Genomic DNA, 43,117 nt, shown 5'->3' with positions numbered 1-43,117 from the left:
CAGCTCGATCGCCTGCTTGTCAGCTCGATCGCCTGCTTGTCGGCTCGATCGCCTGATTGTTCGTATGATTGAATCAATGACGTGGCGATCGACTGACTCACTCTTTTAAGATACAAGGGGCGGGTTCGCCAACAATAACTGCCTACAACTAACAATCTCATAAACCCGCCCCCACCCAACGACAAATCCCAATTAATTGAATGAACATGATGTTAATTAAAGATTGCCCATAAATCAAAGAAACCGGGTTTTTCATACAATCTGCGAACTACAGCGAAGTATTTTCGCAAAAAACCCGGTTTCTGGCCACCCGCACGCCAGCCTTATTAACAAACAATACGGGAGTGTAACTCAACTGGATAGAGTGTCGAGCTTCTACCTCGAATGTTGTAGGTTCGAGTCCTACCGCTCCTGTTAAATGGGTTCGTAGCTTAACTGGAAAAGCATCTAGCTGGCCGCTAGAAAGATATCGGTTCAAATCCGATCGCAATCCACCAACTTTGGGTCTGTAGCTTAATCGGAAAAGCGCTTAGTTCGCAACTAGGAAAATGTCGGTTCGAGTCCGACCAGTATCCACCAAAAAGGGGTCATAGCTCAATTGGTAGAGCGCTTGCCTTGCACGCAAGAGGTTAGGAGTACCCTTCGGGAAGGCTTCGCCTACGATTCTCCTTGATTCCATGCGGTATCTGAAGTCGAAGCGGTCGAGACGCTAGCCTGTGAAGCTAGTTATTAGCGGGTTCAAGTCCCGTCGGATACCCCTTGGAAGATGCCGCTAAACAGTTGGCAACTGGTCTCGAAAACCAGGGTACAGGCAACTGTAAAGGTTCGATTCCTTCATCTTCCTTTTAATATCAAATCTAGTTAATTATACCGATGTATTGTAGGGGCAAAGCACTGCTGTGTTCTTACCGATGCGGTGCGATTTGGCAAGGATTTGATGTCACCACCAGAAGTCGAAAAGCGAGACTCCGTGCTGATAACGCGGCGATAGGAGGGGCAGTACCTCCCTGGTGGATTTCCTATGTTTGAGCCATAGGAATCATGGATATTTTGCATCATGGAAGATGCCGCTAAATGGTCAGCAACTTGTCTTGAAAACAAGGGTACAGGTAACACCTGTAAGGGTTCGATTCCTTCATCTTCCTTATTGAAATATTCTGGGAATTGGCAAATAGATTTGCTATCCTGTAGCCATAGAAATTGTGGGGAGGTCGCCTAATTTGGAATGGCACCGCAAAAACTAGGCAAAGCGGCTCTCAAAAGGACGATCGCGTTTGTTGAGTAGGGTAAAAAGTTGCTTCGCGACGTTCCCTGAAAACACAAACTAGCAGCGGGTTGCAGATGCACTGAAAGGAATTAACAGTCCGAGATGGGGGCAGTTCCCGTCTGCTTGCGGGCAGTAAGGAAGCGCGTTTCCTGAAAGTTGCCGTCGATCGATGCGGGTTCGAGTCCCGTCCTCTCCATTCTTGGTTCAAAACCGAGGAATTTCAACCCGTGCCCTGACTCTCAAAGCATACATACTCGGCTGTTAACCTAAAGATTACCCACATCCTGTAATAAATTTGATCCCCCATATTACAGCTCCAGAAATTACCGTTAAAACCCCTAATATCGTCACATTTGTGAGAATTAGTGGAATTTGCCCAATCAAACCAAGACTAACAGCAAGACTAGCAATTATTTTGAACAAGAAAAATCCTCCGACCACTGGAACACTTGTGGCTCCGATCGTTGCGATAATTAAACCGCTCATCGTAAAAAGGATAAAACCTAAAAATAATAGCAAACAAATCGATGCAATAATTCGTATCAAATTGGGATGAGGGCAAAACGAAGTTTGGGCAAGTAGCGTTTGACCAAAGTCTATTTTTAATGAGAACATGGCTTCTTAGTAATTTACATTAGTCAACTAAAATACACATTCAAAATTTTAGCACTTGAGTGTAAATCAGGACTTGTCCGAAAGCTTACAGGATATGAAGTTTTTAATAAAAAAGAATCCCCGCAGTTATGGGGCGGGGAGTGTCAAGCACTTGCACTGGTTGAACCTCAGTTACCGTGCGGGTCTAGATCCGGGTCATAGCTGCACGTTGGCCGCAGTCGGGTCATCAACTGCTTCAACAAAAAGCCATTGCTGTTCCAAGCGGTATAAGGACTGGCCCCTTGTCCTTTGAGGGACAAGGTTTGTCGGGCTTTGTTGTGGCAGATTGTTGCCAGCAGGCTAACGACAGCCACTAAGCCGAGTTCATCGACAAGGGCTTCGAGTTCATGTTGAGTCACAAGTACGCCTCCAGAGTTGACTATTTCCCTGAAGTATACCATATAGTACCTTTAAAGGGTACTACAAGTACATTTATAGTTACTTAGACTCTTGTTCGTCCACGAGGTTGTATTCCTTGACGGCCGCCATGACTAGCAGAGTGGACATAGGAACTCCAGTCTGCTGGGAGATTTTTCTCAGTTTTTCGTGCAAACTCTTGGGAACTGTGACTTTAATCACAGCCGTCTCTTCTTTGTCAGCCATTGCAAGCAGTCATATTTAGTTGACATCAGCTTATCTTCTTTCGGAGTATCGATCGCCATTTCCTCCAATTGCCTCTAGCCATACGGGCGATCGCACAGTTGAAAAGCACTACTGCTACCATGGTTTCAGCCTTGGTGATTCCCAAAACTTCTTAACAAACAATTTTAAACATGAGAAAACTCATATATTACGTCGCTTCCACCGTTGACGGGTTTATTGCTCGCGAAGATGGCTCCTTTGATTGTTTTCCGATGGCAGGAGAGCATTTCGCCGATTTGTTCGATCGCTTTCCCGAAACCATTCCGGCGCACCTTCACGAAGCGGTGGGAATTAATTTTTCAGGAAACAAGCAATTTGATGCTGTTTTGATGGGGCGCAAAACCTATGAAGTCGGGCTAAATGTCGGTTTGACTAATCCTTATCCCAGCTTGAAACAGTATGTCTTTTCGCGCAGTATGCCAGCCAGCCCAGATGGGAATGTTGCACTGGTGTCGGACAATGCTGTTGAATTGGTTCAGGAATTGAAGCAGGAAACAGGTAAAGATATCTGGCTGTGCGGTGGCGGTAAGTTAGCAGCAACGGTGGTTTCAGAGATTGACGAGATGATTCTCAAGTTGAATCCGGTAGTCATTGGGGCGGGCATTCCTGTGTTTGCAAGGGCGATCGCACCTACTAATCTGGAATTGGTCGATCGCAAAATCTACAGTAACGGTTTCATGCTGCTGCACTATCGATTGCAGAAATGAGGTGTTTGGGCGATCGGAACGAATAGAATCAGGTCGTACATCCAGGAATAAATTGGTTTATAATAAGTCTAGATTTGCTAATCATTAAACATAGAAGCCATGAGCATTCAAGTTCTCAAGTTAGAATTGATTCAATGGATTTTGCTATTAAAGGATCTTCAACTTTTAAACGAAATCCAAAAACTAAAAGAAAAGTCACCCGAAAAGAGTGCTGTCCTAAAACCTCGTCAATTTGGCTGCGGCAAAGGAATTTTTACTCACGTTGCGGATGATTTTGATGAAACACCTGCTGGTTTTCAAGAATAACAGTACCATGTAAAATTGTTATAATCTCAAATTGTGGTAATCTCAATCTACAGCAACAGCTTCATGTTGCTGTATTATCGAGTGAAGCACGACGAAGGCAAAATTTTAGGTTCAAGTTATGATCGATTTAAAACAGTTTAACTATTACTTAGTCATCGATCTGGCAGCAACCTGCTGCGATCGAGGAACTATCCCACGAAATCAGATGGAAATCATCGAGATAGGAGCAGTGATGGTAGATTCCAAAAAGCTAAAAATCGTTGATGAATTTCAAACCTTTGTCAAACCCATTCGCAATCCGATCTTAACTGAATTCTGCACGTCCTTAACATCGATCGCCCAAACCGAAATCGATGGCGCCCCAACATACCCCGAAGCTAGTGCCCTGCTGGAAAACTGGCTTTCTGGCTACTCAAATGGCGTATTTGGTTCCTGGGGCGAGTTCGATCGCAAACAATTTAAAAAGGATAGCAATTTGCATCAAGTCCCGTTTCCCATTGCTTATCCTCACGTCAATCTCAAAAAAATATTTACAAAAACGCAAGGTTTGCCAAAACGATACGGTATGGCACAAGCTTTAAAACTTGCGAGATTCCGGCTGAAAGGAACTCCTTACCGAGGAATTGATGATGCCAAAAATATCGCTAGATTGTTGCCTTATATTTTAGGCAAAAAAAGCTTAGTTAAGAAGTAACATTTTTTAATTTCACAATCTGGCGATTGATAATTCAATCGGAGATACAAAGCAGATAAACACAAATTAACGCAGATATAGCCTTTCTCAAACAAGTCAGGTACGTTGTTGGGCTTAAGCCCTCTTAATTCAGTGGTCATATAAGCTATCAGTCATACCTCATCTTTTTGATAAAGGCTATAATTGCAAAAAACCAAAGTTAATCAAAGCAAAAATATTTGTATTTATTTGCTTTTATATGCCGTTAAAAATAAAAAATATTTAGGTAAAACTTATGAAGAATCTAAAACAATTCGACTATTATCTAGTGCTAGATTTGGAAGCAACCTGCTGTGACAAAGGATCGATCGCCCGAAATCAGATGGAAATTATCGAGATCGGCGCCGTGATGGTAGAGCCCACAACCCTAACCATCGTCGATGAATTTCAAACATTCGTCAAACCCGTGCGTTATCCCATTCTCACCGAATTCTGCACGTCGCTAACGTCCATCGCCCAAACGGAAGTCGATCGGGCTCCAACCTACCCCGAAGCAAGCGCTATGCTAAAAAACTGGCTGTCTGGCTACCCAAACGGTGTATTTGGTTCCTGGGGAGAGTACGATCGCCAACAATTCAACAAGGATAGCAACTTTCATCAAATTCCTTCTCCCATTGCTTATCCTCACATCAACCTCAAAAAAATGTTTTCAGAAACCCAAGGCTTGCCAAAACGATACGGCATGGAAACAGCCTTAGAACTTGCGGCTTTACCCCTAGAAGGAACCCATCACCGAGGCATTGACGATGCTAGAAACATCGCTAAATTGTTAGCCTATATTCTAGGACAAAAAAAGCTGAAGTAAATTTTCATACTTCTCAAAAATTACATATTCTATAGCGGTTATTAGAAAGATTCGCGGACGTTGTTGGGATGCGAGCCCTCTTAGTTTAATGGTTATGTAAGCTGTCAGTTATACCTCATCTTTTTGAGAAAGGCTATCTCTGCGTTCCGAAGCGTTAATCCGCCCTAATCTGCGGTTGCAAAAACGTAGAAAGTCCTGCTGGCGAATTCTATCTGCGTTCCGAAGCGTTAATCCGCCCTAATCTGCGGTTGCCAAAACCCTGGAAAGTGCTGCTGTGCGGACGGCAACTGGTTTGGAAAACCAGAGTGCAGCAATAAGCTGTAGAGGTTCGACTCCTCCATTTTCCGTTTGATTTAAATTAAGTTTTTGGGATTTTTATTCAATAGACTTCTTGCAAAAATAGTTAGGACGATACTCAAAGCCTATCCCGCAAAAATCTTTTTTCTTTCTTGTGGGACGTTGCTCTGAGCATCGTCCCAAAATTTGATTAAAAGGACTTTTGCAAGAGGTCTAATCTCAATACTCAAATTTAAGTCATTGCTTGTTCACCCTAAAAGGAAAATAAAATGTAATGTCACGCACCAAATTTGAACGGACTAAACCCCACGTCAATGTCGGTACAATCGGTCACGTTGACCATGGCAAAACAACCCTAACAGCTGCGATTACGATGACGCTAGCTGCACTAGGACGAGCCAAGGCTAAAAAGTACGACGAAATCGATGCTGCACCTGAAGAAAAGCAGCGGGGAATCACAATTAATACGGCTCACGTTGAGTATGAAACGGGCGATCGCCATTACGCACACGTTGATTGTCCGGGTCACGCTGATTACGTGAAAAACATGATTGTGGGTGCCGCTCAAATGGATGGTGCGATTCTAGTTGTGGCTGCAACAGATGGTTCGATGCCTCAAACTCGCGAACATATCTTGTTAGCGCGGCAAGTTGGAGTGCCCAAGCTGGTTGTCTTTTTGAATAAGAAAGACATGGTGGACGATGCAGAAATTGTGGAGTTAGTAGAATTAGAAATTCGCGAACTTCTGAGTTCTTACGGTTTCCCGGGCGATGATATTCCAATAATTGCTGGTTCGGCACTCAAAGCGCTAGAAAAGATGACTGCTAATCCCAAGATTCAGCGCGGCGACGACGATTGGGTTGACGGTATTTACGATTTGATGGATGCGATCGACTCCTACATTTCGACACCCGATCGCGATATTGACAAGCCTTTCCTGATGGCTGTGGAAGATGTTTTTTCCATCAAAGGCCAGGGAACAGTCGCGACAGGAAAAATCGAACGCGGTCAAATCAAGGCCGGCGATATTGTGGAATTGGTGGGAATCCAAAACACTCGCACCGCCAAAGTTGTCAGCATCGAAATGTTCCAGCAAATTCTTGATTCTGCCATTGCTGGCGATAATGCCGGCTTGTTGCTGCGCGGCATCCAAAAGCACGAAATTGAGCGGGGAATGGTGATTGTCAAACCCGGTTCAATTAAGCCTCATACTTTGTTTGAATCAGAGGTTTACGTGCTGTCAGAAAAAGAAGGCGGCCGCCGAACTCCTTTCTTTGCTGGATATCGCCCTCAGTTTTACGTGCGGACAACAGATGTTACCGGTGCGATCGCCTCTTTTGCGGCCGATGATGGAAGTACCATGGAAATGGTAATGCCGGGGGATCGGGTGAGGATGACAGTGCAGTTGTTGCAGCCAATTGCGATCGAACAAAATATGCGTTTTGCCATTCGCGAGGGCGATCGCACTGTCGGTGCCGGTGTCGTCTCCCGAATTCTGAAGTAGGCACAAGGGCGATCGGCTAAAATCGGTAGGCGGGCTTTTGCTCGCCCTACTGATTGATTTAATTCTCAAAATACTGGCAGAGTTGTCACAAATACTTCTTACTCAGCAAAAAACAATTGAATAATGCTATACTCTAGAGCGTAGGTACAAGGAAAATCGTACACCTATTATCATGAGTCAACCTAGTAAAAAGTTTAACTTCGCTCTGTGGGGCTATATTGTTACTGTTGTTGCTCTTATCGCTGCTGTTCTAGTTATTCCAGAATCGAGACACATAGATTTCTCTAAAGTAAATTTGCCACCTAGCCTATCGCCATCTGCACAATCAGAAATTTCCAAGATTTTTGAAAGCCTTCCCAAAGGATTATTTGTATATTCGTGTTCCAAAGAAATGACTGTAGGTATACCTGAAACTTGTACTGCCCGTATTGCCAATTATAAATATTTATCAAAGTTTAGAAAGGCTATAAATAAGGGACTAAATTTCCAAAATATTGAAGAGATTAAACTTCAATATGTCAGTTCTATAATGAGTGTTATGTTAACAGGTGAAAATTTTGCTATAAAACTCAAAGGAAATGGAGAAGAGCAAGTAATAGAAGATAAATCTTTCAGTAGCTGGCAATGGGATGTAACCCCAAGAGAAGCAGGAATGCAAAAACTGGATTTTGTTGTCTCTTGTATACTTCATGTTCCTGACTACGAAAAATTGCCACCAAAGCGTTTTGAAGCAAACACAATTCAAGTTAGTGTTAAAGTAAATCCATATTTTTCTATAATAATTTTTATCAAAAAAGAATGGAAGTATTTCACAGCAATAGTTTTTGTGCTAATATGTTTTACAGTCGTATCTAAAATAATAGAAGCAATTATGGTTAACCAAGGGGATATATACAACATTGGTCAGGCTGGAGCTGCTGGTAAATACGCTAGCTCTCATAACAATACTTTTGTACAATCTGAGCAAAAGGTGACTCTTGCTGAAGCTGCTGCCGAAATCCAAAAACTCCTCAAGCAGTTGGATATAGACAATCCCACTGCTACCAAAGATGAAAAAATTGCTTATGTCAACGATGCAACAAATCCAGATATTAAAAAACGGGCAATCGCAGCCTTAAAAGCAGGTGGCGAAACCGCGATCGAAGAGTTTTTAGCCAACCCCTATGTCAACGTTGGTAAAGCTATCATTAAAGGCTGGATTCAAGGGAAATAGGTCAGTTTTTGATGCTATATAACAATTTAAAAGCTCGAATCCGGAATCATTATACCACTGGCATTTTCCGATATTCTGGTGCCAGTTGAGAAACTTTTGGGTCGATTAAGGTGGATCGCTCACGATCGCGAAATCGCCGCCGATCGATCTTTTTGCAATTCCGGCAATTTGAAAGCCAAAACAATATCTGCTTCGGGAATTCCCGCCACCATCAACTCGTAAGCAACGCCATCTTCTGTGCCGTCATGCTCTATCCAAAGCTTGTTATCGATAATTTCAATGTGGATCAAATTCCCGTAGATGCGATAACCGTTTTGCCAGCCTGTTTCGACTAACAAGTAGCGATCGCGCTTTTCATCTAATACTAATTTGACCTCCGTTAAGTCGTCATTACCAAGAAAATCGATATATTCTTGGAGAAGTTTTTCCACGATATCGCGATATTGAAGCTTTAGCGAATCCATTGCTCTATCGCCTCCTCTACTGGATCGAAAGTAACTAAACGAATTATACCATCTTCAATTAAACTTTGACCTGCTTCTTCCTCAAAAACCCTGTGTTTGATGTTTGCGGTAACTGCAAGAAATAGCAAGTGTTCGGGATAGTAGCGTTTCAGCAAGCCTTCGTAAAGCACAAACTGACCCGCCGCTTGTTCGAGATCCTTCATGTCTGAAGCACCGATAAAACTTTTAATCTCAACTGCTATTTTTTCAGTCCCGCGCTCGGCTGCAAGCATTCTCTCTGCTCCTAAATCGACGAACAAATTTCTGCCGCGAGCTAGACGAATTCGCAGCGGGTCATGGGTTATTGTCCAGCCATCTTTGATGAGGGCATTTTTAACAGTTTGGTGATAAGTGTCTCTAGCAGGCATAGTATTTCTATTGTAGCTTACGGGTTCTTGGCTCTTGTCGATCGCCCTTACAGAAAACTCGCGATCGCGCGATCGCCACAAATATTTACAAAAATAGTTGATATTTCAGATTAGTTGTGTTATAGTCTAGATTCGGGAGTATAGCTCAGTTGGTTAGAGCAGGTGACTCTTAATCTCAAGGTCGAAGGTTCAAGTCCTTCTACTCCCATCCCCTTTAATGTTTATCAATCAAGAGTTTCAGCTTTGTTAGACCACTAAAAGTTCTAGTTTCCGCTCACTCCTCGCTCAATCCTGCTCTTCCAAGTAGCTGAGTATTTCCAAAACTGCTTCCATGTCTGCCAAGCTTGCCCCTGATTTTTTGCGCCGCGCTTTCAACTGATTGAGCAAGTCGGCCGGCTCTGGAAATTCTGCGACGGTCGGAACAGATTTTTTACTTTCAGGGCGATCGCTCGTCACGGTCGCAAGTTCTTCCTTTAAATTCTGAACCTCTAAACCCAAGTCACCATTGCGCTCGTGTAACTGATTGAGTTCTTTGTCCCATTCCGCAAGCTGCTTGTTAGCCACTTTCAATTCCTGCCTGAGCGATTCATCGTTGCCGTCGCTCAGGCACTCAATTTTCCCAGCCGTTCCTCAACAGCCGTCATCCGCTCAATCACGGTGTCAAGACTTGAACTTACAGTTTTGTCTACAATGTCTACAGTATTTGTAGACGCGACGCTATCATTGTTTCGCGTAGACGGCGGTGTAGACACTGTAGACGTGCCCGAGATTTCCTTGAGAATGCGTTGCGCGGCTTGGCTAACCGACTCACCATCTAGTCTTTGAGCTTCTATCCAGTTCAGGAAGTGACCGGAGGCTCTGAAGGATACGACTTGACTTTGACTCATTGTAGACACCTGTATACGTTATTCGTCTACAATAACAGACTGCTGTCTACGTTGTCAACATAGTGTAGACAAAAATTGTAGACACAAAAATCCCCCAGTTAAGGGGGATGGGGTTGGGTCGCTAGTTATCGGCTAACTGGGTTTGAGAATTAATTTGTCGGGAGTCTCAGCGTAAGCAATTAACGCTCTTTTGTCACTCCAGAAAAATAAAAATTGCAGCCAACTGATGAAACTTATACTCAATGGGCAATCTGGCGATCGCAAACTGATAGGAACCCATACCTCAAGCTCAAAAGGGGAAAGTCTCTCGGTGTAAAAGTTCCAGGTTTTTATATGACGAGAGTGACGAAAGAGCGTTAAAACCATCCTCCAGACCTGTCTAACACAAGCTGATGTTGCGTACTTGTAAACAAATTTACCTGGTCGTACCTCCTCAGCGTATGTACTCAGCCATTCTGCTATCCGCCTCTGTTCTACAAATATGTTTTGCCACTCGTGATAAGTCCCGGTGAATCGATAAAGCTTTTTACCAACAGCGATGTATGTCTTGTCGTCATATAGTGCTTCCATCGCTTTTTCGACGTAACCCCTCTCGGGATTTTCTTTACTACCCACGGGATATTCTTTGCTGCTCACCATCGTTTTGACTCCTTTTTGCCTTTCCAAGTACCCGCCAATTTTCAAAATTCTAGTCATTTACAGCTATGGGGTTACAGCTTCATCAAGTCGGAAGGTTCAAACTCGACCTGCTGAATACCCCTGACAGGTTTATCAAACCTGACCAGGTAGGTGTCACCAGCAGCAAGACAGTAAATATTGTCCGCAACCTCACCTCGTACACCTTGATAGGCGCCGCCAACATCCTTAACCACAACTCGCTCGCCTACCTTAAAAGTTCTGGGCTTCCTGGGGGCGGTCGCCGACTCAGCGATTTCTGTAGTACAGCTCATCATTGAGGGTTGAGAAGTTTCAGGGGAATGTGTAAAAGTGTCCACACCGTCCACACTATGAATAGAAACTATACCTACACTAGACTTAAGGGTGTGGACGTTAGTGTCCACGCCACGTACACAGTTGTCCACACTTATCTCTGAAATTGGGGTTTTTTGTTTGCTAGGTGTGGACGTTGTGGACGTGGTGTGAACGTTGGAGTCCACGGCTAGAACATCGACTACGTAAGGAGTTTGGGCTACTGTGGACACTGTGGACGTTTTAGAAAGAGAAAACAGAAAACTACTTCCTTTTTGTGTAGCTTGTCCATACTTCATGACTGTCAATTCCCCAAACCACTCTCGGATTTGTTGCGAGGTGGGGCGGTATTTTGGGTTAAAACTGAGTAAGACATCTCGTGTTGAAACAGTCCCTCCCTTGCGTTCTGCCAGCGAAAGAATCTTTACCAGGTTTGGAGCGAGGGCATCGGTGCTGCAAACCTCGGTGTTTAGGCTAAGTGCTTGCTGTGTCGTGTACTCAACCCATTTGATAGCCGCTGAGACGTGCTCGGCGGGAATCTTGTGTGAAACTTCAAGCCCCAAGTGAGAGGCGTGGATGCAGTGCAAGATGGTCGCGACGCGTCCAACCTTCTCGGCCGCTTTACCAATCATTGCCCGCATCCCCTGACTTGGATGGTTGAACCTTAGCCGATGACAGTGGTTGTAATAATCCACAAATAGCTTTCTAGCTCCCTCATCTAGCTCAAACTCCATTAATGGAAGAGCGTCCACTTTTTCGTAGAGTGCTTGCATCATTGGGTTGATGTCAATCTTGGGGAGCCCTAAGGTTATTTGAGTTAATGCCAGGGGCTGCTGTACAAAATCAAATCGCGCAAACGTTCCATTGTCATCGCTGCCATCTCCTAAAAAAGGTGCTAAGACTTTGGGCTGGATGTTGCCGTAAATAGACAGAGATACCGCCCCAACATCAACCGGAATCCCACCCGCGCGAGCTACTGCGGCACCGTTGCCACTCCAAGATTCCAGCAAGTCCTCGTTGTCGCTTCCTCTGCCACCACGGTATTGGTTTGCTGATTTAAAAAATCCTGCGAGTTCGTCAGAGAGCCAAAGTATTCCTTGACTGGGATTGCGTCCTACCATGCCTGCTATCCCTTCCCATGTGGCTTTTGTGATGTAGGGGATTATTTTTACAGGCTTGTCAGGTGCGGGGCCCTTGTTCTCGTCTTTACTGTTCTTCCATTGCTCAAATTCCTGTTCGTAGACTTTTTCCTGAGCCTCGAACTTTTGCTGATTTCTTTCCCGCATCGCTGCCAGCGGGTCTGTAATCATGGCGTTCATTACTGGGGTTTTCATCTGGGAAGATTCGGCGATGAGCGCTCCAAAATAGCCGAAAGTCCGACAGCGATACCTGTTCCACTCATCCACGAGCATTGTGCTGCTGCCGTTTTTTAGGAATCGTGAGATACCAGAAATCAGCGCTAGTGCGTAGCATTCGGGCTTCAGGTTCATGCGTCGCGCTACTTCTTCGATCGGGCTTGCCAGAGACTCGGGGAAAATTTCGGATAGTTTGACGCTGGCAGACTTGGAGGCAAGCAGTTGCTCAACCCCAATTCTTGTGTCTTCCTGGTTGGCTTCTTGCTCTAACTCTTGCTCGCGGTCACGGTAGATTTTCCAGGCATCAGCAGAGTTGATTCGGTACTTTTGAGCTAGCTCGAAGATTTTTAGTTGTAGCTGTGATTTCTTTAAATCGGACTCTAGCAGTCGCTCAATTTCTGTCCCTAGCTCTGAAATGTCAGGGAGTTGGAACTGTTGGGGGTGGGTAACTTTTGCTGCTGCCTGCGGGGAAACTTCAAAAACTTTCTTTTCGCCGATCGCTGCTCTGATGTCCTCTGCTGTTATCTTGTGCTGCTGAATCCAGTCGGCTACGTCCAGCCCTTTGCTTTTGGGTAGGTTTTCCCAAGCTTTAGAGTTTGGGTAGGGATAAAGCCAGAGGGCATCGGGGAATTCCTGATGCAGCAGTTGGGCGTGCTTGATACCCGGTTCGTCGCGATCGGGAACAATCACAACCTTCGCAGCTTGTAAATCACTTGTGTCAGAGCTTCGCCATTTACCAGAGCCACCGATGTTGCAGGTAGCGGCCAAGCCTAAATCCCACAGGATATCGGCGCAAGATTCGCCCTCGACGATGAAAATGAGCTCGTTATTGGCGATCGCCTTTTGGACTTCGGCGTAGCGGTAAATCGGGATGTTTTCACGCTCTACTCCCTCAGTGCCTCCTACCCAGCCAATTTGTCGGGAACTCTTGCACTTGCCCCAACTTTGCTGAGTCCAGTCAGCATCACCGTTACCCTTCTTGCCGCCTTTCCCGTCATCAAACCGCACAACGCGTACTAGCGGGGAGCCATTGCGATCGGGATACTCCCAGTGGCGGGTCTGACGGGGACGGATTGCTTTTTTCTCTTGGATTGGAGCGTAGTAGAGTTTGCCCTCCTTATCCGCCTTTGACGTAGCTTCCCAACCGGTAGCGGGCGGTTGGTCGCGGTTGCAGACTGAAAGTTCGCCTATGGAGTAGCACCAGTCAGGCTTACTACAGTGGGGGCAGGGGCTGGCTTTGGAGGCGCGAATTAAGCCAGAATTTTGGGATGCAGAATTTGACCCTGTGGGGTTCGTACTCAGCCTCAGCATCCTTGTATTTTTGAGAGCCACCCTTATTGACTCCCCAAATCTCAAGAATGATTTTTGCCTTGCCGTAGCCGCGCGCCGGCAGTTGCATGATGCGTTCTGCGAGTTCCACATCGCCGTTCTGGGAACGTTCTACACCAGGTTCAGCTAGTTGGTTTGAACGTTCCAGTTCTGAACCGTCACTATCACCAGAAGTCAGTGCTAAAGCGCGTTCTAGATGTTCCACGGGGTTCAGGATTGCTTCTGCTTCCTGCTGTCGCTGCTGCTGGCTGACGTAAACCTCGGTTGAGATTTCGTCCTCAACATCAGCCTTGATAGCTCGCACTTTCATAGCTTCGATTTCAGCTTCATCGGCAAGCTTTTTGGCTAAGTTGCCCGCTCCTACAGCGCAAGCAATTGCCGTACCCAAACTCAAGCCCTGGACTGCCTTGTGCCAGCTTACTTTATCGTTCAGAACTACCAGCGGTGCCAGCCACAGCGCAACGGCGCTACCGCACAAAGCGTACATTTTTAGCTGCATAGAAATACACCCATTCCTATCAGCAACATTGCCAAGCCGCTAACTAAAAGTGCTTGCAGTTGGGGAACTGAAATTCTGAGCCACTGACTGACAGAGAAGTCCAGCAGCCAGCACATTGCCCACACCAGCGCTACCCCTGCTAACAAGCACAACACAATTTTTCTCGCCATTGGATGCAAGCTCGCTATCCACCCCAGAAGGGAGAAAGCGATGCACCCGGCGACGAAGTAGTTTGCCAGATACATCGCTCTCATTAGTTTGTACCTGCCGTGAGTTTGGCTCTGATGGCATCAATCCGAGTGCGGGCGTCGCTGTCGGCTTTGTCTATACCCAGTCCGAGGCGGGCGTAGCCTGGTCGGAGTGCGTGCAGCTTTTTGGCTAAGCCGGCGTTAGATCGCACTTTTTTGAGTTCGTTCTCGGCTACCGCACCCTCGTACTTGCGGTGCGCTTTGTGAACTGTGGCATCGGCTTCTTCAATCTGACTCAGAGCCTTGTAGGCACGCTTGGTGTGACGCGCGTCCTCGGTTTTCTCTTTGGCTAATTCCTTCAGTTTGTCAGCCGTATCGCGATCGCAGTAAGCAGGGTTAGGGACGATGGGAGCAGTGCGGATGGAATTGAAATTACCAGGATTGTTAGGAGTGATGACGCCCGAGGCGGTAGCGGCCAAAACTTTTGATTTGTCTATGGCGTGACCGTCAGCTTGGGCTAAATCAGTTGATGCAGCGGACTTACCGCCACCGAACAGTCGCAGTTGCAAGCTCATAATTTCGTCCCTATTTGAATGTTGATGCGGACTGGGGAGGGAAATAAATTCAACGGGTTGATTTGCCGCCACATGGACATGGCCATTACAAACACCCCCGCCGATGCGAGTAGAAGTGCGATGAGTTGCCCGAAGTCAACCCAGTCTAGAAAGCTGGTGGAATTTTGGCGGGTAAAGTTGCAGACAGGGAAAGAACCGTCGTTAGTCCAGTCAATGCTGTCTACACTGTCTACATACGCTGTGTCAAGCAATTCAGGTGTTTTGTCTACAACATCTAGCACTGTGTCTACAGTGTCTACATTCACTGTTTCAAGCGATTCACCGTCAATGAAGTACAGTTCTAGCAGCGCTTCCCAGGTGGCAGTTTTGGAAAGTTTTCCGAACTGCTTGGCATCTTCGTTGGTAAAACCGTTCTCAAAAGCGATCGCCTTTAATTTGTCAATGCGGCGGTAGTGATTGGGGGATTTAGTCATGGCTGGCAAGCCTCAAATCACCGCCGACAACTAAATTCCCGTCAAAACAGGGGTAACAAGGGTGCGATTCAGGTTCAAACTCCATCGCTCCACCCGTCCACTCAATCAAATAAGCCCAAGTTTTTTGGCGGGGGTACCAGCAAATACCAAGCACCTCACCGAACTCAGTGCGGTTCTCGCCGAACTCGTCAACCCAGTTGTCAGATACTTTGTCGCCGAAAACAAACTCGGGTTTCGGCAAGTTGTCAGGAATTATCGGTGTCTGAACGTAGCTAGCTAAACCCAAGCACCCTAAAGCAAGCTTACGGGTGTCAGGTTGTATTAAGAGATGCGGCTGCTTTTCACGGCAACCGGCTGAAAGTGTCATAATTTTTAAGCTCCAAACGTTGTTGTATAACGGTTTGGGGAAGTCGTGACTTGGTTAGCGGTGGTACGCTAGTCAGTCGCGCGTCAATCTTCCTTAGTTACATACGATCGCAGTTTCACAGCCATCTGTCAACGCAGGGACTGTAAAGTTTTGTGAATAATTATTCGGCGAGCAGTTCCATCACTTCGTCAGGCGTAATCCCATAAATAGCTGCTAGCAACTTGATATTTTTCGCATCACATCCTAGCTGTTTGAGTACCCCAATAGCGCTACCCAACGGAATAGCTTCTGCCGTGGACTGAGTTAACAAATCAATCGTTGTTTGAGTATTGGCTCGTTTCTTATAAGTGCCTTCATTCATCTGCATTGAATGCCCCAAACTCTTAGCCCTTGTCTCTTGAGACATCCCTGCCATTTGACCGTTGAGGTTCGCCAAATGACGCAAAGCATGGGTTTGACTCAAGCTCTTACTCCATCTCACTAAAATGTCGTGTCCTCTCTTGCAGTAAACCCCAGCGATTGTCTTTGGATTGCTGGATATCAACCGAATCTTAGGTAATTCTCCTGACTTGATTTCTAACCGTTCAATCAAATCAAAATGAGTAGGGGGAAGCATTGGCACGCACAATCGGTAGCCTGTTTTAGTGGTGGTATTTAGATTCGTCCGCTCTCCTACGACAGCAATCATTTTTGTGTTATTCGCCTCAGTCAGAGGTGGAATAATGATACCATCTTTTGTTTTAAACGGTTTATCAATATTCTGAACTGCAAAAACTTCATGCACTCGGAATCCATACACTAGCTGCATCGAAAACACCCACAACCAGCAGCGTCGCTGTTCTGGGCGGTATCGCTTGTCATTGGAAGGGATGTTTAAAACTTCGTCCCGAAGATTCAAAAAGTCATCAACAGACAAAGTTTGAAGGTCTTCTCTAAACTCAGTTTGTATGCCATCAATCTCTTTAAGGCGACTAAGTAAATCACTGTTATTAATGACCTCTGCTAGCTTTTTCATTGCACACAGGCAGTTCTTAAAACATTTAGTGCCTTGTTTCTTGCTGTTAATTGCGGACAGAATATCTGTCAAATTTACAACCTTTTCCCGTGGCAATAGTTTGTAGTAATGACCGTAAACCGCACCCCAAGTACACTGATGGCTGGCATTAGCTCTATCTCGCTGTTGGCGGCGTTTAGTCCGTCCATCCCAGTATTCTTTCTCTATTTGTGCAATAGCCTCGCCGAACGTCATCAAGTCATTCTTGATTATATTTTTTCGCAAAATGACATCATCGTACCAGACCAAAAACTGAGACTCTGTTTTTAGCGATTCTAGGGCGCTAGCAACTAAATGAGCTTTCTTCAAGGCGTCAGCAATACCATTAATCGTCAGGTAACACCCACAGGCTTTGTTAACACGCTTGTCACCTAATTTGAATTGGAGGGTGATGTAAGAGCCTTTAGCCTTACTGTCCTTTTTTAGTCCTACCCCTTTGGGGCATTCTTTCTGTGCTTGCTTGAAGTAGTCCAAAATTCGCTCGTACCCGATCAGGTAGTCAGCAGAGGTGCTGACTGTGATGGGGTTGGATTTTTCGCTCATCTTTTGCTCAATGCCCCAGCAATGTTGAGTCTGATTGTTGCAGCCATTGTACAGCGAGTCGCTCAGTTTTCGCTCAGGCGTAAGGGAATACCTTCAGAGCTAGCAAAAGAACGAGCTAGAACGACGGAAAACCGTGGATTGGGAGCTAGGCGCTAATTAAATTCCTTCTACTCCCATCCTCAAACAACATAGTAGAATGCAATTACCGGCAAGCTGTAGTGTTCTAGTCAATCTTAAAATATTGACTGGAATATTTGAGTCAATGAGCTTGTACAATATTTTTCATGAACATCCAGCAATTTGTTGACAATTCTCTCGGACAATGGCGATCGCAGCGCAGCGCCCATCACTTGACATTCCGACACTTTGAAGCGATCGAGTCAGTCATTGATATCGTTGCACTCTCACCCGATGATGCTGCCGTAATCGACCTCTGCAAATCCTACAACATCGACCCAGCCCAAGCAGTAAACCCCTTTCACATGGCATGGGAAGGCCAGTCAGATTGGGATGAGAACGCTGAAATGAAAGGCAGTTGCATCCTCGTACCCATCCCAGATCCAACAGTCCCCAATCGCGGTAAACTACTGCGAGACCAAGGATATGCCGAAACCATTCCCGCCGCCGCTGACTATCACATCACAGACGATGGCACCTTTGTCCTAGTGACAAGCTACGATAACGCCGCCGCCGAAGAAAAAATTTGGTTCGCCAATCCCAACCTGCGCTTTCGCGTTTCCCTGATCAAAACCAGTAAAGGAAGTGGAGTTGTCACCGCATCATTTTCTTCAGAAATTCGATCGCTCTCCGGCAAATAATACCAATTATCAAAAATTATGCAACAGTATTTGTACGGTGCGTCGCCACAAATAATCCCTAACTTTAATCAACAATATCGCAGCGACGCACCTTACCTAAAGAGTTGATATCAAATCCACTCTTCATCGTCCTGTATTAATCTCTCTATTCTCTCTCTGTGTCCTCTGCGCTCTCTGCGGTTAAATCATTCCGATGCAACCAGAAACGATATGATGAAACAAACAGAAAAATTGTTTTGTACCCATAGTTTTGATAAAGGGTAGAGCGCTTGTCAAGCAAGTGATGTACTCACAGCCAATTACCAATTACTAATCCGTACCTCACTTGATAATTGCTATATAACAAAGTAAAAAAAAGTTTATGAATTCAGTTAAAACCAATAATGATTTAATCACTCTAGCTCAGTGGATGGCAGGGGATTTCAGCAACTACAAACAATCTTTTGAAAAACCACAACAATTTGCCCATATTCATATATTTTTCCGGCCCTTACCATTTGAGTTTTTTAATGCCATTGGATTTTACTCCGAGCAGGTTTATGACCATGACCTCTGGACTCCCTACCGTCAAGGAGTCCACAAATTAATAGACCAAGGAGAACAAATTTATATTGAAAATTATAGTCTCAACGATCCAGTACAGTACGCCGGAGCAGCACGGGAATTAAGCATTCTCAAAACAATTAAACCAGATTGCATTCAACGGCGCTACAATTGCTCTATGGTTTTCAAACGAGAAGGAGAAATGTTTCGTGGTAGTGTAGAACCAGGCAACCAGTGTCTTATCGAAAAAAAAGGTTGTTCAACCTACCTCATCAGCGACGTGGAAATTACCGAAACAACCTGGAAAAGTCTCGATCGCGGTATGGACGCAAACACTCACCAACAGATTTGGGGATCGGACTTCGGCTCTTTGTCCTTTGAAAAGCGCCAAAGTTTTGCCGCAGAGCTACCACCTATCTAAATTTTACCACCGACGAATTTACTGGCGATCGCAGCACATACTACAGCCACACCTATATACCCTAAAAGACTCCTGCACCCTAAAAAACTCCTGTAGTACGTGAAACAGCAACCTCGCCTGCAATGTTACATTATGTAAAGTTTTCTAATATAACATCCAATTATGGTAAATTTTCACATAACACAATAGTGGAGATTTTTTAAATGGTTTTTGGACCTGCATCTCGACTTGGAGTCAGTTTATTTGAAGAAACACCCTGTTTAGAACTGATTCCAGGACGTTCACAAGAAGAAGTAGAAACCATTATTCGTGCCGTCTACCGGCAAGTTTTGGGTAATGCTTACGTCATGGAAAGCGAACGGGCAACAATTCCTGAATCGCAATTCAAAAGTGGTGCATTGAGTGTACGCGAATTTGTCCGCGCTCTTGCCAAATCCGACGCTTACCGTTCTCGCTTTTTCGATACTTGTCCTCGCTATCGGTTTATTGAACTGAATTTCAAACATCTTCTCGGTCGCGCTCCCGATGGCCTAGAAGAAATGAGAGCCCATAGCACTATCTTAGATACTCAAGGCTACGAGGCAGATATTGATTCTTACCTCGACAGCGATGAATACCAAAACGCCTACGGCGAAAATATCGTTCCCTACTACCGAGGCTACAAAACCCAACCAGGACAAAATATGGTTGGGTTTACTCATATGTTTGCTCTCTTGCGCGGCCCTTCCAGCAGCGATTTCAAAGGAAGTCTTTCTGGAAAATCCCCAGTTTTGAACAAATACGTGATTCAGGAAACCCCTGTAGCAGTCATTCCTCCTTCCGGCGGTTCAGTTGGGGATGGTTGGTCATTTCCCGATAGACAGCGCGGTGCTAAAAGTGTTTACAACGTTGCTTCTGGTGACGAAGGTAAGGTTTTCCGTATCGAAGTAACTGGCTATCGCACTTCTGCAAAAAATCGGGTTCAAAAAATTCGGCAGAGCAACCAAGTTTATGTAGTGCCGTTTTCCAGACTTTCCCAAGAATATCAACGCATCCACAAACAAGGCGGCGTAATTGCCAGCATCACTGCTGTCAACTAGAAACCGTTTAAACTTATAGCTTCACGACTTGGGGAATTACCTCCCTGAGCGTGTTTTTCTTCAATCCTTAATTCCCTGTTTTGAAACGTTATTTAGTCTTAGGAGAAACTCAATGAGTGTGGTTTTAGATGCACCAGTAGAACTTTGGTCTGCTAGCAGTTCCGATGATACACAGGCCGTAATTCGGGCAGTTTACAAGCAAGTGCTGGGCAATCCCCACGTGATGGAAAGCGAACGCCTGACTGTGCCAGAATCCCAGTTGTGCGATGGTGCGACGACTGTACGGGAATTTGTCCGCGCTGTGGCAAAATCTGATTTCTATCGCAGTCGGTATTTTGAATCCTGCGCTCCCTACCGCTTTGTCGAGCTAAACTTTAAACATTTGTTAGGTCGCGCTCCCTTAGACCAAGCAGAACTTTCTGAGCATATTCGCATCTGTATCGAAAAAGGTTACGATGCAGAAATTGACTCCTACCTAGACAGTCAAGAATATGAGGACAAATTCGGCGAGAATACAGTTCCTTATTATCAAGGAGCCAAGAGTCAACTCGGACAAAAGCAAGTTGGCTACAATCGCACTCTTTCCCTGTATCAAGGTTATGCAGGAGTTGACAGTGCTTTTACCGCTTCTCGCTTAGTTGAGTTCGTAGCTGGTAATAGTGGTAACAAAATTACTTTACCAAGCACAGGCGGTCGCATTAGTGCAGCAAAAGATGCCACCGAAAAAATGTTCAAGATTGTAGTCAAGGGAGCTAAATTTGATAGCCCTCGCCGAGTGAGCAACACTGAATATCTTGTCTCTGGTGGGAAGATGACCCCCCAAATTCAGCGCATCCATCGTGCTGGCGGAAAAATTGTCAGCATCACCGAAGTTGCTTGAGCCATAGACTGATGATGCGAGCCTGAAGTCAGGGATAACCAGAGACTTTCTTGCGTTTCCCTTCCTGAACCGGACTAGATTCTTATATCGTTTTTTTTGATGTAGGTTTCCTATTTTATACTTTTTCTAGAGCGAGTTTATTATTCGCTCTTTTTCTGTTGAAAAAAGCCAAAAACTTGATTTACAGAAGAAAGCCTTAGTTATCTAGGGAGAAGGGGAAAATATTTGGTCGGAGCGCGTCCAAGACTGTTTCTCAAATCTAAATTATAAAATGATATTCCCCCAATAGCCGATAAAAAAGTGCAGGCTTGGATGCGAGGTCGTAACCTAAATTTTTAAGGTCAATTTTGGATGTTTGAAACTTTAGACTACCAGCCGTTCAGAGATTAGAGCAATATATCACCAGCCTGCGAGTATGCTTAATTTCTGTGGAACTTCTCAAACGAGTTTCGATGGGAAATCACCGACAAGTGATGCTCTATCAAGCGAAAGGAAGTTTGCATACACCTCATCGCGAACTACGACAATACTGGTTAAAATACAATACGGTTTACTTAAGACCGCCTTCAGGGTAAAACCCTATGAGAAATAGATACGGAGATTGCTTCGTTCCTCTCTTCGGACTATCCTAAGTGAACTGTATTGGGTTAAAATAGGGAAGTTTTCAGACTAGATTTGATGAGAGAGTTTACATAAACTAGGTTCACGGTCAAAAAAAGATTTCGGCGTTAAGATAATTTTGGTAAGTTGCACAAAGTGAACTCTGTTGTTTAAAGTAAGGAAAAGTCCTGCTCTGTTGCGGTTATGGATATTCACGAAATTGAAGCGTTTCTAGATAATTCTGATTTTCAATATCGACTCAAGGCGATCGCAGCTCTGAAAGATTATACACCAGAGATTGCCGTTCCTTTGCTAAAAGCTCGACTCAACGACCCAGAATTTTTAGTCCGTACTTTTGTCAGCAGGGGATTTGGACAACAGCAAAGCGCCGAATCTTTCGCAGCCTTGCTGCAAATCATGAAACTTGATAACACTCCCAATGTGCGCGCCGAAGCTGCAAATTCCCTGTCGCTGTTCGGTAGGTGCGCTGCATCTCATTTAGTGCTGACTTTTGTTCAAGATGACCACTGGCTGGTGCGTCGCAGCATTCTGGCGGCGCTGGTGGATATGGAGTGCTACAACGAACTTTTCGAGGTGTGCGTTGAAGCCTTGGCTGGGGAAGATATGACCACCCAGGAAGCGGCTGTGGACGCGCTCGGTGCTTTAGCCGGAAGCAGTCAGGAAGCAGCGGCATTGGCTAGGTTGTTAGTGCTGGCTGGTTCTGAGTATGAAGGGATTCGCCAGCACACTGCATCTGCTTTGAAGCATTTTAATGCTCCAGAAGCGAAGCAGGTGTTGAGTCAACTGCGGCAAGACTCCCACCATCGAGTGGTTGGTGCAGCTTTAGAAAATTTGCTCGATCGCAATTAAGAATATTTTATAATCTTTCTGATGTAACATGAGGCGACCTTATGGGCATAGGGCATTGGGCATTGGGCATTGGGCATAGGATTGGAGCCCCTGTACCTGACTACCATTGAGAACCGCTATATCAACTTCTAGAGCCAGAAACCGGGTTTTTTCTGGAAATTATGACTTGAAGTGAGAGGAATGTGGGCAAACAACCCGGTTTCTTGAATGTCTGTGGTTAATTCCTGCGATTGTTAAGCGGTCAAGCTTGACTGAACTGTTTTAAGCCAGCGATTAAATTGTCAAAAGCAAGACCAGATAAATCCTGTTCCTCAGAACACAATTGCTGTAAACTAACTGTTTTTAATTGTTCTAATCCACAGAGCATCGCCGCCACGGGAACTCGCAATTCTTGATAGAGTAGTTCCATGTTTTCTAGCCCTGCTTGACTGGTGAATTCCGGGTTTTTCCCTGCTATACTATAGGAGACGGAGCGCAAGAAATGCCAAAAATCTCGCCAACAAGCTTCGGCGCGTTCAGCAGGATAGAGGTCATTGTCTGGTTCGGTGATATTTGGAAAGTCGGCTAACACCTTTTCCCTGGCATTCGATACAAGATTAGGAGCTTGCTCTCGCAGCAATCTTGCTTGTTCTAACATTAAAGAGGTATCGGGAACCAGATTCTTGATGTTTTCTAAATCTTCATCTGTGAGATATCTACTTTCGTCGTCAGCCTTTTGAAAAATGGCAATTACTGCATCTGGATAGATATTTTTCCAAGTAGCAAAGCTGACTATTCTGGCTTTGGGAATTAATTGTTTTGCTCTTTCACTTAATTGCATAGCTATTAAAATTTTGGGGAGGGAATTGAGTACACTTCAAGTTATAGACTAGAATTATGAGAAGTTTTATTAAGATTTGTTACATTTGAGAGAATCAAAGATGAGAGTGTGGTAAAAACTCTTCATTAGATTAGTGCGATCGCACCTTTGGTTTCATAACGAAATATTACTTTGTTATCCATAAAAGAGACTAGGCCCAGGGCGATCGCCTATTATCCTGTGTTCAGGGAGAGATTGAAGGAGCTAAATTATAATCTATGTTTAAGCCATTTCAGCAATTTCTAGAAAAAGAACTGTTTGAGAACTTTGCACTAGAGAGCCGTCCCATTCCCTCTGGATTGGAATCTGTGGTGAGTGAAAGAGGTAAAAATCCCGCCACAATTCAAAGCTGGTGTTATCAATGCCCTGAATTGCGAAAAATACGCTACACCTACATCGATGCTGGGGAAACGGCACAAATTTTTAACAGTGTCATTTATCCAAGCCACAATTACGATGTGCCGTTGCTAGGGATTGATTTTTTAGCGTTTGGACAAAAGAAAATCTTGGTGGTGATTGATTTTCAGCCGTTATTTCGCGATCGCCCTTACACAGACAAGTATATCGAACCATTGACCGAAATTCGAGCTAAATACAGCTCGTTGGTACAAGACTTAGAAATGAAGTTTTATGATGCCAACCAGTATTTTTCCAAGAATTTGCTCTTTGCCAAAACCGACGCCGAAACAGTAGTGAACCAATTGTTTCCGGCCTATCAAGAATACGTCCAGTTGTATTGGAAAATGCTACAACAAGCTACTCCCCTGACAACTCCCGCAGAAATTCAGCGGATTGTGAAAGCACAGAAAGAATACGATCAGTATAGTGCAGAAAGAGACCCCGCATCCGGGCTGTTCGGCAGCTATTTTGGTCATGAATGGTCAGAGCGCTTTTTGTACGAGTTTTTGTTTGAAGATGCTGTTCCCTTAGCGGTTCCCGCCGGGACAAAATAAATTAAAAATGACTCTCTATCAGCCTTTTTTAGATTACGCCATCCCCCTGCTCAGGGAGCGACTTGACTTAGCTCCATATCCGATTCCAGCAGGTTTTGAAAAAAAAGAATGTATCACTGGGAAAGGAAAAAAAGAGCAGTTGGTTGTCACTACTAGCTATGCTTTTCAATCGCCCAAACTGCGACAAATTCGGGCGGCTCACGTTGAGGGCGGTGATGCTCTTCAGGTTTTGAATTTTGTAATTTTCCCGCAAATTAATTATGATTTGCCTTTTTTTGGGGCAGATTTGGTGACTTTACCGGGGGGACATTTGATTGCTTTGGATATGCAGCCGCTTTTTCATGATGTGGCCTATCAGAAGCAATACTCTGAGCCGATTTTACCGATTTTTAACAAGTATCAAAAAGATTTGCCCTGGGGGGGAGATTTTCCTGAAGAGGCAAAACCTTTCTTTTCTCCTGCTTTTCTGTGGACTCGTCCTAAGGAAACTGAGGCGGTGCAAACTCTTGTGTTTGATGCTTTTAAGGATTATCTACAAGCTTATCTCGATTTAGTCGATCGCGCGCAACCAGTCACCGACAGTCAGAGATTGGCCGAGATTCTTCAGGCTCAACGCAATTATATCAACTACCGTGCTGCGAAAGATCCTGCGAGGGGGATGTTTCTGCGGTTCTATGGTGAGGAGTGGACTGAGGAGTATATTCACGGTTTTCTATTCGATTTGGAACGCCATTTATAGGAAAATTAAAATTTGTTTGTAGTGAGGACTTTAGTCCTCTGAATTTGCGGACTAAAGTCCGCACTACAAACGATATCTAGCTTGCAAGACTTTGAGCTGTATTATTCCGAGTATAAGGGTTCCAAGTACCTAACTCCTTGGAACTGCGACTGCAAAGCATCGCTCTCGATTCTGTACTCAATCCTTGTACTAAGCTGAAATCAGCACCAGCAATACTTTGCAACTGCTCTAAATTTGCTCCAGTCAAATCAGCAGCCCGTAAATCTGCGCCTTGCAATTCAGCTCCAATTAACATGGCATTTCGCAAATAAGCACCAGTCAAAAAAGCATTCTGAAGATTAGCCCCACTTAAGGCCGCTCCTTCTAAATTTGCTCCAGTTAAATCCGCTCCACTGAGATAAGCACCTCGCAGATTGCAATAACTCAAATCCGCTCCTCGGAGATTCGCTGTATTCAAAAAAGCTCCACTCAGACTAGCTTTCGGGCCAATAGCTTCTATTTTTTGGTAATTAAATTCTTCTGGCCACATGGTTTTGCTATCATATAAAGCTAATTTAAATTTAGCTGCTTCTAGCTTGGCATCGACTAGATTGCAGCCTTGTAAATTAGCTCTAAAAAAATAACTTTCTTGTAAATTTGCTCCACTCAAATTGGCGTCTCGGAGATTGGCGCGCCGGAAATCTACTCCCTGGAGATTTGCACCTTGGAAATTAGTTTGGCTGAGGTTTGCGCCAATCAAGTTGGCTCCGCTCAAATCAATTCCGGATAAATCCATTTGGCTGAGGTTGATTCCCTGGAGGTTGGTTTGAGCTAGGCTTTTGCTTTCCTCGATAGCTTGTAAGACTTCTGTGAGAGTAAGGGGTTCAGAGAGGAAAAATGAGTGTTGACGAAGTGCCATTATATTTTTTGAAGATTTATTGATGGAATTGCTCAAAGTTGTCCGGTGTCATTTATCCTAGAATTTGATTGATGGGCGATCGCCAGAAAGTTAATTTTCTTAACCAAAATCCGATCCGATTTCCCGCCCATTCCCCCAGACAAGGGGACTTGCTTGATTCCTCTCGCTAAGTTGACATAGAAATGCTGCTAACACCACCGATGACTATGATGGATTTCTTTCGCAAGAGTGAGGGCGTTTGGTTCACTCAGCGAACAGTGCATAATTTTGATGCTGCTGCTGCCGATGAGTCGGGAGAATCTAATGTCACGATCAATGTCTTATCAATTGATGATCCCAGAGTTTTAGAGGTTTGTCAACAGCAAAATGTAGATCCTGCTTTGGTTAGTGGGGGATGCAGTTTTATGTGGCAAGATAATTTGGATGATGCCATCCCCAACCAAAATTATGCAGCAATACTTATCGATGTACCCAATCCCAATAACCCGAAGATGGGGAAGTTTTTGCGAAATCGCGGCTACGTTGAAGGGATTCCGGTAATTGGTATTTACAATTTTGCTGATGATGGGGTATTGACTATTGAGACGGAATATGAGACAAATCAAGGACAGGAACGCTGTTGGTTTATTAACGATCATTTTCGAGTGCGGGTGATGACCGTTCAAATGAGTAATGGGGTTAAACAAATGGCATACTGTTCTGAGCGTCGTTGTATTTCTCCATCTGTTTTAGAAGAGTTGTTGGAACACAATCGCTTGAGAGTTTCTGAGGCTGCTGCGGTATCGCGTTAAAGTCACGTTAAAGCAAAAATACCCGGCGATTAAAATCGCGAAGGTACACAAAATCGCGAAGGTACACAAAGAAATACCCGGCGATTGAAATCGCGAAGAAATACCCGGCGATTGAAATCGCGAAGAAATACCCGGCGATTGAAATCGCGAAGAAATACCCGGCGATTGAAATCGCGAAGAAATACCCGGCGATTGAAATCGCGGCTACAAAAACAAAGTCCGCCTACGCGGACTAATTATCAAACTATCAAAACTATGTCTGAAAACGAAGAATTAACACCATCTGACAATGATGAATCTGCCGAAAATTCAACTGAGATAGATGCGGAAGAATTGGTGGAAGTGATTGCCGAATTTGAGCGGTATCGGGAACGTTTGGTGAATGAAACGATGGCTGCGGCACAAAAGGCTAAGCTGCCACAGAAAGCAGCTATGGCTAAAATTGAGCCGGAACTTGCTAAAATTGATGCTGGGCTAGACAGTCTCCGCACTCAATTGGCGGCTATAACTACTAATAATTAGGTGGCAATGATGGTCAATTCTAATGCTCAATCTCAGGATGCTTCAATTTCATTGCTTCATGAAAAAGCAGATGCTTTTCTGCGGGAAGTTACTGAACAAATAGATTTAGATACTTTCAATCCTGATGATTCGGAAATTATGAAGCGGTTAGTTGAATGTATGGGAGATACGCGGGGGATGACTCGACTGCGTTTCGCGGAAACTTTGGCGGAAATTGGTGAAGATGCGACTCCTTTTTTGTTGGATGGTTTGGCGAATCATCCTAATCCGGTTGTGCGACGTGCGGCTGCGAAAACTCTGACTTTGATTGCCGATCCGACGGCGGTTCCTCATCTAATTCATGCTTTGTTGAATGATGAGGATACGGTGGTTAAGGGTTCGTCGATTGGGGCGTTGGCGAGGATTGGTGAACCTTCTGTACAGCCTTTGTTGGATATTTTAGCATCTACCGATGTGCCGGAAAGTACGATCGGTCATGCGGCTTGGGCGTTGGCGTTTATTGGGGCGGGTGCGAAGGAGTATTTGTATCGGGCAATAGCTTCTGATTCGCCTGTGGTGCGTGGTGCGGTGGTAGGTGCGATCGCCAAAGTTGCCCAGGAAGAGCCCAAAGCGGAGTTATTTGAGATTTTGGTGAAGTCTCTGACGGATGTGGATGTTGACGTGCGTTGCGAGGCGGCGGCTGCTTTGGGAAATCTCGCCTATAAGCCTGCAATCCCCAACCTGATTGAGTTGCTGGATGGTGGTGATGGCGAAAGTCGCAGGGCGGCGGCCTTGTCTTTGATGAAAGTAGGCGATCGAAGTGCGATCGAGCCATTACAAGCTGCATTAGCCAAGGAATCGGAAGCGGCGATTCAAGGCGTAATTAAGTTAGCAATTTCTCAAATTAAGTAATTAAAAACATGACTGAATCTGGAACCGGGCGGATGTTGCTTTCTCATAACTTTGATATGCCAGAAGATGTTTTTCCGGCCTTGAGTCGAGAAGATTTAACTCTGGTATTTTTTGAGGGTTTAAGTCAATATCCTGAGATTAAGTGTCGTCAATTAAATCATGCTCATTGGATGGTAGAAGTTCTATTTCCTGCTGATTTTTCTCCGCCTAAAGTTGGGGAATTTTGCGCTGAAGCTTTGGTGAACAAGCGGATGAGTCAAGGGAAAGCTGATGATTCTTTTCCTGATATTTTGATTTTAGCGGGGTTTAAGAAGACTCCGCCATTGAGTGACGATCCTGAAGCGCTGCAAACCGGAGAATGGGGAGTTGATGTGGTGGAAACTCAGTCGGCTGAGAGTTTCTTGATGGCGATCGGCTGGGAGGACAAAACGGCTGGGAAAAGTATTGAGGATGTTTTTAAGGTTGAAAGGAGAAAAGGGTAAAAGGATAAAAGGCTGAGTTAACCAGCCGTGATATCTTTTTGATTGATACTGTTGAAACAACAACCAAACGTCACTCGATACTTAGTCTGCCATTTTTCAACTTTCCTCATCATCTTGTCCTGGTAAATCTAAAGCAATCATTAAAGCGCGATTAAGTTCGGCAATTTTTGCCTCTGAAAGCTTTCCCAGCATTTGCAAAAGTCTAGTTTTTGCCAATACCCGCACTTGATCCGCTTTAACAATTGAATCCCTTTCTAATCCTCCATCAGGAGCTTTAATCAAAACCTGAGATGGAAAAATGCGCTTGTTTTGTTGATAAGTGGTACAGGGAACTGCCAAAACGACTGGACTACTAGCATTAATTACGTCGCGACTGACTATAATCACCGGACGATTTCCCCCTTGTTCAGAACCTTCCACAGGATCGAGACGAGCTATATAAACCTCTCCTCTTTTCATTCTTGAGACTCCGCCAATTTAAAGGCCTCCCAAGAAGCTGTAGCAAATTCAGCCTCCATCTGTAAAACTTCAGCTTGATATTCTGGATCGCTTGTCATTTCTGCGAGTGCTTCATCAATTTCAGCTCGTTTCAGCGCTGCTAATTCTCGACAAATAGCCCGCATAATAAATTCATCACGACTCTTGGCTTTTCCCTGGTTTACTGCTTTATCAGTCGCTTCTAGTAAATTAGCAGGGAGACTGATTTTTGCTTCAATTGTAGGATTAGACATGAAAATCACTCCTAAATGAAACCTGAATGTTCTCTAGATATCTATCTTAACTCTTTTTTTCAAAATAGTGATGGATTAGGCGATCGAGGATGTTTTAAGGTTGAAAGGAGAAAAGCTTAAAGTTCGTGGTATAGCGGTTCTCAGAAAGATTCGCGGACGTTGTTGGGAAGAGAGCCCTATACGTCTAAGCGGTTATACTGATGCCAGTCATACCTCATCTTTTTGAGAAAGGCTATATATTTAAAATAATGTACTCTACAATCTCGATCGCACAAACCAAGCTAAACAGCCAGCGCCTTGATACTTTCTTGGGTATCAGGAGGGATTTTTTGCCAACTCCTAGCAATGTTAATATTCATATTGGTTTGAGCAATATCTAACAATGTATCATCAATTGAATGTGTTTGATTTTCGCGCAACCAAATTAAAATTTCCGCTAAGTGCCAGATCGAATGGGCGCCTTCATAAACAGGAATCGGAAATTTTGAGTCGCTTTCGAGGGTGAGATTTGTCATGTGCTGTTGAGTGTACCCCAGAATTTTAGCTGCATCCGTCAAGCCAACAAAATCTGGTGCTGCTTCAATTAGAGTAACACCTGGAATAACTTTTTTGACATCATTAATCACAGTAGAAATAGCTTCATAAGCCGATGATGCCTCGCGGATGAAATTTAGGGCGACATATTCTTTATTACCAATTCCGATTAAGGCATCATCACAGCCACCTTCATATAGTTTCTAGATAAAATCGTCAGTATTAGCTAGGGATTTTTCTAGATTAAACTTCACAGTAAAATCATACTCATTCATTACTATTCCGCACGCTTATAATTCATCACCAAATCCAACCGCGATAAGGAACTTGTCGCCGATTCCCGCACGTAGGAATCCACGGTTTCATCATTCGCAAATGTGGTGAGAACTTCTACACAACGCCGATCGCCCACAGAAGCCAGCGCACTCACGATCGCAACTTGTACCGCTATATTATCGGTTGTATTCAACGATTCCACCAAAATCTCGAACGCAGACGAACCCATCTGCCCCAAGGCCATCACGGCTGCAATATGCACGACAGGGTTAGCGTCATCGATCGCCTTTTTCAATCCCTGCAAACCGACTTCCGGGAAAGGCAACTCTGGATAATTAATCGCAATTTGTGCCAATACCTTCGCCGCACTCCCTCGCACAGTCACATTCTCGCTGTTTAACATGGCGTCAACCACCGGTGATATGGCATCCTCACCGATCGCACCCAACACCTTCACCGCCGCCCGACGATAGACGACATCTTCGTCGTCTAAAATGCCCACCAGTCGAGGAATTGTATTTTCATCGCGGGAATCGGCTATTTCAAACATCGCCCGATCGCGCATATGAGGATTCGGATGTTTTAGTTGTTCAAACAAAGCGTCTGTTGTCATGATTTATGAAGGAAGAAGGAAGAAGGAAGAAGGAAACTGTTTGTAGTGCGGACTTAAGTCCGCAGCATCAGAGGACTAAAGTCCTCACTACGAACCTTGTAATTCCTAAATTAAGATAATTAGGATTTTACTGAGTTATGAGCTTCTATTTTAGCTTGCACTAACCAATCTCGATCCGTTGCAGCGGTTTGATAACCGCTGATATCGCCAAGTTTTTCGAGGGCAATTAATGCAGCATACTGCAAATCCCAGATTTTTGTTGCCAAACAGGCTTGCAATTCTGGAATAGCACGCTTTTCTCCGAGTTCCCCTAGGGCGATCGCAGCGGCGGCACGGGATTTCTGAAACTGGGGTTGGGGGTTATTCAAAGCTTCCAATAATAAATCGTAGGCGGGAGAGTGTTTGAGCCAACCAAACAATTTTATTACATGAAAATGCGCTCCATAGTCGTTGTTTGCTTCTTCTGCAAAGGTTGTAAAAAGTGCAGCCGGTGCCTCTTCTGAATAATGTTCTAAAATTGTTTTAGTTGCTAGATAACAACGACCAAAATCCGTCTCGTATAATTGGTTAATTAGAAACGGTAATTCTGGTAATTCTTCATAGCTGTGGACTAAATCCAAATCCCCTGGTTCATCCCGTAAGGTTTTTTCTAAATAGGGTTGAATGTTCTCAAAGGTAAGGGATTTGTCGGCGATTCCGGCTGCTGCTAGCATCCGAATTCCCCTGAGGCGAAAGACTAAAGATACGGGACATTTGGCAATGTTGGGAATGGCATCGTAGTGGTGGGCGTCAATCAAATCCTGAATTGATAGTCTGCGCCCTAGGACGTTTTTGTGTTGCAGCATGGCGACAACTTGTCCCATTTTAGAAAAGTCTCTGGTGAGGCGGCAAATTGCGGCGATCGCAGCACTAGCAGTCGGTGGATCGAGATCGTTAACAAATTTGCGAATTCTGGTCTCGGCTGGTTGATAATCTAATTTAGTCAGGGTGTGGATGATTACTCGGTAGGTTTGTCCTGGTCGATCGAGCAATTGAGCTACTTCTTCTAAAATATCGCTGTCTTGAGTGCCAATTTCGCCGATCGCCCAAACGGCATTTTCGACGGTGTAGCAATCATCATCGCTCAGACAGGTGCGAATCACCGGCAATGCTTGGACAGCTTGCAGTCTTCCCAAGGTTTCCACTGACTTGCGGCGGACAATGCGGTTGTCTAGGGATGGATCGGTTTGCTCTACTGCTCGTATCAGTGCTGCGATCGATCGCTCTGTGGGAAAGTTTATCAAATGGGAAGCTGCTATATAGCGAGAATCCTCTTCGCCGATTTGGTCTTGTGGCGTATCTAAAAGGGCGATCGCCTGGTCTTCTGTTAAATTAAAAAAACTAAGAAATCTTTTATCCATAAAATTAGCCGTCTGGGATTAATTGTAATATCAATTCCGCTTGAATGACCGCAATAATAAGTTCCTAGCGTTCGTAGTCCGGACTTGAGTCCGCTCTATGAATGCGGACTGAAGTCCGCACTACAAACCGGCTTAGCGTTCGTAGTGCGGGCTCCATCTTGCGGACTGAAGTCCGCACTACAAACCGGCTTAGCGTTCGTAGTGCGGACTTGAGTCCGCTCCATCTTGCGGACTAAAGTCCGCACTACAAACCGTTTTTCTTATTGGTAATCGATCGGACTCGATCTAACAGCATATCTCTATTTAAACAAAATAACAAGCCCAGGAATTCTTTACCCTTACTTTACCGAAATCGGTAGAGCAACGAGCCAAGATTTCCTAGACTTGTCGGGGTAAAAATTACCCAGTCACGACATTACAAACCTGTCTAATTAATTAGGACAGGGAGTTGATGGCGTAGTCAAGAAGAGCATTGTACTCAGTCAAAGCTTGAGCAGACATATCGCGAGGAGTGCAACCGCGGTTACGAGCAAAGCTCAATGCTTCAACGTAAGGAGCAGTAGGCAAGCTCAAAGCGCGATAAACTTCGCGTTGACCAGCAATACCCCATTCATCAAGAGGGCCTGTGCCGCCAACTACCAAGCAGTATTGAACCAAGCGCAGGTAGTGCTTGATGTCGCGGTGGCATTTTGCTTTGAAAGTATCGGTGGAGTTAGCTTGACCGGCTTCGTTCAAGTAAGGATACTTTTTGATGCAAGCATCATAAGCTTCTTTAGCAACTGCATCCAGGTTGGCGCCCAATTTTTCAGCAGCTTCTAAACGAGCAGCAGAGCGTTGGATAGAACCTTGTACTGATTCTAAATCTGAGGTGCTAGGGAAGCGTCCTGCTGCATCAGCAGAAGCAATCGCGGTGGTGAGAACTGATTTCATTTCCTAAATCTCCTAAACTGATTTTGATTGTGAGCGTAGTTTCTATTTTGCTGAGCGAATTGCGATTAGCAATAAACTAGCTCAGGGCAGAAATGATGCGATCGAAGTAGCTGGAAGATTCAGCAACCAAGCTAGCGCAACGATCTTCAACTACGATTGTTCCCATTTTCCGCAACTTAGCACCAGCAAATTTTTCGCTGGGGTTGTCTTGGATGTGAGCAGCGGCTTGAGCCTTCATGATTTGAACTGCACGCACGGTGGAGGTGGTGGGTACGCCCAAAGCTGCATAGGTTTCTTTCAAACCATTCAAGCAACGGTCATCAAGAACTGAAGCATCACCAGCCAACAAAGCGTAGGTGACATAACGGAGGATGATTTCTGCATCGCGCAAGCAAGCAGCCATGCGACGGTTAGGGTAGCAGTTACCACCGGCTTGGATCAAGCCTTGGTTTTCGCAGATCATACCGGCAACAGCGTCAGAAACCATGCAGCTAGCGTTGCTGGCGATCGCGTTTACAGCATCCAAGCGTCGGTTGCCGCTGGCAACGAAAGCTCTAAGGGCAGCAATATCACCAACGGTGGAGGTGCTGGCATCGGCTGAAACTACAGCTCTTGAAAAAGCGTCAAGCATTGAGTTCTCCTTAACTTAGACGAAAAATTATTTCTTATCTCAGTTGGTCAACTTGGTGACGAACTTGATGGTCTTGAATATATCTAAGGAATGAGACAGAGGTCTCATTCCTGAGAAACAAAGTAACAATTTGTTACTTTGGTCGCGAAAAGCACATTTTTTCGTTGAACTTACCTCTTCCACCATTCTCGCTTAACAGGCAGAAAAGGCCTATTCAACAAGACACTCAAGTTACTTTTGGGGCATCCTGCCCGTCCTTGAAAAACTTGTGGGCAATGGTGCAAGATATGATTTAAACTCACATCCTGAGATCGCAAACTATGTTAAGTGTGTCGATCAGACCCTACGCGGGTGAAAGTGACCTCGAAGCGATCGCCGATTTAATCAATACTTGCGAAGCAGTCGATCGGCTCGATCAAGGCACTTCCATCTCGGAATTGCAACAAGAATTTAACCAACCGTCCCGAGATTTAGCGCGCGATATCTGCCTTTGGGAAGATGCAGGCGGCAAATTAATCGGTTTTGCCGAGTTGTGGATTTCTGAACCTGGGGCCGTCATCGATGGTTGGCTGTCGTTTTCTGTCCGCCCCGAAGCGCGTGGCGGGAGTGTGGAAGGGGCGGCAGTCGCTTGGGGCGAAAGGCGAATGCGCGAGGTAGCATCATTGCGGGGCGCGCACGTGAAGCTGCGATCGGGGGTTAGGACACAGGATGTCGATCGCATTTCTGTGCTGGAAAGTTGCGGTTTTAGGGTCGATCGCTATTTTTGTCGCATGGCGCGATCGCTCTCGGAACCGATCGCCCAACCCCAATTCCCAGAAGGTTTTGCGCTGCGTCTATTCCCCGGCGAAGAGGATGCAGAAGCTTGGGTAGAAATGTTCAACCAGTCGTTTATCGATCACTGGAATCACCACGATTTAACCGTCGAGAAATTCAAATACGATTTAGCAAAACCCTCTTACAGAAAGGATTTAGACTTGATTGCAGTTGCTGCTGACGGGACTTTTGCCGCTTTCTGTTATTGCGAAATTAGCCTCGAAGAGTGCGATCGTACTGGACGAAATGAAGGCTGGATTGCTGTTCTCGGTACGCGGCGCGGTTTCCGCAAACTTGGATTGGGACGGGCGATGTTGCTGGCTGGTTTGCATCGACTGAAAGCAGCCGGTGTCGATACTGCGATTCTCGGCGTGGATGCTGCAAATCCTTCCGGTGCATTGCGACTTTACGAGTCTGCGGGCTTCGACAATATTCGGGACAGCATTTCTTATGTTAAGGATGTTTGAGGATTTGGGCGATCGGCATTACGCGCAGGATTCAAGAAACCCGGTTTCTCTCTGTATGCCTTGTCACCAAACAGTATTTCTCGTAGAAACCGGGTTTCTGGGCCCGAGTGCAAAGTTCGCGATCGCACTAGGTACGTTGTTGCGCTTCAGCGCTCTTAATATATATATGAAAGAGCGCTGAAGCGCAACAACGTACCTGTATCTAAAAAACTTTTCCTACCCCCTTGACACTTCTGTAGTATTTTATGTAGTATAAACATATGGAAAGCGCAGGAGAGCCAAAAACCTGTATTTTCCGTACCCAATCTGAACCTTGACAACTAAATAGCATTCGAGATTTCAAGGAACATCAATTTGAAAGTCTTGCAATACAGACTTAATTGTCATGTTGTTACTTTTTACGAGACTGTTCAGTTACAGACTGACTCCACCTGAGTCAGATATTGTACCAAAACAGCCGAATTTCAACGAATCTGGGGCGGATTCAGAACAGCACAGTTGCGATCGAGTGCGATCGGCCCAAAAGACTGAAGAAATCCGCCATCTCAAACAAGCTTACCATTTAGAGCGGCGTTTGTTTGTGTAAAAATTGTCGTGCGGGCGCAGATGCGAATGCTGGCAAATTTTACCGACTAACGCCACAACTAAAGAGTAGGAAAGCTACTAATTCAAAATCTAAAATCTAAAATCTAAAATCGCTTAAGGAGGTAACAGTTATGGTTCACATTCGTTTTGAAGGACGTTCCTATGATGTGGCAGAAAACCAACTGGGTATCACGGCAGGAATGAGCGACAAAACAATTCAGGAACGTCTAGCCAATCATTTTGATGTCAAGAGCGATCGCTTCGAGTCTTACGTCCTCGATCGCCGTCCCAGCGGTGATTTAATTGTTCGCCCAGAGGCAGTTTACGGCTAGGAATTTGCTTTTATTCCGCGCCCTAATTCGAGAAGCATACACACATTAGGGTTCTAGTTCTGAAAAGATTGCGGGTTCAAGTCCCGCTGAAGGCTTCGGCTTTTATGGTGAAATGGTAAACACGCTAGAAGTTGTCAAAAGCTTTTCAAACTTGCGCGGTATAAAAAATTATCAGTTGTCAGGGGCGCACCCTAACCAAAGAAGCTTACAAACTGGTAACGTTCGACTGACAATCGAATAGTAGGTTCAATTCCTACCTCGCCGCGAGGCGTAAAAAACAAAGCTTCTCTGACTCGTGCGCCGCCTCTCATACCTGAAGTTTTTATATCTGTCACGCGGTTAAAACTTCCACTTCGCGCCCTAACAAAGGAAGCTTACATACTAGCTCTTGGTAGAGCATTTCTCTTTAAAGAAAAGGTTGCGGGTTCAACTCCTGCGTATGAACAACGGCTTTCTTAACTTGCGCGAAGTGACTTTTTGCTCGCAACATTTTGATTCAACTTTCTTCATAAAAAAGGTTTGTAGTGAGGACTTTAGTCCGCAGCAAAAGAAGGACTGAAGTCCTCACTACAAACCTGTATTTTCAGTTTCGCGCCCCAACATAGGAAGCGCATACACACGATTCAACCGATTGGTCACAGGTTCAAATCCTGTCAGTCTCGTTTAAGAGGCTGTAGCTCAGGGGTAGGGCAATCGGTCTGTTAAATCGCTTTTTAAACTTGCGCGAAACTTCCAATTTTTGAACAATTCAATTCCTTGTTACAGACGAAACACTTCGCGCCCTAACTGATGAAGCTTACACACTTTAGTAACTATAACTGCCCTAAGGTACTGATATTCGAGCGATCGATTTAGGGAAGCATTCCGAGTCTCTAGTTCTAGATAAGGTTTGCGTGTCCACTGCTAGGTAAAACTGGTAAGAACGGCTGTGAATAAAGCTTTTTTGACTTGCGCGAAGTGTTTTAAACTTTGTCAAATTTTACATAAATTGCTCGCGGATGGGTCGCAATCGGGTTGATTACGCATTTTTTTTCGGTGTAGTCCGTAGATTAGGCAAACAAATCTGTTTCTTTGTCAAAAGTTCATCCATGACTAGGATAATTTAATTTACAATTTTCAATTGCTATGAGCGAACACCGATTAGATAGAATCGTCATCGAACGGCCTCGCGGTGGCTGGAGAGCTAGCTTAAAAAAAGTGCCAGGAAACCGGAGACATTTGAAAGAAATCACTGATGCAGCTTACACTGATGGAATCTTTAATCCTTATCTACTCAAGCTGAAAAGAAAAAGCAAATATTTTTCTGATTGTCTGGGGCCTTTATCTCGCTGGCTGCGGAGCAAAGTAGGACAAGATTGGGATGATATCTACCACGAACTCTGTCAAATTCTTGATATAACTACGCTGTCTGGAAAACATATTCTCTCCCATGTTTGGGGTTATGTGGAAAGAGATGTTGTGTTGGTTGATGGAATTGTTTGCGATCGCCGATATGGGCGTCAACTTGGTTCTGGGAGAGAGGAACTTTACGTTCACCCTGAGACGCGGACACTCTGCTTAGCAAACAAGGTACGAAAATTGCCTCCGAAAAAGCCTGATGATTTTCTCAAGATCGATGATTACCATCATTATCAAAAAGTAGATGGTATTTGGTATCTTTTCGAGCTGGCTGATATGGAAGAATTGGAGGTAACTAAATATTACTCCCGTGTCAAAACATGGAAGTACACGACGAGCAAACGTCAGTGTAACAAGAAGCAAATTAAGTTCATCACCGAACAACTCAGCAAAAGTTAAAAGACATGAGTCGGCGGTTGAAACCGCGACTACACAAACGATGTCCGCCTCCGCGGACTAAGAAATTGATTGGGTATTAGCTATGAGCAATAAACTTGCAATTTACCGATCGCCCTACGAGATAGATACCCTCCTCCACGCCTTCCAAGAATGCACCCTCCCGCGCAGCGAATGGACGCACGAAGCCCATTTAACCGTTGCTTTATGGTATTTTCTGTTTGGCGAATCGGACTCAGAGGCGATCGATGCGATTCGCAATGGCATCAAACGTTACAACTCTGTGAATGGCATTGAAAGCACGCCAAACAGCGGGTATCACGAAACGCTAACGCTGTTTTGGGCGCAAACTGTACGCGAGTATCTGGCGGATCGAGGCCGAAATCAATCGATCGTACATTTAGCTAACGGCTTGATCGCCGAATATGCCGATTCCACTTTACCCTGGAACCACTACACCCGCGAGCACCTGATGTCTTGGGAAGCGCGAAATAATTGGGTTGAACCGGATTTAAGGGCGATCGAAATCCCAGAATTTTCCCTGAAATAGTTTTAAAATAGCAGTTGTTGCCGCGCCCCAATCCGAAGAGCTTACATACCAACCCTTCCAAGGTTAAAAAAACAAAGCTCCTCAAACTTGCGCGGTGACTACGATATTCATTGCCAAGCGTGCAACAACTGCCACCGCTGATTTTGGGATATTCCTAATAATTGAAAATCCAAAATCGCCAATCCAAAACCACAACTGGAGGCAGCACCAATGAATACAGCAGAGCGCGATTTACGTTTAGAAATGCTTAACAGTCTGCTCACCACACCTCACCGCCAACTGGAAAAGGTGACAGAAATTCACAAGTTAATTATCGAATTAGATCCGATTTTTTACGGTCATTTAGCCGTGTGGTATCAACGTCACGGCGACGTGCGCGACCACAAGGAAGTTTTTGCGGGAAACTTGCTGACTTCGGCGCTCACAGAGCACCGAGACGCTGGATTTATGATGTTACAAGAGTTCCCGCCCTACGAGGTTTCGCGGATTGTGGACTTTATGAAGCAGCACCAGAATAAGCTGCCTCGAAGTGCGCGCACTGCTGTCACTCGCTATCTGCGATCGCGCGAAAAGAATGCCCAGTTTTTCGATCGCGCCGCCATCCGCAACCGCAAGGCGATGAAGCACTTATATGCGACTCTGCACGTCAAGCCGAGCGATCGAGCTAATGCTATTCTGTTTAAGGACAATCCGCCGGAAGACTCGCTGGCATTTGTTTTGAAGCAGTTAGCCAAGGCTGCGACTCCTGCGGAACAGGCGAATTTGATTGTTGAGTACAAGATTCCCTATACGATCGCAGTTGGTGCGATCAAAATGCTCACGCCAACGGTGTTAGCAGCGCTGATTAACTCGATGTCGCCGCAGGAAGTCATCAACAATCTGAAATCGATTCAGTCTCGCGGCGCGATGGATCACCCGGAAGTCAAGCTGTTGATTGACTCGAAGTTGGATGAAGCCGCAAAGTGCGATCGAGTTTCTGCATACAAAGCGAGTGTTGCCGGTGCGGGCGCAAAGTTCGACGCAGCCACAACGGCGAAGCTGGAAGCGGTGACAAACGAACAGGTGAAGAAGCGCGGCAAGATTGTTAAAGCCACCGGTTTGTTGGTTGACAAGTCGGGAAGTATGGAAAGTGCGATCGAAGTTGGCAAGCGTCTCGCTGCCATGATTTCGGGCATTTCCGAGGCTGCGCTGTTCGTCTACGCCTTTGACACGATGCCGTATCCAGTGCAAGCAAACGGCAGCGAATTGACCGATTGGGAGCGCGCATTCAAGCACATTCGCGCAGGCGGCGGCACAAGTTGCGGTTGCGCGATCGAAGCAATGCGGATTAAGAAGCAGGTGGTTGAGCAATTCATTATGGTAACAGATGAAGGCGAAAACTCTGCACCTTATTTTGCAGATGCTTATCAGAAATACTGCCACACTTTGGGCGTAATTCCTGATGTAGTGATTGTGCGAGTTGGTGCTTACTGCGAATATGTTGAAAAACAATTGAAGGACAAGCAAGTGTCGGTGGAAACGTTTACGTTTGCGGGTGATTATTACTCGCTGCCCAACTTAGTGCCAATGTTGTCTCGTCCTTCGCGGCTGGAGTTATTGATGGAAATTCTGGATGTGGCTTTGCCTGTCAGGGATGATAAACAGTTGACAGTTGACAGTTGACAGTTGACAGTTGACAGAGGTCGTAGGAGGTTTTTTCTATGGGGATTCATATCATATTTTGTCGGTTGACCGCAATAAAATAGGTTCGTAGTGCGGACTTCAGTCCGTATTATGCGGACTGAAGTCCGCACTACAAACTTTGATTGTTATGGTAATTGACCGGATATGATATTACATCCCACTCTAAAAACATTACACCCGGAGTATCTCAGTTTTGTAAAAAGCTTTTTTTCTTTGAGTGCGAGCTTAAAAACTCGCGTATTGTACAATACGCGAACTCTTGAGGTGGTGGCACTATAAATACAAAGCTGAGATGCTCTCCATATAGACCAACCTGCGGGGGTTTAAAACTCATGAATTCTGATAAATGATATAATCGAGTATGGCTCGTCAGTAAAGCTGGCGGGGCCTGCTCGCAAATTGAGTGGGAGTTAGAATTTTATGTCAACTGAGATTGCATACATTGAAGCTCAAGCAAATTTAGAAAATCTCTGCGATCGCGCTGTTGAAACTGGGGAAGTAATAGTTATTACTAGATCTAACGGCAAAAATGCGGTTTTAATTTCTGAGGCAGAATTAGAAAGCTTGCTAGAAACGCTTTATTTGCTGCGATCGCCTGCCAATGCAACTCGCTTGTTAACGACACTGAAGCGAGCTAAATCAAGAGTCATTCAACCTTAAACACTCGATGAAATTTGCAAAAGATTTGGACTTGATGAAGATGACGATACTGAAAATGAGGTAGCGATCGCCAGTTAAACCATTGATGACCAAATCGCAATCTTCAACGCTGGCAGACTATGTATAGCCTTTTTCAAAAAGATGAGGTATAACTGACAGCTTATATAACTACTAAACTCTTAGGGCCCAAGCCCAACAACATACCTCAACGCCCCAATCCCCTGAAGGCGGTGTTGGAGTTTCGGGAACGAGTTAGAGAAAATTTAGGCAAAAATTGAGATTGAATAATGTACTGTCGTTTGAAAACTCTTTGGTTTATTTTATTTATTAGTTATCTCTGTGTTGCTTGTCAATCGCTAAAAAGCGTCAAGCCAATTTCTGTTCCAACTGTCCAGTTAAATCCCGAAAAAGTTCCGGTGACTTCGCCGATAGTTCGTGAAGTGCTCGATAATGCGATCGCCCAAACTAAAATTACTAATTCCTACGATCCTGCTTATGTAGCGATTCCCTACCCGGGTGGCGATGTACCGATGACTACAGGTGTTTGCACCGATGTCATAATTCGCGCATTTCGGCAAGTAAAAGTGGATCTGCAACAAGAGGTACATCAAGATATGCGGCAGAACTTTGCCGCCTATCCAAAAGATTGGAATTTGACCGCCACAGATCCGAATATCGACCATCGCCGAGTTCCTAATTTGATGGTATTTTTTGAACGAAAAGGTAAATCGTTACCTGTTACTCGCAATGCCGCTAATTATCAACCGGGGGATGTAGTAACATGGAATTTAGGAGGAGGCGAGTCTCATATCGGGATAGTTAGCAACGTGCGATCGCCCTCGGGAAGATTTGCGATCGTTCACAATATCGGTGCAGGGACTAAATTGGAAGATGTGCTCTTCAATTGGAAGATTATCGGCCATTATCGATATTTTTGAATTGCATCGAAAGTCGATCGCACTTTTCTCCCAAACATCTCCCTCAATCTCCTCAACCTACAACTTTTTCTCGATTCTCAACTCTTCCCTAGTTTTCTCGATAATTTCCAGTAACTCAGCATTCGCAATGGATGAAACTAACTGCGAATCCGCAGCAGCCAAAGCAGCGCGCAGCTTGGGGGAAGTGAGTGTAGGATATTTTTCTAAAACTTGCTCTTCAGTCCATCCCGCCGCAAACAGCCCCAACAGGAATTCTACAGACAATCGAGTTTCTGCCGCTGGTGGTTGAACTGTTGAAGTTTTCGGGTTGCGATGAATGAGCTTTCGCCAGTCCATTGTTTTAGTTTAACGATTTGGGAAGACTTCGCCGATTATACTGCATTCAGACCCAGTATAAATACCGGGACGGTTAACTCATTCTGTAAATTGATACCGCAGGTGATTTCCCAATTTTGTAATTAAATTGTTATGACGATCGCAGTGCGGCACTTTCTTATAGACTAGACTGGTAGGGTGCCGATCGGGCGATCGTCTTTTTTCATTTTGTCAGTTTCAATAGCAAATCGCGTTAGCGAAGCCCTAGAAGGCGATCGCACTTCGATCTCCACCCACTGTGTAACCCACCGTGCAACTCACAGTACAACTACTTTAACTTCTTAAAACTATGGGAAAAAAGTCGAAAGCCAAAAAATCCCAGGTCAAAAAATCCACTTTGCTGTCCCAGCGACTCCAAGAAGCCCTCGATCGAGGCAGTAAAGTTTGGATTAAAACAAATAATAGTAGTTTCGGCGGCATCCCGATTAATTTGTTCGGGGAGTTTGCTGAACTTTTGGTGATAGTTCCCCCTAACGAACACGGGGAAAATACCGATGCTTACGGACAAGTTACGTGGTTAATTCGACTTTCTGATATTATTGCACTCGCCTATCCTACTGAATACTGGTCTAAAGATAGATTAGAAAGTTTGCTGCCGCCGGATGCAGTTACCTCTGAAGTAGGAGATTAATTTGGTAAGGTGCGCTGCGGCGCACCCTACTTTTACTACTTGTACTCGGGTGTTTGCGGTGCTTGTGGCGCACCCTAATTTTACTTTTGTTTTCTCCGGTGCTTAGGATATACCATAGTTTTACTGTGGTTTTCGCAGTGACGCCGCATATAAAATAGTCTATTTTGGGCAGAAGCATTGATATCATATCCCCACAAAACGAGCGCATAAGAAAATAGGTTTGTAGTGAGGACTTCAGTCCTTCTTTTTCTGCGGACTAAAGTCCTCACTACAAACCGTATAAGAAAATAGGTTTGTAGTGAGGACTTCAGTCCTTCTTTTTCTGCGGACTAAAGTCCTCACTACAAACCGTATAAGAAAATAGGTTTGTAGTGAGGACTTCAGTCCTTCTTTTCTGCGGACTAAAGTCCTCACTACAAACCCCATAAGAAAATAGGTTTGTAGTGAGGACTTCAGTCCTTCTTTTTCTGCGGACTAAAGTCCTCACTACAAACCCCATAAGAAAATAGGTTTGTAGTGAGGACTTCAGTCCTTCTTTTTCTGCGGACTAAAGTCCTCACTACAAACCCCATAAGAAAATAGGTTTGTAG

The 43,117-nt window shown here is 44.9% G+C and carries 51 protein-coding genes and 10 tRNA genes; 36 read left to right on the top strand and 25 right to left on the bottom strand.

Going from position 1 to position 43,117, the window contains the following annotated elements; all coding sequences use genetic code 11:
- Positions 1–340 precede the first annotated feature (340 nt).
- From QZW82_RS17535 to QZW82_RS17505, 7 genes are all read left to right on the top strand, one after another.
- Positions 341–414, top strand: a tRNA-Arg gene (locus QZW82_RS17535).
- A 6-nt stretch (positions 415–420) separates the two neighbouring features.
- Positions 421–497, top strand: a tRNA-Ala gene (locus tag QZW82_RS17530).
- A gap of 5 nt (positions 498–502) precedes the next feature.
- Positions 503–579 (top strand) — tRNA-Ala (locus QZW82_RS17525).
- Positions 580–583: 4 nt separating this feature from the next.
- Positions 584–678 (top strand) — tRNA-Ala (locus QZW82_RS17520).
- Positions 679–682: 4 nt separating this feature from the next.
- Positions 683–757: transfer RNA gene (locus QZW82_RS17515), tRNA-His, on the top strand.
- Between the two features lie 4 nt (positions 758–761).
- Positions 762–844, top strand: a tRNA-OTHER gene (locus QZW82_RS17510).
- 215 nt (positions 845–1,059) lie between these two features.
- Positions 1,060–1,145, top strand: a tRNA-Ser gene (locus tag QZW82_RS17505).
- A 395-nt stretch (positions 1,146–1,540) separates the two neighbouring features.
- Here QZW82_RS17505 and QZW82_RS17500 read toward each other — a convergent pair.
- The 3 genes from QZW82_RS17500 to QZW82_RS17490 form a co-directional block, all read right to left on the bottom strand.
- Positions 1,541–1,882 carry a hypothetical protein gene (locus QZW82_RS17500; RefSeq protein WP_293150374.1) on the bottom strand — a complete coding sequence of 114 codons (342 nt, stop codon included), beginning with the start codon at positions 1,880–1,882 and terminating at the stop codon, positions 1,541–1,543.
- A 167-nt stretch (positions 1,883–2,049) separates the two neighbouring features.
- Positions 2,050–2,280 carry a hypothetical protein gene (locus QZW82_RS17495; protein ID WP_293150372.1) on the bottom strand — a complete coding sequence of 77 codons (231 nt, stop codon included), beginning with the start codon at positions 2,278–2,280 and terminating at the stop codon, positions 2,050–2,052.
- A 79-nt stretch (positions 2,281–2,359) separates the two neighbouring features.
- Complete coding sequence (locus tag QZW82_RS17490; RefSeq protein WP_293150370.1) at positions 2,360–2,524, bottom strand: ribbon-helix-helix domain-containing protein; 165 nt, start codon at positions 2,522–2,524, stop codon at positions 2,360–2,362.
- Between the two features lie 170 nt (positions 2,525–2,694).
- Between QZW82_RS17490 and QZW82_RS17485 the strand changes: the two genes are divergently transcribed.
- The 7 genes from QZW82_RS17485 (at position 2,695) to QZW82_RS17455 (ending at position 8,128) form a co-directional block, all read left to right on the top strand.
- Positions 2,695–3,270 (top strand): dihydrofolate reductase family protein, encoded by a 576-nt coding sequence (locus tag QZW82_RS17485; RefSeq protein ID WP_293150368.1) that lies wholly within the window; start codon positions 2,695–2,697, stop codon positions 3,268–3,270.
- A gap of 99 nt (positions 3,271–3,369) precedes the next feature.
- Positions 3,370–3,576, top strand: coding sequence for a hypothetical protein (locus tag QZW82_RS17480; protein WP_293150366.1), 207 nt, complete (start codon positions 3,370–3,372; stop codon positions 3,574–3,576).
- Between the two features lie 118 nt (positions 3,577–3,694).
- Positions 3,695–4,270, top strand: a complete 576-nt coding sequence (locus tag QZW82_RS17475) for a 3'-5' exonuclease (RefSeq protein ID WP_293150364.1) — start codon at positions 3,695–3,697, stop codon at positions 4,268–4,270.
- 274 nt (positions 4,271–4,544) lie between these two features.
- Positions 4,545–5,114 (top strand): 3'-5' exonuclease, encoded by a 570-nt coding sequence (locus QZW82_RS17470; RefSeq protein ID WP_293150362.1) that lies wholly within the window; start codon positions 4,545–4,547, stop codon positions 5,112–5,114.
- A 260-nt stretch (positions 5,115–5,374) separates the two neighbouring features.
- Positions 5,375–5,462, top strand: a tRNA-OTHER gene (locus QZW82_RS17465).
- Between the two features lie 223 nt (positions 5,463–5,685).
- Positions 5,686–6,915 carry an elongation factor Tu gene (tuf, locus tag QZW82_RS17460; RefSeq protein ID WP_293150360.1) on the top strand — a complete coding sequence of 410 codons (1,230 nt, stop codon included), beginning with the start codon at positions 5,686–5,688 and terminating at the stop codon, positions 6,913–6,915.
- 172 nt (positions 6,916–7,087) lie between these two features.
- Positions 7,088–8,128: a hypothetical protein gene (locus tag QZW82_RS17455; RefSeq protein WP_293150358.1), complete on the top strand. Its 1,041-nt coding sequence runs from the start codon at positions 7,088–7,090 to the stop codon at positions 8,126–8,128.
- A gap of 119 nt (positions 8,129–8,247) precedes the next feature.
- On the opposite strand, the gene QZW82_RS17450 is transcribed toward QZW82_RS17455, so the two are convergent.
- On the bottom strand, positions 8,248–8,592 hold the full coding sequence (locus QZW82_RS17450; RefSeq protein ID WP_293150356.1) for a XisI protein: 345 nt from the start codon (positions 8,590–8,592) through the stop codon (positions 8,248–8,250).
- A complete protein-coding gene (locus QZW82_RS17445; protein WP_293150354.1) occupies positions 8,580–8,999 on the bottom strand; it encodes an element excision factor XisH family protein in 420 nt (139 codons plus the stop codon). The genes QZW82_RS17450 and QZW82_RS17445 overlap by 13 nt, the downstream gene beginning before the upstream one ends.
- 134 nt (positions 9,000–9,133) lie before the next feature.
- Between QZW82_RS17445 and QZW82_RS17440 the strand changes: the two genes are divergently transcribed.
- A tRNA-Lys gene (locus tag QZW82_RS17440) sits at positions 9,134–9,207 on the top strand.
- Between the two features lie 77 nt (positions 9,208–9,284).
- Here QZW82_RS17440 and QZW82_RS17435 read toward each other — a convergent pair.
- The 10 genes from QZW82_RS17435 to QZW82_RS17390 all read right to left on the bottom strand — a co-directional run bounded on the left by QZW82_RS17435 (position 9,285) and on the right by QZW82_RS17390 (position 17,238).
- Positions 9,285–9,563 (bottom strand): flagellar alpha dynein, encoded by a 279-nt coding sequence (locus tag QZW82_RS17435; RefSeq protein ID WP_293150352.1) that lies wholly within the window; start codon positions 9,561–9,563, stop codon positions 9,285–9,287.
- 38 nt (positions 9,564–9,601) lie between these two features.
- On the bottom strand, positions 9,602–9,886 hold the full coding sequence (locus QZW82_RS17430; protein ID WP_293150350.1) for a hypothetical protein: 285 nt from the start codon (positions 9,884–9,886) through the stop codon (positions 9,602–9,604).
- Between the two features lie 132 nt (positions 9,887–10,018).
- Entirely contained in the window at positions 10,019–10,582 is a 564-nt protein-coding gene (locus QZW82_RS17425; protein ID WP_293150348.1) for a hypothetical protein, read from the bottom strand.
- Between the two features lie 14 nt (positions 10,583–10,596).
- Positions 10,597–13,521 (bottom strand): DUF3987 domain-containing protein, encoded by a 2,925-nt coding sequence (locus tag QZW82_RS17420; RefSeq protein ID WP_293150346.1) that lies wholly within the window; start codon positions 13,519–13,521, stop codon positions 10,597–10,599.
- Positions 13,424–14,038 carry a hypothetical protein gene (locus QZW82_RS17415; protein ID WP_293150344.1) on the bottom strand — a complete coding sequence of 205 codons (615 nt, stop codon included), beginning with the start codon at positions 14,036–14,038 and terminating at the stop codon, positions 13,424–13,426. Before QZW82_RS17415 ends, QZW82_RS17420 begins: the two co-directional genes overlap by 98 nt.
- Complete coding sequence (locus tag QZW82_RS17410; RefSeq protein ID WP_293150342.1) at positions 14,029–14,208, bottom strand: hypothetical protein; 180 nt, start codon at positions 14,206–14,208, stop codon at positions 14,029–14,031. The genes QZW82_RS17415 and QZW82_RS17410 overlap by 10 nt, the downstream gene beginning before the upstream one ends.
- An 83-nt stretch (positions 14,209–14,291) precedes the next feature.
- Positions 14,292–14,801 carry a hypothetical protein gene (locus QZW82_RS17405; RefSeq protein ID WP_293150340.1) on the bottom strand — a complete coding sequence of 170 codons (510 nt, stop codon included), beginning with the start codon at positions 14,799–14,801 and terminating at the stop codon, positions 14,292–14,294.
- A complete protein-coding gene (locus tag QZW82_RS17400) occupies positions 14,798–15,274 on the bottom strand; it encodes a hypothetical protein (RefSeq protein WP_293150338.1) in 477 nt (158 codons plus the stop codon). The genes QZW82_RS17405 and QZW82_RS17400 overlap by 4 nt, the downstream gene beginning before the upstream one ends.
- A complete protein-coding gene (locus QZW82_RS17395; RefSeq protein ID WP_293150336.1) occupies positions 15,267–15,641 on the bottom strand; it encodes a hypothetical protein in 375 nt (124 codons plus the stop codon). The genes QZW82_RS17400 and QZW82_RS17395 overlap by 8 nt, the downstream gene beginning before the upstream one ends.
- Before the next feature lie 160 nt (positions 15,642–15,801).
- Positions 15,802–17,238: a hypothetical protein gene (locus QZW82_RS17390; RefSeq protein ID WP_293150334.1), complete on the bottom strand. Its 1,437-nt coding sequence runs from the start codon at positions 17,236–17,238 to the stop codon at positions 15,802–15,804.
- A 284-nt stretch (positions 17,239–17,522) separates the two neighbouring features.
- On the opposite strand from QZW82_RS17390, the gene QZW82_RS17385 reads away from it, so the two are divergent.
- The 5 genes from QZW82_RS17385 (at position 17,523) to QZW82_RS17365 (ending at position 22,449) form a co-directional block, all read left to right on the top strand.
- Positions 17,523–18,056, top strand: coding sequence for a phycobiliprotein lyase (locus QZW82_RS17385; RefSeq protein ID WP_293150332.1), 534 nt, complete (start codon positions 17,523–17,525; stop codon positions 18,054–18,056).
- A gap of 361 nt (positions 18,057–18,417) precedes the next feature.
- Positions 18,418–19,020 carry a chromophore lyase CpcT/CpeT gene (locus tag QZW82_RS17380; RefSeq protein ID WP_293150330.1) on the top strand — a complete coding sequence of 201 codons (603 nt, stop codon included), beginning with the start codon at positions 18,418–18,420 and terminating at the stop codon, positions 19,018–19,020.
- 203 nt (positions 19,021–19,223) lie between these two features.
- Entirely contained in the window at positions 19,224–20,099 is an 876-nt protein-coding gene (locus tag QZW82_RS17375) for a phycobilisome linker polypeptide (RefSeq protein ID WP_293150328.1), read from the top strand.
- Between the two features lie 112 nt (positions 20,100–20,211).
- Positions 20,212–20,979 carry a phycobilisome rod-core linker polypeptide gene (locus QZW82_RS17370; protein ID WP_293150326.1) on the top strand — a complete coding sequence of 256 codons (768 nt, stop codon included), beginning with the start codon at positions 20,212–20,214 and terminating at the stop codon, positions 20,977–20,979.
- Positions 20,980–21,783: 804 nt separating this feature from the next.
- Complete coding sequence (locus tag QZW82_RS17365; protein ID WP_293150324.1) at positions 21,784–22,449, top strand: HEAT repeat domain-containing protein; 666 nt, start codon at positions 21,784–21,786, stop codon at positions 22,447–22,449.
- Between the two features lie 241 nt (positions 22,450–22,690).
- Here QZW82_RS17365 and QZW82_RS17360 read toward each other — a convergent pair whose 3' ends face one another.
- Positions 22,691–23,269 (bottom strand): phycobilisome protein, encoded by a 579-nt coding sequence (locus tag QZW82_RS17360; RefSeq protein WP_293150322.1) that lies wholly within the window; start codon positions 23,267–23,269, stop codon positions 22,691–22,693.
- Positions 23,270–23,526: 257 nt separating this feature from the next.
- On the opposite strand from QZW82_RS17360, the gene QZW82_RS17355 reads away from it, so the two are divergent.
- Together QZW82_RS17355 and QZW82_RS17350 are read left to right on the top strand one after the other, a co-directional pair.
- Positions 23,527–24,261, top strand: a complete 735-nt coding sequence (locus QZW82_RS17355) for a 15,16-dihydrobiliverdin:ferredoxin oxidoreductase (protein WP_293150320.1) — start codon at positions 23,527–23,529, stop codon at positions 24,259–24,261.
- Positions 24,262–24,268: 7 nt separating this feature from the next.
- On the top strand, positions 24,269–25,000 hold the full coding sequence (locus QZW82_RS17350) for a phycoerythrobilin:ferredoxin oxidoreductase (RefSeq protein WP_293150318.1): 732 nt from the start codon (positions 24,269–24,271) through the stop codon (positions 24,998–25,000).
- 76 nt (positions 25,001–25,076) lie between these two features.
- Here QZW82_RS17350 and QZW82_RS17345 read toward each other — a convergent pair whose 3' ends face one another.
- Positions 25,077–25,898, bottom strand: a complete 822-nt coding sequence (locus QZW82_RS17345) for a pentapeptide repeat-containing protein (RefSeq protein ID WP_293150316.1) — start codon at positions 25,896–25,898, stop codon at positions 25,077–25,079.
- Between the two features lie 182 nt (positions 25,899–26,080).
- Between QZW82_RS17345 and QZW82_RS17340 the strand changes: the two genes are divergently transcribed.
- The 4 genes from QZW82_RS17340 (at position 26,081) to QZW82_RS17325 (ending at position 28,584) form a co-directional block, all read left to right on the top strand.
- Positions 26,081–26,689, top strand: a complete 609-nt coding sequence (locus QZW82_RS17340) for a phycobiliprotein lyase (RefSeq protein ID WP_293150314.1) — start codon at positions 26,081–26,083, stop codon at positions 26,687–26,689.
- 255 nt (positions 26,690–26,944) lie between these two features.
- Positions 26,945–27,211 (top strand): hypothetical protein, encoded by a 267-nt coding sequence (locus QZW82_RS17335; protein WP_293150312.1) that lies wholly within the window; start codon positions 26,945–26,947, stop codon positions 27,209–27,211.
- Positions 27,212–27,217: 6 nt separating this feature from the next.
- Positions 27,218–28,102, top strand: coding sequence for a HEAT repeat domain-containing protein (locus tag QZW82_RS17330; RefSeq protein WP_293150310.1), 885 nt, complete (start codon positions 27,218–27,220; stop codon positions 28,100–28,102).
- A gap of 8 nt (positions 28,103–28,110) precedes the next feature.
- Entirely contained in the window at positions 28,111–28,584 is a 474-nt protein-coding gene (locus QZW82_RS17325; RefSeq protein ID WP_293150308.1) for a DUF2656 domain-containing protein, read from the top strand.
- Between the two features lie 96 nt (positions 28,585–28,680).
- Here the strand turns inward: QZW82_RS17325 and QZW82_RS17320 are convergent, their stop codons facing one another.
- The 7 genes from QZW82_RS17320 to cpeB all read right to left on the bottom strand — a co-directional run bounded on the left by QZW82_RS17320 (position 28,681) and on the right by cpeB (position 33,699).
- Positions 28,681–29,043, bottom strand: a complete 363-nt coding sequence (locus tag QZW82_RS17320) for a type II toxin-antitoxin system PemK/MazF family toxin (RefSeq protein WP_293150306.1) — start codon at positions 29,041–29,043, stop codon at positions 28,681–28,683.
- Positions 29,040–29,315 carry a CopG family transcriptional regulator gene (locus tag QZW82_RS17315; protein ID WP_293150304.1) on the bottom strand — a complete coding sequence of 92 codons (276 nt, stop codon included), beginning with the start codon at positions 29,313–29,315 and terminating at the stop codon, positions 29,040–29,042. Before QZW82_RS17315 ends, QZW82_RS17320 begins: the two co-directional genes overlap by 4 nt.
- A gap of 281 nt (positions 29,316–29,596) precedes the next feature.
- Positions 29,597–29,941 (bottom strand): hypothetical protein, encoded by a 345-nt coding sequence (locus QZW82_RS17310; RefSeq protein WP_293150302.1) that lies wholly within the window; start codon positions 29,939–29,941, stop codon positions 29,597–29,599.
- A 185-nt stretch (positions 29,942–30,126) separates the two neighbouring features.
- Positions 30,127–30,738, bottom strand: a complete 612-nt coding sequence (locus tag QZW82_RS17305) for a HEAT repeat domain-containing protein (RefSeq protein ID WP_293150300.1) — start codon at positions 30,736–30,738, stop codon at positions 30,127–30,129.
- Between the two features lie 119 nt (positions 30,739–30,857).
- Positions 30,858–32,138, bottom strand: a complete 1,281-nt coding sequence (locus tag QZW82_RS17300) for a HEAT repeat domain-containing protein (RefSeq protein ID WP_293150298.1) — start codon at positions 32,136–32,138, stop codon at positions 30,858–30,860.
- 435 nt (positions 32,139–32,573) lie between these two features.
- A complete protein-coding gene (locus QZW82_RS17295; RefSeq protein ID WP_293150296.1) occupies positions 32,574–33,068 on the bottom strand; it encodes a bleomycin hydrolase in 495 nt (164 codons plus the stop codon).
- 76 nt (positions 33,069–33,144) lie between these two features.
- Complete coding sequence (gene cpeB / locus QZW82_RS17290; protein WP_293150294.1) at positions 33,145–33,699, bottom strand: C-phycoerythrin subunit beta; 555 nt, start codon at positions 33,697–33,699, stop codon at positions 33,145–33,147.
- 320 nt (positions 33,700–34,019) lie between these two features.
- On the opposite strand from cpeB, the gene QZW82_RS17285 reads away from it, so the two are divergent.
- From QZW82_RS17285 to QZW82_RS17245, 9 genes are all read left to right on the top strand, one after another.
- Entirely contained in the window at positions 34,020–34,979 is a 960-nt protein-coding gene (locus tag QZW82_RS17285; protein ID WP_293150292.1) for a GNAT family N-acetyltransferase, read from the top strand.
- Between the two features lie 385 nt (positions 34,980–35,364).
- Entirely contained in the window at positions 35,365–35,565 is a 201-nt protein-coding gene (locus QZW82_RS17280; protein ID WP_293150290.1) for a radical SAM protein, read from the top strand.
- A gap of 130 nt (positions 35,566–35,695) precedes the next feature.
- Positions 35,696–35,896: a hypothetical protein gene (locus tag QZW82_RS17275; protein ID WP_293150288.1), complete on the top strand. Its 201-nt coding sequence runs from the start codon at positions 35,696–35,698 to the stop codon at positions 35,894–35,896.
- 375 nt (positions 35,897–36,271) lie between these two features.
- Positions 36,272–36,338 (top strand) — tRNA-OTHER (locus QZW82_RS17270).
- Between the two features lie 683 nt (positions 36,339–37,021).
- Positions 37,022–37,693, top strand: coding sequence for a hypothetical protein (locus tag QZW82_RS17265; protein ID WP_293150285.1), 672 nt, complete (start codon positions 37,022–37,024; stop codon positions 37,691–37,693).
- Between the two features lie 82 nt (positions 37,694–37,775).
- The gene (locus QZW82_RS17260) at positions 37,776–38,240 is read left to right on the top strand and encodes a hypothetical protein (RefSeq protein WP_293150283.1); all 465 of its coding nucleotides are present in this window, start codon (positions 37,776–37,778) and stop codon (positions 38,238–38,240) included.
- Positions 38,241–38,450: 210 nt separating this feature from the next.
- Positions 38,451–39,902, top strand: coding sequence for a hypothetical protein (locus QZW82_RS17255; protein WP_293150281.1), 1,452 nt, complete (start codon positions 38,451–38,453; stop codon positions 39,900–39,902).
- Between the two features lie 441 nt (positions 39,903–40,343).
- Positions 40,344–40,583, top strand: coding sequence for a type II toxin-antitoxin system prevent-host-death family antitoxin (locus QZW82_RS17250; protein WP_293150279.1), 240 nt, complete (start codon positions 40,344–40,346; stop codon positions 40,581–40,583).
- Positions 40,584–40,870: 287 nt separating this feature from the next.
- A complete protein-coding gene (locus tag QZW82_RS17245; protein WP_293150277.1) occupies positions 40,871–41,521 on the top strand; it encodes a DUF1287 domain-containing protein in 651 nt (216 codons plus the stop codon).
- A gap of 57 nt (positions 41,522–41,578) precedes the next feature.
- Here the strand turns inward: QZW82_RS17245 and QZW82_RS17240 are convergent, their stop codons facing one another.
- On the bottom strand, positions 41,579–41,857 hold the full coding sequence (locus QZW82_RS17240) for a DUF433 domain-containing protein (protein ID WP_293150275.1): 279 nt from the start codon (positions 41,855–41,857) through the stop codon (positions 41,579–41,581).
- A 328-nt stretch (positions 41,858–42,185) separates the two neighbouring features.
- Between QZW82_RS17240 and QZW82_RS17235 the strand changes: the two genes are divergently transcribed.
- Entirely contained in the window at positions 42,186–42,527 is a 342-nt protein-coding gene (locus tag QZW82_RS17235) for a hypothetical protein (RefSeq protein WP_293150273.1), read from the top strand.
- The last annotated feature ends 590 nt before the right edge of the window (positions 42,528–43,117 follow it).

It is taken from the genome of Microcoleus sp. bin48.metabat.b7b8b9.023, assembly GCF_013299185.1.
GTDB lineage: Bacteria > Cyanobacteriota > Cyanobacteriia > Cyanobacteriales > Microcoleaceae > Microcoleus.
This window is presented reverse-complemented; position numbering and strand designations above follow the sequence as displayed.

Excerpts from the sequence above, each read along its gene's own strand:
- QZW82_RS17500 (WP_293150374.1), bottom strand. The coding sequence starts at position 1,882 with ATGTTCTCATTAAAAATAGACTTTGGTCAAACGCTACTTGCCCAAACT.
- QZW82_RS17490 (WP_293150370.1), bottom strand. The coding sequence starts at position 2,524 with ATGGCTGACAAAGAAGAGACGGCTGTGATTAAAGTCACAGTTCCCAAG.
- QZW82_RS17485 (WP_293150368.1), top strand. The coding sequence starts at position 2,695 with ATGAGAAAACTCATATATTACGTCGCTTCCACCGTTGACGGGTTTATT.
- QZW82_RS17480 (WP_293150366.1), top strand. The coding sequence starts at position 3,370 with ATGAGCATTCAAGTTCTCAAGTTAGAATTGATTCAATGGATTTTGCTA.
- QZW82_RS17475 (WP_293150364.1), top strand. The coding sequence starts at position 3,695 with ATGATCGATTTAAAACAGTTTAACTATTACTTAGTCATCGATCTGGCA.
- QZW82_RS17470 (WP_293150362.1), top strand. The coding sequence starts at position 4,545 with ATGAAGAATCTAAAACAATTCGACTATTATCTAGTGCTAGATTTGGAA.
- tuf (WP_293150360.1), top strand. The coding sequence starts at position 5,686 with ATGTCACGCACCAAATTTGAACGGACTAAACCCCACGTCAATGTCGGT.
- QZW82_RS17455 (WP_293150358.1), top strand. The coding sequence starts at position 7,088 with ATGAGTCAACCTAGTAAAAAGTTTAACTTCGCTCTGTGGGGCTATATT.
- QZW82_RS17450 (WP_293150356.1), bottom strand. The coding sequence starts at position 8,592 with ATGGATTCGCTAAAGCTTCAATATCGCGATATCGTGGAAAAACTTCTC.
- QZW82_RS17445 (WP_293150354.1), bottom strand. The coding sequence starts at position 8,999 with ATGCCTGCTAGAGACACTTATCACCAAACTGTTAAAAATGCCCTCATC.
- QZW82_RS17430 (WP_293150350.1), bottom strand. The coding sequence starts at position 9,886 with ATGAGTCAAAGTCAAGTCGTATCCTTCAGAGCCTCCGGTCACTTCCTG.
- QZW82_RS17425 (WP_293150348.1), bottom strand. The coding sequence starts at position 10,582 with ATGACTAGAATTTTGAAAATTGGCGGGTACTTGGAAAGGCAAAAAGGA.
- QZW82_RS17420 (WP_293150346.1), bottom strand. The coding sequence starts at position 13,521 with ATGCTGAGGCTGAGTACGAACCCCACAGGGTCAAATTCTGCATCCCAA.
- QZW82_RS17415 (WP_293150344.1), bottom strand. The coding sequence starts at position 14,038 with ATGCAGCTAAAAATGTACGCTTTGTGCGGTAGCGCCGTTGCGCTGTGG.
- QZW82_RS17410 (WP_293150342.1), bottom strand. The coding sequence starts at position 14,208 with ATGGCGAGAAAAATTGTGTTGTGCTTGTTAGCAGGGGTAGCGCTGGTG.
- QZW82_RS17405 (WP_293150340.1), bottom strand. The coding sequence starts at position 14,801 with ATGAGCTTGCAACTGCGACTGTTCGGTGGCGGTAAGTCCGCTGCATCA.
- QZW82_RS17400 (WP_293150338.1), bottom strand. The coding sequence starts at position 15,274 with ATGACTAAATCCCCCAATCACTACCGCCGCATTGACAAATTAAAGGCG.
- QZW82_RS17395 (WP_293150336.1), bottom strand. The coding sequence starts at position 15,641 with ATGACACTTTCAGCCGGTTGCCGTGAAAAGCAGCCGCATCTCTTAATA.
- QZW82_RS17390 (WP_293150334.1), bottom strand. The coding sequence starts at position 17,238 with ATGAGCGAAAAATCCAACCCCATCACAGTCAGCACCTCTGCTGACTAC.
- QZW82_RS17385 (WP_293150332.1), top strand. The coding sequence starts at position 17,523 with ATGAACATCCAGCAATTTGTTGACAATTCTCTCGGACAATGGCGATCG.
- QZW82_RS17380 (WP_293150330.1), top strand. The coding sequence starts at position 18,418 with ATGAATTCAGTTAAAACCAATAATGATTTAATCACTCTAGCTCAGTGG.
- QZW82_RS17375 (WP_293150328.1), top strand. The coding sequence starts at position 19,224 with ATGGTTTTTGGACCTGCATCTCGACTTGGAGTCAGTTTATTTGAAGAA.
- QZW82_RS17370 (WP_293150326.1), top strand. The coding sequence starts at position 20,212 with ATGAGTGTGGTTTTAGATGCACCAGTAGAACTTTGGTCTGCTAGCAGT.
- QZW82_RS17365 (WP_293150324.1), top strand. The coding sequence starts at position 21,784 with ATGGATATTCACGAAATTGAAGCGTTTCTAGATAATTCTGATTTTCAA.
- QZW82_RS17360 (WP_293150322.1), bottom strand. The coding sequence starts at position 23,269 with ATGCAATTAAGTGAAAGAGCAAAACAATTAATTCCCAAAGCCAGAATA.
- QZW82_RS17355 (WP_293150320.1), top strand. The coding sequence starts at position 23,527 with ATGTTTAAGCCATTTCAGCAATTTCTAGAAAAAGAACTGTTTGAGAAC.
- QZW82_RS17350 (WP_293150318.1), top strand. The coding sequence starts at position 24,269 with ATGACTCTCTATCAGCCTTTTTTAGATTACGCCATCCCCCTGCTCAGG.
- QZW82_RS17345 (WP_293150316.1), bottom strand. The coding sequence starts at position 25,898 with ATGGCACTTCGTCAACACTCATTTTTCCTCTCTGAACCCCTTACTCTC.
- QZW82_RS17340 (WP_293150314.1), top strand. The coding sequence starts at position 26,081 with ATGCTGCTAACACCACCGATGACTATGATGGATTTCTTTCGCAAGAGT.
- QZW82_RS17335 (WP_293150312.1), top strand. The coding sequence starts at position 26,945 with ATGTCTGAAAACGAAGAATTAACACCATCTGACAATGATGAATCTGCC.
- QZW82_RS17330 (WP_293150310.1), top strand. The coding sequence starts at position 27,218 with ATGATGGTCAATTCTAATGCTCAATCTCAGGATGCTTCAATTTCATTG.
- QZW82_RS17325 (WP_293150308.1), top strand. The coding sequence starts at position 28,111 with ATGACTGAATCTGGAACCGGGCGGATGTTGCTTTCTCATAACTTTGAT.
- QZW82_RS17320 (WP_293150306.1), bottom strand. The coding sequence starts at position 29,043 with ATGAAAAGAGGAGAGGTTTATATAGCTCGTCTCGATCCTGTGGAAGGT.
- QZW82_RS17315 (WP_293150304.1), bottom strand. The coding sequence starts at position 29,315 with ATGTCTAATCCTACAATTGAAGCAAAAATCAGTCTCCCTGCTAATTTA.
- QZW82_RS17305 (WP_293150300.1), bottom strand. The coding sequence starts at position 30,738 with ATGACAACAGACGCTTTGTTTGAACAACTAAAACATCCGAATCCTCAT.
- QZW82_RS17300 (WP_293150298.1), bottom strand. The coding sequence starts at position 32,138 with ATGGATAAAAGATTTCTTAGTTTTTTTAATTTAACAGAAGACCAGGCG.
- QZW82_RS17295 (WP_293150296.1), bottom strand. The coding sequence starts at position 33,068 with ATGAAATCAGTTCTCACCACCGCGATTGCTTCTGCTGATGCAGCAGGA.
- cpeB (WP_293150294.1), bottom strand. The coding sequence starts at position 33,699 with ATGCTTGACGCTTTTTCAAGAGCTGTAGTTTCAGCCGATGCCAGCACC.
- QZW82_RS17285 (WP_293150292.1), top strand. The coding sequence starts at position 34,020 with ATGTTAAGTGTGTCGATCAGACCCTACGCGGGTGAAAGTGACCTCGAA.
- QZW82_RS17280 (WP_293150290.1), top strand. The coding sequence starts at position 35,365 with ATGTTGTTACTTTTTACGAGACTGTTCAGTTACAGACTGACTCCACCT.
- QZW82_RS17275 (WP_293150288.1), top strand. The coding sequence starts at position 35,696 with ATGGTTCACATTCGTTTTGAAGGACGTTCCTATGATGTGGCAGAAAAC.
- QZW82_RS17265 (WP_293150285.1), top strand. The coding sequence starts at position 37,022 with ATGAGCGAACACCGATTAGATAGAATCGTCATCGAACGGCCTCGCGGT.
- QZW82_RS17260 (WP_293150283.1), top strand. The coding sequence starts at position 37,776 with ATGAGCAATAAACTTGCAATTTACCGATCGCCCTACGAGATAGATACC.
- QZW82_RS17255 (WP_293150281.1), top strand. The coding sequence starts at position 38,451 with ATGAATACAGCAGAGCGCGATTTACGTTTAGAAATGCTTAACAGTCTG.
- QZW82_RS17250 (WP_293150279.1), top strand. The coding sequence starts at position 40,344 with ATGTCAACTGAGATTGCATACATTGAAGCTCAAGCAAATTTAGAAAAT.
- QZW82_RS17245 (WP_293150277.1), top strand. The coding sequence starts at position 40,871 with ATGTACTGTCGTTTGAAAACTCTTTGGTTTATTTTATTTATTAGTTAT.
- QZW82_RS17240 (WP_293150275.1), bottom strand. The coding sequence starts at position 41,857 with ATGGACTGGCGAAAGCTCATTCATCGCAACCCGAAAACTTCAACAGTT.
- QZW82_RS17235 (WP_293150273.1), top strand. The coding sequence starts at position 42,186 with ATGGGAAAAAAGTCGAAAGCCAAAAAATCCCAGGTCAAAAAATCCACT.